Annotated in this window: 46 protein-coding genes and 6 pseudogenes (2 of these 52 cut by a window edge); 26 read left to right on the top strand and 26 right to left on the bottom strand. The window is 72.4% G+C overall.

What is annotated here, in order from left to right; translation table 11 throughout:
* Positions 1 to 33, top strand: partial view of a hypothetical protein gene (locus tag ACFVHB_RS09160; RefSeq protein ID WP_380317530.1) — the 3' portion only. 372 nt of this gene lie to the left of the window's left edge; the window shows 33 of its 405 coding nt (coding positions 373-405); its start codon lies off the left edge, out of view; it ends in the stop codon at positions 31 to 33.
* Between the two features lie 443 nt (positions 34 to 476).
* Here the strand turns inward: ACFVHB_RS09160 and ACFVHB_RS09165 are convergent, their stop codons facing one another.
* Complete coding sequence (locus ACFVHB_RS09165) at positions 477 to 4628, bottom strand: hypothetical protein (RefSeq protein ID WP_380317533.1); 4152 nt, start codon at positions 4626 to 4628, stop codon at positions 477 to 479.
* Positions 4629 to 4858: 230 nt separating this feature from the next.
* Here ACFVHB_RS09165 and ACFVHB_RS09170 point away from each other — a divergent pair, with 230 nt between their 5' ends.
* Positions 4859 to 6559 (top strand): immunity 49 family protein, encoded by a 1701-nt coding sequence (locus ACFVHB_RS09170; RefSeq protein ID WP_380317536.1) that lies wholly within the window; start codon positions 4859 to 4861, stop codon positions 6557 to 6559.
* Positions 6560 to 6839: 280 nt separating this feature from the next.
* On the opposite strand, the pseudogene rbsD reads toward ACFVHB_RS09170, so the two are convergent.
* From rbsD to ACFVHB_RS09190, 4 genes and pseudogenes are all read right to left on the bottom strand, one after another.
* Positions 6840 to 7224 (bottom strand): annotated as a pseudogene (rbsD, locus tag ACFVHB_RS09175) (D-ribose pyranase); the annotation flags it as partial.
* Positions 7203 to 7985, bottom strand: coding sequence for a ribokinase (locus ACFVHB_RS09180; protein WP_380317539.1), 783 nt, complete (start codon positions 7983 to 7985; stop codon positions 7203 to 7205). The pseudogene rbsD and the gene ACFVHB_RS09180, both read right to left, overlap by 22 nt.
* A gap of 80 nt (positions 7986 to 8065) precedes the next feature.
* Positions 8066 to 8306, bottom strand: a pseudogene (locus ACFVHB_RS09185) (transporter); the annotation flags it as partial.
* A 66-nt stretch (positions 8307 to 8372) separates the two neighbouring features.
* Complete coding sequence (locus ACFVHB_RS09190; protein WP_380317542.1) at positions 8373 to 8594, bottom strand: hypothetical protein; 222 nt, start codon at positions 8592 to 8594, stop codon at positions 8373 to 8375.
* 318 nt (positions 8595 to 8912) lie between these two features.
* Here ACFVHB_RS09190 and ACFVHB_RS09195 point away from each other — a divergent pair, with 318 nt between their 5' ends.
* On the top strand, positions 8913 to 9320 hold the full coding sequence (locus tag ACFVHB_RS09195; protein WP_380317545.1) for a hypothetical protein: 408 nt from the start codon (positions 8913 to 8915) through the stop codon (positions 9318 to 9320).
* 858 nt (positions 9321 to 10178) lie between these two features.
* Here ACFVHB_RS09195 and ACFVHB_RS09200 read toward each other — a convergent pair.
* Together ACFVHB_RS09200 and ACFVHB_RS09205 are read right to left on the bottom strand one after the other, a co-directional pair.
* A complete protein-coding gene (locus ACFVHB_RS09200; protein WP_380317548.1) occupies positions 10179 to 12059 on the bottom strand; it encodes a hypothetical protein in 1881 nt (626 codons plus the stop codon).
* 279 nt (positions 12060 to 12338) lie between these two features.
* Complete coding sequence (locus ACFVHB_RS09205; RefSeq protein ID WP_380317550.1) at positions 12339 to 13070, bottom strand: helix-turn-helix domain-containing protein; 732 nt, start codon at positions 13068 to 13070, stop codon at positions 12339 to 12341.
* Positions 13071 to 13285: 215 nt separating this feature from the next.
* Here ACFVHB_RS09205 and ACFVHB_RS09210 point away from each other — a divergent pair, with 215 nt between their 5' ends.
* A complete protein-coding gene (locus tag ACFVHB_RS09210; protein ID WP_380317553.1) occupies positions 13286 to 14242 on the top strand; it encodes an ATP-binding cassette domain-containing protein in 957 nt (318 codons plus the stop codon).
* A complete protein-coding gene (locus ACFVHB_RS09215; protein ID WP_380317556.1) occupies positions 14239 to 15042 on the top strand; it encodes an ABC transporter permease in 804 nt (267 codons plus the stop codon). The genes ACFVHB_RS09210 and ACFVHB_RS09215 overlap by 4 nt, the downstream gene beginning before the upstream one ends.
* 304 nt (positions 15043 to 15346) lie before the next feature.
* Here the strand turns inward: ACFVHB_RS09215 and ACFVHB_RS09220 are convergent, their stop codons facing one another.
* From ACFVHB_RS09220 to ACFVHB_RS09230, 3 genes are all read right to left on the bottom strand, one after another.
* On the bottom strand, positions 15347 to 15871 hold the full coding sequence (locus ACFVHB_RS09220; protein ID WP_380317559.1) for a PP2C family protein-serine/threonine phosphatase: 525 nt from the start codon (positions 15869 to 15871) through the stop codon (positions 15347 to 15349).
* Positions 15871 to 17436 carry an MFS transporter gene (locus ACFVHB_RS09225; protein ID WP_380317562.1) on the bottom strand — a complete coding sequence of 522 codons (1566 nt, stop codon included), beginning with the start codon at positions 17434 to 17436 and terminating at the stop codon, positions 15871 to 15873. The genes ACFVHB_RS09220 and ACFVHB_RS09225 overlap by 1 nt, the downstream gene beginning before the upstream one ends.
* 305 nt (positions 17437 to 17741) lie before the next feature.
* Positions 17742 to 18389, bottom strand: coding sequence for a TetR/AcrR family transcriptional regulator (locus tag ACFVHB_RS09230; protein WP_380317565.1), 648 nt, complete (start codon positions 18387 to 18389; stop codon positions 17742 to 17744).
* Positions 18390 to 18531: 142 nt separating this feature from the next.
* Between ACFVHB_RS09230 and ACFVHB_RS09235 the strand changes: the two genes are divergently transcribed.
* Genes ACFVHB_RS09235 through ACFVHB_RS09250 form a run of 4 tightly spaced genes read left to right on the top strand, consistent with a single transcriptional unit; the run spans position 18532 to position 24030 of the window.
* Positions 18532 to 19677 (top strand): VOC family protein, encoded by a 1146-nt coding sequence (locus ACFVHB_RS09235; protein ID WP_380317568.1) that lies wholly within the window; start codon positions 18532 to 18534, stop codon positions 19675 to 19677.
* On the top strand, positions 19674 to 20615 hold the full coding sequence (locus ACFVHB_RS09240; RefSeq protein ID WP_380317571.1) for a fumarylacetoacetate hydrolase family protein: 942 nt from the start codon (positions 19674 to 19676) through the stop codon (positions 20613 to 20615). The genes ACFVHB_RS09235 and ACFVHB_RS09240 overlap by 4 nt, the downstream gene beginning before the upstream one ends.
* Entirely contained in the window at positions 20612 to 22507 is a 1896-nt protein-coding gene (locus tag ACFVHB_RS09245; RefSeq protein WP_380317574.1) for an acyl-CoA synthetase, read from the top strand. Before ACFVHB_RS09240 ends, ACFVHB_RS09245 begins: the two co-directional genes overlap by 4 nt.
* The gene (locus ACFVHB_RS09250) at positions 22504 to 24030 is read left to right on the top strand and encodes a bifunctional 3-(3-hydroxy-phenyl)propionate/3-hydroxycinnamic acid hydroxylase (protein ID WP_380317577.1); all 1527 of its coding nucleotides are present in this window, start codon (positions 22504 to 22506) and stop codon (positions 24028 to 24030) included. Before ACFVHB_RS09245 ends, ACFVHB_RS09250 begins: the two co-directional genes overlap by 4 nt.
* Before the next feature lie 410 nt (positions 24031 to 24440).
* Here the strand turns inward: ACFVHB_RS09250 and ACFVHB_RS09255 are convergent, their stop codons facing one another.
* Complete coding sequence (locus ACFVHB_RS09255; protein ID WP_380317580.1) at positions 24441 to 24884, bottom strand: STAS domain-containing protein; 444 nt, start codon at positions 24882 to 24884, stop codon at positions 24441 to 24443.
* A gap of 621 nt (positions 24885 to 25505) precedes the next feature.
* Between ACFVHB_RS09255 and ACFVHB_RS09260 the strand changes: the two genes are divergently transcribed.
* Both ACFVHB_RS09260 and ACFVHB_RS09265 read left to right on the top strand, forming a co-directional pair.
* Complete coding sequence (locus tag ACFVHB_RS09260) at positions 25506 to 25874, top strand: STAS domain-containing protein (protein ID WP_380317583.1); 369 nt, start codon at positions 25506 to 25508, stop codon at positions 25872 to 25874.
* Between the two features lie 62 nt (positions 25875 to 25936).
* A complete protein-coding gene (locus tag ACFVHB_RS09265; RefSeq protein WP_380317586.1) occupies positions 25937 to 26416 on the top strand; it encodes an ATP-binding protein in 480 nt (159 codons plus the stop codon).
* 139 nt (positions 26417 to 26555) lie between these two features.
* On the opposite strand, the gene ACFVHB_RS09270 is transcribed toward ACFVHB_RS09265, so the two are convergent.
* A complete protein-coding gene (locus ACFVHB_RS09270) occupies positions 26556 to 27143 on the bottom strand; it encodes a TetR/AcrR family transcriptional regulator (RefSeq protein WP_380317589.1) in 588 nt (195 codons plus the stop codon).
* Between the two features lie 117 nt (positions 27144 to 27260).
* Here ACFVHB_RS09270 and ACFVHB_RS09275 point away from each other — a divergent pair, with 117 nt between their 5' ends.
* Both ACFVHB_RS09275 and ACFVHB_RS09280 read left to right on the top strand, forming a co-directional pair.
* Positions 27261 to 27680, top strand: coding sequence for an NmrA family NAD(P)-binding protein (locus ACFVHB_RS09275; protein WP_380317592.1), 420 nt, complete (start codon positions 27261 to 27263; stop codon positions 27678 to 27680).
* The gene (locus ACFVHB_RS09280; RefSeq protein ID WP_380317595.1) at positions 27677 to 28558 is read left to right on the top strand and encodes a TIGR03620 family F420-dependent LLM class oxidoreductase; all 882 of its coding nucleotides are present in this window, start codon (positions 27677 to 27679) and stop codon (positions 28556 to 28558) included. The genes ACFVHB_RS09275 and ACFVHB_RS09280 overlap by 4 nt, the downstream gene beginning before the upstream one ends.
* A 260-nt stretch (positions 28559 to 28818) precedes the next feature.
* Here the strand turns inward: ACFVHB_RS09280 and ACFVHB_RS09285 are convergent, their stop codons facing one another.
* The 4 genes and pseudogenes from ACFVHB_RS09285 to ACFVHB_RS09300 all read right to left on the bottom strand — a co-directional run.
* Complete coding sequence (locus ACFVHB_RS09285) at positions 28819 to 29142, bottom strand: hypothetical protein (RefSeq protein WP_380317598.1); 324 nt, start codon at positions 29140 to 29142, stop codon at positions 28819 to 28821.
* A gap of 509 nt (positions 29143 to 29651) precedes the next feature.
* Positions 29652 to 32132, bottom strand: coding sequence for a ricin-type beta-trefoil lectin domain protein (locus ACFVHB_RS09290; RefSeq protein ID WP_380317601.1), 2481 nt, complete (start codon positions 32130 to 32132; stop codon positions 29652 to 29654).
* Positions 32133 to 32326: 194 nt separating this feature from the next.
* Positions 32327 to 34213, bottom strand: coding sequence for a LuxR C-terminal-related transcriptional regulator (locus tag ACFVHB_RS09295; protein WP_380317604.1), 1887 nt, complete (start codon positions 34211 to 34213; stop codon positions 32327 to 32329).
* A gap of 547 nt (positions 34214 to 34760) precedes the next feature.
* Positions 34761 to 35297, bottom strand: a pseudogene (locus tag ACFVHB_RS09300) (ATP-binding protein); the annotation flags it as partial.
* A 296-nt stretch (positions 35298 to 35593) separates the two neighbouring features.
* Here ACFVHB_RS09300 and ACFVHB_RS09305 point away from each other — a divergent pair.
* From ACFVHB_RS09305 to ACFVHB_RS09315, 3 genes are all read left to right on the top strand, one after another.
* On the top strand, positions 35594 to 36637 hold the full coding sequence (locus ACFVHB_RS09305) for a substrate-binding domain-containing protein (protein WP_380317607.1): 1044 nt from the start codon (positions 35594 to 35596) through the stop codon (positions 36635 to 36637).
* A 97-nt stretch (positions 36638 to 36734) separates the two neighbouring features.
* Complete coding sequence (locus tag ACFVHB_RS09310; RefSeq protein WP_380317610.1) at positions 36735 to 38309, top strand: sugar ABC transporter ATP-binding protein; 1575 nt, start codon at positions 36735 to 36737, stop codon at positions 38307 to 38309.
* Complete coding sequence (locus ACFVHB_RS09315; protein ID WP_380317613.1) at positions 38306 to 39328, top strand: ABC transporter permease; 1023 nt, start codon at positions 38306 to 38308, stop codon at positions 39326 to 39328. Before ACFVHB_RS09310 ends, ACFVHB_RS09315 begins: the two co-directional genes overlap by 4 nt.
* Positions 39329 to 39488: 160 nt before the next feature.
* Here the strand turns inward: ACFVHB_RS09315 and ACFVHB_RS09320 are convergent, their stop codons facing one another.
* On the bottom strand, positions 39489 to 42344 hold the full coding sequence (locus tag ACFVHB_RS09320) for an AAA family ATPase (protein WP_380317616.1): 2856 nt from the start codon (positions 42342 to 42344) through the stop codon (positions 39489 to 39491).
* Positions 42345 to 42998: 654 nt separating this feature from the next.
* Between ACFVHB_RS09320 and ACFVHB_RS09325 the strand changes: the two genes are divergently transcribed.
* Entirely contained in the window at positions 42999 to 44477 is a 1479-nt protein-coding gene (locus tag ACFVHB_RS09325; RefSeq protein ID WP_380317619.1) for a lipase maturation factor family protein, read from the top strand.
* Between the two features lie 570 nt (positions 44478 to 45047).
* Here the strand turns inward: ACFVHB_RS09325 and ACFVHB_RS09330 are convergent.
* The 5 genes and pseudogenes from ACFVHB_RS09330 to ACFVHB_RS09350 form a co-directional block, all read right to left on the bottom strand.
* Entirely contained in the window at positions 45048 to 45458 is a 411-nt protein-coding gene (locus ACFVHB_RS09330; protein WP_380317622.1) for an SgcJ/EcaC family oxidoreductase, read from the bottom strand.
* Between the two features lie 47 nt (positions 45459 to 45505).
* Positions 45506 to 46522, bottom strand: a complete 1017-nt coding sequence (locus ACFVHB_RS09335) for a sigma-70 family RNA polymerase sigma factor (protein WP_380317625.1) — start codon at positions 46520 to 46522, stop codon at positions 45506 to 45508.
* A gap of 140 nt (positions 46523 to 46662) precedes the next feature.
* A complete protein-coding gene (locus tag ACFVHB_RS09340) occupies positions 46663 to 47073 on the bottom strand; it encodes a hypothetical protein (RefSeq protein WP_380317628.1) in 411 nt (136 codons plus the stop codon).
* Positions 47074 to 47441: 368 nt separating this feature from the next.
* Positions 47442 to 47873, bottom strand: a pseudogene (locus ACFVHB_RS09345) (FAD-dependent oxidoreductase); the annotation flags it as partial.
* Between the two features lie 36 nt (positions 47874 to 47909).
* Positions 47910 to 48338: an arsenate reductase ArsC gene (locus ACFVHB_RS09350; protein ID WP_380317631.1), complete on the bottom strand. Its 429-nt coding sequence runs from the start codon at positions 48336 to 48338 to the stop codon at positions 47910 to 47912.
* A gap of 164 nt (positions 48339 to 48502) precedes the next feature.
* Between ACFVHB_RS09350 and ACFVHB_RS09355 the strand changes: the two genes are divergently transcribed.
* The 3 genes from ACFVHB_RS09355 (at position 48503) to ACFVHB_RS09365 (ending at position 50769) form a co-directional block, all read left to right on the top strand.
* Positions 48503 to 48817: an ArsR/SmtB family transcription factor gene (locus ACFVHB_RS09355; RefSeq protein ID WP_380317634.1), complete on the top strand. Its 315-nt coding sequence runs from the start codon at positions 48503 to 48505 to the stop codon at positions 48815 to 48817.
* A gap of 88 nt (positions 48818 to 48905) precedes the next feature.
* Positions 48906 to 49646, top strand: a complete 741-nt coding sequence (locus ACFVHB_RS09360; RefSeq protein WP_380317637.1) for an aquaporin — start codon at positions 48906 to 48908, stop codon at positions 49644 to 49646.
* A gap of 70 nt (positions 49647 to 49716) precedes the next feature.
* On the top strand, positions 49717 to 50769 hold the full coding sequence (locus tag ACFVHB_RS09365) for an ArsO family NAD(P)H-dependent flavin-containing monooxygenase (RefSeq protein WP_380317640.1): 1053 nt from the start codon (positions 49717 to 49719) through the stop codon (positions 50767 to 50769).
* Positions 50770 to 50991: 222 nt separating this feature from the next.
* Here the strand turns inward: ACFVHB_RS09365 and ACFVHB_RS09370 are convergent, their stop codons facing one another.
* The 3 genes from ACFVHB_RS09370 to ACFVHB_RS09380 form a co-directional block, all read right to left on the bottom strand.
* Positions 50992 to 51495 carry a GNAT family N-acetyltransferase gene (locus tag ACFVHB_RS09370; protein WP_380317642.1) on the bottom strand — a complete coding sequence of 168 codons (504 nt, stop codon included), beginning with the start codon at positions 51493 to 51495 and terminating at the stop codon, positions 50992 to 50994.
* Positions 51485 to 51826, bottom strand: a complete 342-nt coding sequence (locus ACFVHB_RS09375; RefSeq protein WP_380317645.1) for an ArsR/SmtB family transcription factor — start codon at positions 51824 to 51826, stop codon at positions 51485 to 51487. The genes ACFVHB_RS09370 and ACFVHB_RS09375 overlap by 11 nt, the downstream gene beginning before the upstream one ends.
* Positions 51827 to 51910: 84 nt before the next feature.
* Positions 51911 to 52276, bottom strand: a complete 366-nt coding sequence (locus ACFVHB_RS09380; protein ID WP_380317648.1) for an ArsR/SmtB family transcription factor — start codon at positions 52274 to 52276, stop codon at positions 51911 to 51913.
* Positions 52277 to 52515: 239 nt separating this feature from the next.
* Here ACFVHB_RS09380 and ACFVHB_RS09385 point away from each other — a divergent pair, with 239 nt between their 5' ends.
* From ACFVHB_RS09385 to ACFVHB_RS09410, 6 genes and pseudogenes are all read left to right on the top strand, one after another.
* Complete coding sequence (locus tag ACFVHB_RS09385) at positions 52516 to 52725, top strand: hypothetical protein (RefSeq protein ID WP_380317651.1); 210 nt, start codon at positions 52516 to 52518, stop codon at positions 52723 to 52725.
* Positions 52726 to 52774: 49 nt separating this feature from the next.
* A pseudogene (locus tag ACFVHB_RS09390) lies at positions 52775 to 53095 on the top strand (FAD-dependent oxidoreductase); the annotation flags it as partial.
* A gap of 98 nt (positions 53096 to 53193) precedes the next feature.
* Positions 53194 to 53415 (top strand): annotated as a pseudogene (locus ACFVHB_RS09395) (hypothetical protein); the annotation flags it as partial.
* A 379-nt stretch (positions 53416 to 53794) separates the two neighbouring features.
* Positions 53795 to 54037 (top strand): DUF4235 domain-containing protein, encoded by a 243-nt coding sequence (locus ACFVHB_RS09400; RefSeq protein WP_380317654.1) that lies wholly within the window; start codon positions 53795 to 53797, stop codon positions 54035 to 54037.
* 612 nt (positions 54038 to 54649) lie between these two features.
* Complete coding sequence (locus ACFVHB_RS09405) at positions 54650 to 55855, top strand: alpha/beta hydrolase (protein ID WP_380317657.1); 1206 nt, start codon at positions 54650 to 54652, stop codon at positions 55853 to 55855.
* Positions 55856 to 55904: 49 nt separating this feature from the next.
* Positions 55905 to 56096 carry a hypothetical protein gene (locus ACFVHB_RS09410; RefSeq protein WP_380317660.1) on the top strand — a complete coding sequence of 64 codons (192 nt, stop codon included), beginning with the start codon at positions 55905 to 55907 and terminating at the stop codon, positions 56094 to 56096.
* 277 nt (positions 56097 to 56373) lie between these two features.
* On the opposite strand, the gene ACFVHB_RS09415 is transcribed toward ACFVHB_RS09410, so the two are convergent.
* Positions 56374 to 56474 carry the 3' end of an Lrp/AsnC family transcriptional regulator gene (locus ACFVHB_RS09415; RefSeq protein WP_380317663.1) on the bottom strand. Its footprint extends 889 nt past the window's final position, so 101 of the gene's 990 nt are visible here — the last part of the coding sequence; its start codon lies off the right edge, out of view; its stop codon occupies positions 56374 to 56376.

Raw genomic sequence — 56474 nt, forward strand, 5'->3', positions numbered from 1 at the left:
AGCGACGTGTTCGAGGTGCGCGAGGGGTACTGACCCGGCCGGGCGCTGTCGACGGAGGCCCCCGGGCCGCGAACGCCAGGTGTCACGCGCTCGGCCTCGGCCGCGACCGCGACGCCGGCCGGCAGCCGAAACGCCGACGTCGAGCCGCAGTCCTGTCCTCGGCCACGCTGAACCATCCCGGTCGCACGCACCTCGACCAGCAGCGGCTTCAGCGGCTCCACGACGGACCGCAGGTCCTGGTCCGGGGGGTGCCTGCCCGACGAGGTCGAGGGTCGCGAACAGCTCGATGGGATGAGGCCCGTACCCGTACTCCCGCTGAGTCGGTCGTCCCGGTGTCCCGGCCAGGATGGAGACCTCCCGACGCCGGAAAACGCATAGCCCCGCGCTGACAGCCGCTGTCCGCGAGGACCCCGTCCACCCCCTCCCACCCGGTCGCGGCTCAGCCCGTCGGGCGGCCCCGAGGGCGCCCGCCGCTGTCACGGCCGGCCGGCGGCCTCCCGCGCGGAGCGCACCGCCTGCCAGGCGTCGGCGAACAGGGCGGGCAGTGGGCGGGACGGGACCACCACCGCATGGGCGGCACTCGCCCGGGCCGGGTCGGCGGGCAGCAGCGCCGACTTCTCGGCCTCGACCGGCCACTGCGGCACCTTCCGCTCCAGCCACGGGCCGGGGACGAACAGGCTGCGCCCGGCCCGGGAGCGGCGGGCCTCCACGACGAGCCCGGTACCGCGGACCTGCTGCTGGACGGCCTTCAACGCGGCCGGGGACCAGCCCGTCCACTGCCGCACGTGGCGGTCGGTGGGGTCCGGCAGGGCGAGCAGCATCAGGTAGAGCGCCGCCGCGTCCGCCGGGACGGCGAGGTCGTCAGCGCACGCGGCGACGACCTCCGGCGCGCTCCGGCGCGGGTCCTGCTCCCAGCCCGGGCTGCGGACGGCGTCGGCCGCCAGGTGCCGGCCGAGCGCGTCGAGTTCGCCGGAGAGCAGGATCCGCAGGTCGGTGAGCGCGGGCAGCCCGGTGCCCGACGGCAGGGCCTGCGACGGTTGGAGGCGGTCGTAGTAGTCGTCGAGCGCGTCGAGTACCGGGTCGTCGGCGCCGCCGAGCAGCTCCGGGTGCACCAGGACGTGCCACTGCCGCAGGGCCTGGTCGTCCACCACCTCGACGCCGGTCAGGCCGGCCAGCGGCAGCGGGGACGGCGGCTCGCCCATGGCCGCCCACCGGTCGGCCGAGAACACCCGCCACGGCGCCGAACCGGCGCGCCGTACGGCCGCGGCCGTACGGAGGGCGGCCTCGCCGAGCGCGGGCCGCAGCGGATGCCCGGCGGGCGTGCGGTAGGCCAGCCACGCCATCGCGTAGGGGGAGGCGTACGGCGCGGGGGCGCAGTCCGGGCTGCTCGCGGGGGCGAGGGCCGCGGCCAGCAGCGTGTCGAGCCGGCGGCGGCGCCTGCGGAGCCCGTCCGGGACCGGGTCGACCGCGGGGCCGCGGCCCGTGGGAGCCCAGTCGCCCTTGGGGAACCGGATCTCGCGTCCGGCCTGCGTCAGCAGCTCGGTGTCGACCGGGGCTGCGCCGAAGCGCTCGTGCCACCAGGCCACGGCCCGGTCGATGTCGGGCCCGTGCGTCCACAGCCGCTCCGGGTCCTGCGGGAGCAGCCGGTCCCGGATCGCCCGGAGGGCGTCGTGTCCGATCCGGTCGGCGATCTCCTTCTCGGCGGCGGTCGGGTGGTTCCGGTTGTACCTGCGGACGGCGAGCAGGGCGCCCGCCTCGTCGGCCGTCAGCACGAGCCGGCGGGCCAGCTCCTCGGCGGCCTCGGGGCGGGCGGGCAGTGGGCCCCGTTCGGCGAGGAGTTCCAGGTAGCGGTGCAGCCGGCGGACGTCGGCCGCCGCGACCAGATCGTGTGCGCCGTCCACCGTGCAGCCGGCGGCGGCCAGCGGGCCGTCCGCCGGGAACACGCCCGAGGGTGCGTATTCCAGCAGGACGGAGCGGTCGAAGCCGCTGTGGAGCACCAGTGCGGTCGACAGGGTGGTGCGGTAGACGTGGCCGACCGGGGGAGTGGGCCGGCTGCCCGGACTCGCGAGGTTGACGGTGCGCCAGCGGCCCGTCCCCTGCTCGGCCACGAACGGGAGGTCGGCGTACTCGCGCACCACGGTGGCGGTCACGGCGTCGCCGCGCAGCAGCTCGGTCTGCGGGTCGACGACCAGATAGGGGAAGGCGGCGGGGGCTCCCGGGACGATCGCGCTCGGGTGGTCCAGGTCGCCGTCCCACAGCGCGCCGTCGGTGGCGGTGGCGACGGCGCGTAGCAGGCGGCCCAGCCGGACGCGCGCCGGCACCGGGGTGGCCGACCGGTCGTCGGTCTCCCCGGGGCTGTCGGCCGCATCGGGGTTGTCCGCCGTACCGGGGTTGTCCGCCGTACCGCCGCCGCCACCGGGATCAGTGTCGGTGCCGTCCGCCGGACCGGTCCCCGGGGCGCCGTCGGGGGTCAGCAGCGGGAGGAGGTGGGCGAGCCCGTTGCGGCAGTTCGCGGCGATCTGCACCAGCCGGGCGAACTCGGTGCCGACCTCGTCCTCCCCGATCTCCAGCAGCCGGCCGATCCGCTGCCGGACCGGGTACGCCACCCCGTCCCGGAAGACGGACCGCGCCTCCACCCCGCGCAGCAGCAGTTCGGCGCCCGCCCGGTCCAGCCCGGGCCGCGGCGCCGCTTCGGCCACGGCGGCCAGCAGCAGAGCGGCGACGTCCACGGCGGCGAGCCGCTCGGCCCTGCCCGGGTCGGCGAGGAGCGCGGCGGCGGCCCCGATGTGCATGAAACGGGCCAGCATCAGCGCCACCTCGTCCAGGTCGAGGACGGGCAGCTCGGCGAGTTCCTCGTCGCACCACTCGGCGAGGGTGCGCCGGCCGAGCTCGGTGTCCACCAGGGCGGGCACCTTGGCCCAGCCCTTGGGGTCGTGCGGCTGGTACCAGAGGTTGCTCGCGTCGCCGCCGTTGGTCAGCTCGAACTCGGCCCGCAGCAGCGCCCGGACCTCCCGGGCGAACCGCGGATCGGCGGTCAGGGCGCGCAGTTCGGGGCGCCGCGCCATGGCGACGTGGTGCAGGTACGGGTCCGCGAGCCGCGGCGGCGGGTCGGCGACCGGCGCGCCCGCGGCCAGCAGCACGTCGAGGACGTCCAGCCGGACGGCCCCGAGGATCCGGTGGCTACGGTCCCACCGGCTGGTCCAGGGCAGGTCCACGGGCACGCCGTCGGCGGCGATCCTGGGCGCCAGCAGAGCGGCGAGCCGCTGCAGCCCGGGCGCCGGACGGTGGGTCCGGTCGGCCAGCGCGACCAGGCCGTGCAGCCACTCGGCGGCGGTGCCGGGCTCCGCCCCGTCGGCGCCGGCCGGTCCGGTCAGCAGGGCCAGCGCACCGGTGCGCTCCAGGTAGTCCACGGTCACGTCCGAGTCCGGCATGCCGGTCCGCGGCCCGGCGGCGACCACCTCGTGGGCGAGCCGGGGGAGTTCGGCCAGGACGAGGTCCCACGCGGGGGCGGCGAACAGTGCGGCCCAGAACTCGCGGGCGGCGTCGCTCCACAGGTCGCGGGCGGGCAGCAACAAGGCGGCCAGCCGGGCGAGTTCACGGTCGGGGTCGAGCCCGGCGGCGCGGGCGGTCCGCGTGACGTCCGCGACGAGCCGCGGGCGCACGCCCTCGCGGACCGTGCGGGCGCGCAGCAGGGCGAGCGTGCGGCGGGCCGCGTCCCGGTCGGCTCCCCGCGCGGTGACCTGCTTGACGCGCTCGCGCAGGGCGGTGTCGGTGAGCGCGCCGGCGGAGTCCATGGCGGCGTACCGGGCGTCCAGCCATTCCTGGTCGACGCGTTCGCCCGCGGTGCGCTCGGCGGCCCGCGCCCGGCCGAACCAGGCCGCCGCGTCGGCCTTCTCACCCCCGTGGCGCAGGCACCGGTCGGCGACGCCGTCCAGGAAGCAGCGCAGCAGGGCCGGCTCGGCGCCGGCGATCTCCTTCAACAGGGCGTCCACGTCGCGCTTGGTGAACACCCGCCAGGCCGAGGTGACCTCCTCCAGCCGCTCGACGTAGTGCAGCACCCGGTCCGCCCGCGCGGGGTGCTCGGCCAGCGCGGACTCGGGGAAGGGCATGTCCTGCGGGCCCGGCAACCGGGTCTGCCGGGCGTCGACCAGTTCCCAGCCCCGGTGGGCCATCAGCCGGTCGCGGTGGCGGCCCGCGTCCGCGCCGGTGAGCAGGACCCGCACCTCGTCCGGCAGCGCGGGGTGGCGGTAGCGGCGGGCCACCAGAGCGTCGGCGCCCTCCGGTTCCCCGTCCTCCGGTTCACCATCCGCCGGCTCCCCGTCCTCGGGGGTGGCGGGGACCAGACCCGCCCGCGCCAGCGCGTCCTTCCAGGCGGCGTCCGCCGCGAGCAGCTCCACCACGTCGGCCGGCACCGCGACGGCCTCGCGCACCAGGCGCTCGGCGTCCTCGCGGCACGCCCGCCGGTGCGCCGCGAGCCCGTCGGCGAGAGCGAACAGCCGCGGCAGGTCGCCATGGCCGACCAGCGCGGGCGGCACCTTCTTCAGTGCCCGGCCGCGCTCGTTGCGGAAGACCACCCGCTCGTCCTCCAACCGCGCGCTGTACCCCTGCGCACTGATCTGCCACCCCATGACGCGCTCCCCGTGATCATCTGCCGGTCCGCGCAGCCTAGCGGCCACCACCGACGCCACCGGCCGGCTCGCATCCGCGGCCGGCAGCCCCCGCCCCGGGATAGAGGCCACGGCCGGTCAGACGTCCGTCCGGGGTGGTGTGCCGGAAGACCCCGCGGACCACGATGTCCGACCCACTGCCTAGGCTGGGTCCAGGCCGATGGCACGCCGATGATCAAGGGGGCAGGACTGTGCGGATCGAACGTCACCAGGTGGACGGAGAGCGGGTGGCGAAGGCTCGTGAGGACTTCGTGGACCGGATCGGGAGGCAGGTCCACTCCTATTCCCGCGCCGGTCTGATGACCACCATCGAGTGGCAGCTGATCGCCGAGTCCTTCCTCGACTACCTCGGCGCCCTGTCCACCACCCGGCCCGACCTGGACTGCGCCGAGGCCAAGGCCGTCCTCAAGGACGCCGCCGAGGCCGCCGCCGGCGCCGTCTCCTTCGCCGCCTACTACCCGCACGACGGCTTCCACGTCTTCCTCGACTACCCGAACTTCGGGATGAGCTACCACCGCGAGGAGGGCCTCGCACGCGACCCCCACCACCTGGTCAGCGCCCGGGAATGGCTCGACGCCTTCTGCCTCGCGATCATCGCGGACAAGGTCTCCCCCCACGGCGAAGCCTTCTGCTGGGCCCGGCAGTTGATGCCCGACGAGCCCGTCACCCCCGCCCTCGAACTCGTCGACGGCTTCTCGGCCCACTTCTTCGAAGAAGTCGACTTCCCCGACGCCTCCGACGCCTCCGACGCCTCCGATGGCACCGGCGCCTCCGGCGGCGGACCGCAGCCCGGCCTGCGCGCCCTGCGCGCCCTCACCGACGGGGACCGCGAGGCCTTCGACGCCGCGCTGCTCGCGCTCCTCCAGGACGGCCCGCACGGTACCGGGCCCGCCGGCCTCCTGCCGCTCGTCCCGATCGCCCTCGCCGCTCTCGCGTACCGCACCCACGGCTGGACGCCGGCGGTCGACACCGACTACCTCCCCCACGCCCTGGTCACCGGATTCGAGACCCCCGGCCCGCGCGTCCTCGGCCTCGGCCGCGGCCGGCGCGCCGACGCCGTGGCCCGGCTCGCCGCCGGTCCCGTCGACCTCGACCGTCCGAGCCTGCCCTACCCCCTCGGTTCGGACGGCGAGGCCCGGTTCGAGCGGCGCACCCTGGAGGCCATCACGCCGAAGGACGGCGAGCCGCTGGACGCGTGGGAGCTCACGAGCGCCCTGCGGTACCAGACCAGGCTCCTCGCGGCACGTGCCTCGCAGTCCGCCGACGTCACCGACGCCCAGCTCGCCAACCTGCGGCTCGCCTCCCGGCTGGGGGCCGCCGCGTTCCGGGCCGCCCTCGCCGAACCGGGAACCGAGGCCGAGGTGACGATCGACGGCCGCCCACTGCGCTTGCCCGCCCGCCGGGACAAGGACTGCGGCCCGGTCTTCTGGGAGACGGCCCTGTCCTACGCCCTGATCACCGGTGACCCCGAGGACCTCGAACCGCTTCTCCTGGCCGGCCCCACGATCGCCGCCGAGGACGGCTCCCCGTTCGCCCCGTACCGCACCGCCCTGCACGACCACCTGCGCGGCGCCGACCCGCTCCCGGCCACCGAACGGGCCCTGAAGGAGGCGGAGCGCACCAGGGACCACTACTTCCTCCCGCCCCCGATCGTCCTCTTCTCCCAACTCGTCGAGGGCGACGAGACCAGCTTCAACCTCGCCCTGCTGGACGCCCTGGAAGCCCACCGCGACCACCACGGCGTCGCCGACCGCGCCACGGACACCGGCGCCCCGCTCAGCCTCCCCGTCCTCGCCCTCACCTGCCACGCCCGCCGCAGCCGCGGCTGGTCCATCCACGTCCGCTCGCCCTACCTCCCGCCCCGCCTGCTCGCCGCCGCCGGTCCCGCCTGACGCACAGCCCGCAGCCGCCCGGCGGCGACACATCACCCCGGGCGGCGGCCTGCACGACGCCCTGGCGCGCTGCGCCGCCGAGGCCGCGGGGTCGCGGGGGCGCGGGGTCGCGGGGGCGCGGGGGTCGCCCCGTCCGTCGTGGCTGCCCTGACCGGACTGCGCCTGATCCCGAGCCCTGTCCGGCGCCTGCCGTGGCGCTCATGACCGTGCCGCCGCCCACGCCTTCCTCACCCTCCGGCGCCGCGACCCCGAAGTCGAGGCGCCGGCCTGACCTCCCACCGAGTCCGCGACGCCGTCCAGCACCTGCTACGGGCCGCCGGGCTTCCCTGGTCCGCACCACCAAGCGCGCCCCCGCACTCAGCTCCTTCAGCGTTTCGTGCGGCACATACGTCAGTTCGGCGAAGGAGCCGGTCAGCCACCCGTCCCGCGGCGGGGTTCGCTTCCCGCACCTCATGCGCCGCGAGCGCCCCCTCGATCACCGACTCTTCGAGGAGCCCGGCCAGTACGTCCTCGAACGACGGAATCCCCGCCCGGAAAGCGAGGTCGACCACCCGGAGCCCGTCCGGAATCGGCATCCCCCCGTCACACACGAGCACCCGGTCACCGTGCCCCAACTCGGCGCCATCTCCGGCGAGATGGCGATTCAGAATCCCGCCCTTCCGCACAGTGCCTCGACCTCTTCGGCGGTGGGGAACGACTCCTGGGCTCCCCGCCGCGTCACGGCGACGGCGCCCACCCGAGCGGCGTACGCGGGGGCCTCCGCGAGTGAGGCCCCCGCACTCGCCTTCCAGGCCAGTGCGGCCGCGAAGGAATCACCGGCCCCCGTCGTGTCGACGGCCTCGACTTTCACCGACGCGACCCGCACGACCTCCTCCGCGGCGGACGCGACCAACGCACCCTCCGAACCGAGCGTCACCACGACCGACTTGGGCCCGCTCGCGAGCAACTCCCGTACCCATGCGGCGGGATCGTCGCCGATGGTCTCGCCCCCCAGGATCACCCGGGCCTCGTGCTCGTTGACGATCAGCGGGTCGCAGGCCGCCAGAACCTCGACCGGCAGCGCCTGCGGCGGAGAGGGGTTCAAAACGAACCTCGTGCCGGACGGCAGTTGCCGCACGATCTCCACGACCGACTCCAACGGGATCTCCAACTGCGCCGAGACCACCCGCGAGGCGTGGAACAGGGGCCCGGCGGCCCGGACGTCCTCCGGCGCGAGTCGCCCGTTCGCATCGTCCCCGACCCGCGCGAGCAGCGCTGTGCGCGCCCCGAGCCGCGCGGCGGCGACCGCCTGGTTGGCCCCCTTGCCGCCGGGATGGACGGCGAGGTCCGACCCGAGCACCGTCTCCCCTGCCCCGGGCCTGCGCTCGACACCGATCACGAGATCGACGTTGGCCGACCCGACGACCAACAAGTCGTAGTCGTACATGAAACGCCCCAATCAGGAAATCCGAAACGGGGCGGCCGGAGCCCCGCTTCCGCGGGCACCCCGGCCACCCCTTTCCCGTCTCATCCGCTGAACCCGGCCACAGTCTCCGTCGTGACCACCATCACCGGCACCTTGATGGTCTCCTCGACCTTCCCCCCTTTATCGCCTTGACCGCGTTGTCACGGAGAGCTTCCTGCGCTGCGGGGCTGCTGGGCCACGGACGCGTACAGCGTCCCCTGCTCGACCGCCTTCAGCCCGCCGGGAGTGCGCCTTCACCGCGCCGAGCGCCATCTCGTTGTTCGCGGCGACGACACCCCGTACGTGCGTAGGCTCGCGCCAGCCATCACGAGAGGTAGACATGGGCCAGAAGATCATGATGAAGGCCCGTCACTGCGCATCGCGACCGCCGGCGCCGCCGCGGAGTTCGCCGCCTGGCTGCTCCAGGAACTCGTGCCCGCGGACGGTCGGGTCGACTTCAACACCAGGGCTGGCATGGAGGCGGGACCGTGCGACGAGGTGCTGACCGAGCACACCGTTACTGGGCTCGAAGCCGTCTTTCGTGACCATCTGAGTGCCCTGTAACCCGAACTGCCAGGCCGCGAAGAGCATCGGCCCGGCCCTTTCCAGCCACGAGACTGATGCCGAGCGGGCGGGCAGGTACGGCCTGGAAGCGCTGGCTGAGAAGCGTGGCGTCACGCTGAGTTGACCGACCGGCGGCAGATCTGAGCCAGCGCCGCGCCCCGGTGCTGGCCCCAGGGGCGCGTTCTGGCCGACGTCGCCACTTTCAACGTCAGGCTGATGACCTGAACCGCGAGCGACCTTCCTGGGGAGGATCGGCGGCGGTCACCCATTGGCGCCAGCCAGATTGCTCACATCCGGAGACGATGTCCTACTGGGAGCGATCCAGCGCCTGTTCGGGAGTACGTTGTGCTTGTCGATGGATATTCAAAAAACAGTGACACTGCGGTCACTGGGGTAAATGACGGCAACGGCCTTGGTGGTTACTTCAAGGCGGATATTGCGCCGGGACTAAGGGTGTTTTCTTCGAATTCCGCGGGTGCGGAATTCGAGTCCGGCATGCAGGGGCAGATCCGTCTGATTCCGCGAGTGACCCTGTTCAGCGCAAACGCGGAGGGCGTTGAAGTACCCGACCTACCCGACCGGGCTAATGTCGGGGAGATTATTGCGGTCACCCGAGAAGGTCACACTACGTGCAGCCTGTGGGTATGTATTCTCGGCCACGGCACCCACCCTGTGCCGTATAACGCGCGCTGGGCGAGGATGCAGCTCGGCCCCGAGATCGAAGGCACCGGGGGTCCCTTTTCTCGGCCGTGACAGCGATGCGAGGGGCCGGCCCCGCATTACCTGCAGGCCGTCGCCGCCATGTCCCAGCCGTTATGCCACGGCCAGATGCCCAGGTTTGCGAACCCGCCGGGTACTGAGCGCCGCGTTCACTCGCATGTAGCCTGGGACTCCGGCGCTTCCACTTGCACCCCCGAAGGATCGCGAGCGCTACGCCAATGACCTGGACCAGCCCCGCGCCCTGATCGCAGTCACCGCCAAGTCGAACCGCGGCAAGGCGGACAAGGACGTAAAGCGACTTATTGCCGATGAAGACCTAACCGGTGCGAGTACGTCAGCGACTGGGCGGTGGTGAAAACCCGCTGGGGATGAGCATCGACCAGCGGGAACGTGACACGCTGCAGCACCTGGCCGAAGGCTGCACTAACGGTCCCAGGGGCTCAAAGGCCCGAACCCAAGCGGTCATCGACCCGTCCTTGAGCTGCAATGTTGGCTGTGGGCCAACCACATCGGATACGACAGCAGCGGGAACACTCAGTACCTCGACTACTGGCTTCCGAGACCGGCTTCCAGGCGACAACCGGGCGGTCCACCGCTGTCGACGGCCCGAGCTGATACTTCGGCCCGTTCGTCCTGGGCGGCACCGCGCCGGACACCCCGGGCGGCGTCGGCAAGGTGGCCGACTGGGCGACCGAGGTGGAGTGCGTGCGCTGCCAGGTGGCCGGTGCAAGGTGCGCCCGGACGGCGTGTGGCAGGCTCCGCCCCGGACGATCCATGGTGGGAGGCTGGCGCGGGGATTGTCGCGCCCCCTGTCGCGTCGGGTGCTGGTGCGCCCGGTGACCCGCGTGGATAGGTGCTCATCCCCGTACGAGGTCGGGGCGCGACAGCAGCTCAGCGCAGGCAGCCGGTGATGTGGACGTTGATCTGCGTCCGGCCGGTGAGGCCGTTGGCGGAGTCGCGGGCGGTGAGGACGAGCGGATAGGTGCCGTCGGCGAGCAGCGGGACGGTGAAGGTGGCGGTGGTGCCGTGGCCGAGGGTGAGCGGTCCGTTCGGCCCGATCAGTTGCCAGGTGGTGGCCTGCGGGTCGGTGATCGGCTGGTTGCCGGGCTTGGTGCGGGCGGTGCCGCTGAAGTGCTCCTCGCAGCCACGGCGCAGAGTGCCGCCGGAGGCGGGCTGCTCGATCGTGACGGCCGGTGGCTGCGGTTCGGGGTTCGCGGTGGGCGAGCTGCTCGGGGTGTTCGGCGGGGCTGCGGTCGGGCTGTGGCCATTGGGTTGACCGGACGGGGTGTTCGGCGGGGCTGCGGTCGGGCTGTGGCCGCTGGGCCGACCGGACGGGGTGTTCGGCGCGGCGGAGGGGCTGCGCGAGGGTGACTGCGGCGACCCGGACTGCGAGGTCGAGGGCGAGGTTGAGGGCGAGGACGAGGCCGACGGCGAGGCGGAGGGCGGGAGCGTCGGTACGACGGTGGGTGAGGCGATCCCCCCGGGGACGTCCACGGCGGGCGGCGGTTGCGGCAGCCCGGTGGCGACGTGGACCGCGCCCGGCTCGGTGGGTTCGGCGTCGATGGTGGCGCAGACGGCGGCGGCGACCATGTGCTGGCTGTCCGGTGCGGTGGTGCCGCGCAGCAGCTGGTCGTCGGGGCCGTGCGGGTGGCTGTCGAAGTAGACGTTGCCGGTGGAGGTTTCGCGGTCGCTGTGCTCGATCCACACCGAGTCCTCGTACTGGGCGCCGGCCTGCTGGCGGTTGCGGCCGGTGATCTGCCAGTCCTTGACGGCGTGCCCGCTGGCGCCGGGGGTGGGCCCGGAGGCCGGGGCGTACAGCCAGCCGTCGCTGTGGAAGCGCTGGGCGCCACCGACCGCCTTCTCGCGGAAGCTGTACCCGCCGCCCACGACGAAGCGGCCCTTGGGGCAGGCGACGGCGGCCGCGGCGGTTCCGCCGGCGGGAACGTCCGCCGCGCTGGTCACGATGGTGGCGGAGGGCAGTTTGGCGCAGATGGGCCGGACACCGACCGCGTAGTTGGCCTCGGGCGGCTGCGGATCGACGATCCGGGTCATGCGCTCCGCGCCGTCACTGTCGCTCAGCGGGAACGGGCGGGTGCTGAGCGCGGTCCCGGGGTTGGTCTTGGCGGCCCAGTAACTGGGGTCACTGGAGCCGGTGTCGGCGGAGGCCGAGTTCAGTTCGGCCAGTGGTACGGGCGCCACCGCCCGTCCGGTGACCAGGCGGGTGGCCCGGAACTCCACGCCGAGCTGAATGAGTCCGGGGCCGTCGCAGTAGGGCTGTGCCAGCGACTTCGCGGTCAGCCCGGCGAACGGGCCCTGTTCGGTCAAGTCGCGGTCGCCGCTCCCGGTCTTGTCGCTGATGCGGTCCTGGAAGGCGTGCGCCCGCAGGGTGTACTCGCCGCGCGGAGCGAACTCCACCGACGCGTTGACGCACAGCACGTAGGCGGTGAGGGTGACGGAGGTGCCCCCGGGGTTGTACGCGGACACCAGCCAGCCGGAGCCGCCGACGAACTCGCTGGTGGTGGCGAACCCGTCGCCGTCGACGGCGTACCCGCCGCTGAGCGCGGTCTCGTGCTTGGCGCAGCCGGCCACCGCGGCCTGTTCGCCGCCGCCCGCCACCACGACCTGCGCACTGCGCTGCACCACTTGGAGCGCGGGGCCGTGGACGGCCCACCAGACGCCGGCCCCGGCCGCCGTCAGTCCTCCGGTGACGATCAGTGCGGCCGTCCGCCCACCGATCCCTCCGCCGATCTTCGCCAGGACCCCCGAGCCCATCCCCGCCGCCTCCCCCCGCGCCCGTCCGCAAGCCCCCCTGCGGTGGGGGAACTGTAGCGCCGGGGCGACGCCGGGCACAGGGTCCGCGCACGGCGGTTGCAGAAGCAGGACCCACAGGACCTCGCTCCGGGACCGCCGCGTAGGTCCACCGGTCTGCGGAGTTCCGGCAGCTGGCCTTGCCGGGGCCGAGGTGACACTCCGTCACCACCGGAAGTGCGCCGGAGCCGTTCTTCGTACAGACCCGTTCACTCGTCCGTCTCGTCCGTCTCGTCCGTCTGGTCAGTCTCGTCCGTCTTTCGAGGACGGGGTGGAGTAGATCCGGTGCCAGTGCTGGGCTGAGCGGGCCAGGTCGTCGATGACGTGGAGGAGGAACTGGCTCATGTTCTCCAGTCGGGCGCCGGCGGGGGTGGTGGTGCCGAGGTTCCGGGCCACGGTCCTACAAGCCTCGGCGATCTGGGCTTGGTGGCGCACGCCGGCCATGATGGATCGGAACGCCACGTCGTCGTCGATGGCATAGCGTTCGGCGCGGCTGTGGGGGTCGCGTTGGCGTGTGATGAGTGCCTGGGTTTCCAGGTAGCCGACGGCCTTGGAGATGGAGGCGGGGCTGACGTGCAGGCGTCGCACGAGTTCCGCGGAGGTGAGGCTGCCGCTGTCGGTGGTGAACAACGCGGCGAGCACCCTGGCCATCATCTGCGGGAGCCCGGCCTGAATCATCAGTTCCACGCTCTGCGCGTCCACCTCGTCCCCGAGCCGTGGATCGCGCCCACCGGGGCCCTGTCCTCCTGGTGACAGTGCCAGCGGAGAGGTCCTGCGCTGACGGGGGTGTCGTGTGCCGGCCCGGTGGGCCGCCTCGGCGTGGTACTCGCGTGGCCCGCCGTTGCGCATCACTTCGCGGATGACGGTGGAGGTCGGCCGCCCGATGCGGCGGCCGATCGCGGCGTAGGTCAGTTCCTCACGCAGTCCGACGGCGATCTGCTGTCGGTCCTGGAGGGTGAGTCTGTCACCAGGCATCGGGCGTCCTCCGCTGTCAGTGTCGATGCCACCCTAATGCAACGCACATCGTTGCATTAGTCGGCATGCGCCATGCAACGATTTGGTGCATCTACCTGCAGTGATGTCGAATCTTCACGCTCAATCAATTGACGCGTTCGTGAATGCAACGTTACTTTCGCCGAGTGGCAAAGGTGCTTGGGCGGCACCGGATCCCACGGACGGGAGGGAAACCCATGACTACCGATCAACCCGCGGTCGCGGCGAGCGCGGTGCGCAAGGCGTACGGCGACCACGTGGTGCTCGACGGCATCGACCTCGACATCCCCGCGGGATCCGTCTTCGCGTTGCTCGGCCCGAACGGCGCCGGCAAGACCACCGTGGTGCAGATCCTCTCCACGCTCATCCGCGCCGACGCCGGCGACATGCGGGTCACCGGCCACGACGTGGTCCGAGATCCGGACGCGGTCCGTGCCGTGATCGGCGTCACCGGCCAGTTCTCCGCGGTGGACGGCTTCCTCACCGGCCGGGAGAACCTGCTGCTGATGGCCGAACTGAACCGCCTGCCCCGTCAGGAACGGCGGCAGCGTGTGGCGGACCTGCTGGCACGGTTCGATCTGGCGGATGCGGCCCGGAAGCCTGCCGCGACCTATTCAGGGGGGATGCGCCGCCGCCTGGACCTCGCGATGACGCTGGTCGGCCGACCTCGGGTGATCTTCCTCGACGAGCCGACCACCGGGCTGGACCCGCGCAGCAGGCGGACCATGTGGGAGACCATCCGCCGGCTGGTGACCGACGAGGGCGTCACGGTCTTCCTCACCACCCAGTACCTCGAGGAGGCCGACCAGCTCGCCGACCGAATCGCTGTGCTGCACCAGGGAAAGCTGGTCGCGGAGGGCTCGCCGCAGGAGCTCAAGCGGCAGGTCGGCGGCGGCCACATCACCCTGCGGTTCGCCGACCCGCGCGGTTACGCCCACGCGGCCCGGACGCTGGACGTGGTGTCCCGCAACGATGAGGCACGCACCCTGCAGATCCCCAGCCAGGGCGACGTCCGGGCGTTGCGCGCGTTGCTGGACCGGCTCGACCACGCCGCACTCACCGTCGACGAACTCCAGGTCCACACCCCCGACCTCGATGACGTCTTCTTCGCCCTGACGGGCAACCCGGTCACGGAACAGGAGCCCGCCCGATGAACAACGCCTCCAGTACGGCTTCCCGCGCCCTTGCCGACTCGGCGACCATGCTGCGTCGCCAATTACGGCACATGCAGCGTTATCCGACGCTCATCATGACGGCCGCCGGGGTTCCGGTGGTCTTCCTGCTGCTGTTCGTCTACGTTCTCGGCGGCATCCTCGGCACCGGCCTCGGCGGACCCTCCGGCGGCCGGGAGGCCTACGTGAACTACGTCGTCCCCGGCGTCATCCTGATGACCGTGGCGACCGCGGCCCAGGGCACCGCGATCTCGGTAGCCATCGACATGACCGAGGGCATCGTCGCCCGGTTCCGCACCATGGCCATCGCCCGGGTCTCGGTGCTCACCGGGCACGTACTGGGCAGCCTCATCCAGACCCTGCTGAGCATCGCCGCCGTCGTCGGGGTCGCGCTGCTGGTGGGATTCGAGCCGACCGCGGGCTTCGGCGAATGGCTCGGCGCGACCGGCGTGCTCGTCATGATCATCCTCGCGCTCACCTGGCTGTCGGTCGCACTGGCCATGGTCGCCAAGAGCGTCGCCACCGCGAGCAACATGATGACGCCGCTGATGGTCCTGCCCATGATGGGCAGCGGGTTCGTCCCCACCGACTCGATGCCGGCAGGCCTGAAGTGGTTCGCCGAGTACCAGCCGTTCACCCCGTTCATCGAAACCCTGCGCGGACTGCTGATGGGCACCCCGATCGACAAGAGCGCGATCCTGACCACCGGTTGGTGCGCCCTGATCGCTCTGGGTGGCTATCTATGGGCGAAGAAGCTCTACGATCGCGAGCCCACCAAGTGAGCTCGGCGGCGCGGCAGGTCAGCGCAGGCGAACAGGACGCGGCTCGCTGCGGAGCACGACGTCGCGGAACGGCCGGGGCAGGACTGCTGGAGCACCCACACCCCGGCACGGGCCCACTCCAGCGCGGCGTCCAGCTCGCCGAGCACCTCGCCCGGGCGATCTCCAGAACAGCTGGAAGGCGAGACGACGGACACGGTCGTCATCACCGACCAGCCGCGCCTACGCGCGCCGATCCGCCCGGCCGACTGCACAGCGGACGGTAAGCCATCCGCAGGGCTCGTCCACCGCGCGGCCGGATCGCCCGTCAGGCAGTGGTGGGACCGGGCCCGACGTCGTGCTGGGCCGGCTCCTTCTCGCGCAGGGGGTCGGTGGCGACCTCTTCCACGAGAACGGGGACGAAGGACCGGATGCGGCTGTGAGGGAACTGGCGGCGGGCAGCGTCCGACGCCCTGTCAACGTCTTCATGTCCGGGAGCGGTGTCGAACCCTGGTGCAGGCTGCCGCTCGCCCTCGTCACCGTCCTGGCCCACGGGGAGCCCTCCTCGGGCCGCGACCGGCGGGGCGACCGCGGTGGTTGTGGTTTCGCGCTTGATGGCGACCATCGCCGCGTCGTCGCTCAGCCGGCCACCCGCGTGGGCGAGGAGATCCTGGCAGAGCCGTTGCAGAAGGGTCTGGGGATCGCCGGGGCACGAGGCCAGCTGTTCGATGAGCGGGAAGAAGGCGCCGGACTCGTCGCGTGCCTCGATGACGCCGTCCGTGTACAGCAGCACGAGGTCACCCTCCTCAAAGGCGAAGTCCTCGACCTCGATCCCGGATCCCGCCAGCTCCATCAAGCCGAGCGGGGCAGCGGGCCGCCGGCGTTGGGGGCTTGGTGGGGGGCGCGGAAGAGGCACCCGATGGCGGCGGCGAGCACGATGACGGCGACGACGACGAGGGAAGCCGACAGGCCGCTGATGAACGCGTCCTTGACGGCCTGTGCCAGGGCGGGGCCCTGTGCGCCGGCGTGTTGGGCCACCTGCAGGCCGGCGGCCGCGGAGTCGCGGACGGAGTGGGCGGCCTGGGGCGGGAGCTGGTCGATGCTCGCAGGGAGGGCGTCGCGGTAGTGGCTGCCGTAGACCGAGCCCATGAGGGCGATGCCGATGGCGGAACCGACCTCGCGGGTGGTGTCGTTCATCGCGGAGGCCACACCCTGCTGGCCGCGACCGAGGGATCCGGTGATGGCGGCGGTTCCTGCGGCTCCGGTCAGTCCGATCCCGAGGCCGCACAGGACCAGGCCGCCGAGGAAGGGCAGGTAGCCGGAGTCGGCGTGGATGCGGGAGATCGCGAACAGGCCGCTGCTGAGCAGGGTCAGGCCCGCGACCATGACGGCCTTCATGCCGAGCCGGGTGACGAGGTGGGGGGTGACGTGGGAGGTGGGCAGGACGACGACGGCGACAGGTACGAGGGCGACGGCGGCTTTCAGGGGGCTGTAGCCGAGGATGAGCTGGAGGTACTGCAGGCCGACGAAGAAGAACCCGAAGACGGCCATGAACTGCACCAGCACGGTGACGGCGCCGGCGCGGAAACCGGGGATGCCGAACAGGTGCGGGTCGAGGAGCGGTTGGTCGTTGCGCAGCCCGAAGAAGGCGTAGGCGGCGAAGCCGACGATCGTGACGGCCAGGGCGGCGATGACGGCGGGTTCGGTCCAGCCCTGCTCGTTGCCCTCGACGATGGCGAACACCAGGCAGCCGATGGCGACGGCGGTGCAGGTTGCGCCGATGACGTCGGGCCGGTGGGGGTGGGGGTCCTTGGTGTTGGGGGCCAGTGCTGCCGCGGCAGCCCCCGCGACCAGGGCGGTGATGGCGCTGGCGACGAAGATGGAGCGCCAGGAGAACTGCTCCAGCAGGGCGCCTGCGGCGAGCATGCCGATGATGGCGCCGGCCGCCGCGAAGCCGGACCACACCGCGACGCCCTTGGCGCGCTGCTCGGCCGGGAAGGCGGCGGTGATCGTGGACAGGGTGCCGGGCATGATCATGGCCGCGCCGACGCCCATGACGATCCGCCACACGATCAGGTGGGCGGTGGTGTCGGAGAAGGACGCCGCGAGGGAGGCGGCGCCGAAGACGACGGTGCCGGCGACCAGGACGTGGCGTCGGCCGATGCGGTCGCCGATGGCGCCGAGGGGCAGGACCAGCGCGGCCAGCGCCACGGTGTAGGCGTCGGCGATCCAGGTGAGTGAGGCGTTGGTGGCGGACAGGTCCACGGCGAGGTCGGGCAGGGCCAGGTTGAGGGCCGAGACCGACGCGACCACCAGGACGAGCGCCAGGCACATGGAGAACAGGACGCCGCGGTGGCCGGCCCGGGCCGCGGCGGCCTCTTTGGACGGAGGGAGGGAGGGGCGGGGAGTCGTCGTCATGGAGTACGTCCCTTGGATCAGGGTGGCGGAGCGGCGAGCCTTGATCACGATGAGAGCAGCGATTTCCGAGGGATTCGAGCGTGACGGAGCGCGTCCGGTCCGCTGTCACCGTTTCGGCGCCGGGGAATGCATGAGGCTCCGGCGAGGGCATGCACTTCATCGTAACTGATGACTCCATCAGTTACGAGTTCTCCGTCAGCTGAGGGTCGCCGGTGTGCCCCGTGCGACCGGGAGGGCGGCAGGCCCCCGCGCCGGAGGTCGGTGGGGGGGCCTGGGTGGGTGCGCGGCCGGCGTGGCTGCCGGGGTCAGGGCAGATCGGGCAGGGGGCGGGTGGAGATCTCGTGGGCCTCGTCCGCCGGGAGTCCGAGCATGCACAGGATCATCTCGGCCAGCTGCTCGCCGGCCTCTGCGCCGAGGTCGCCTGCCGAGTTGAGCTGGAGCAGGCCGATCAGCGCGCCGCCGACCGCGGACAGGGCCACGAGCGGGTCGTCGAACGTGAAGCGGCCGGACGCCTTGCCGACCTCCAGGTCGCGCAGGGCGCGCGGCCCGAGCCCGGTGGCGGCGTTGATGTGCGGCAGGCCCCGCAGGCGCAGGATCTGGGTGATCTCGGGGTGCGAGGCTGCCAGTCGCAGCGTGAGGCGGATGCTGGTGGCGAAGACCGCGGCCGGGTCGTCGATGCCCTCGGTGACGCTGTCGAGCAGTTGGCCGTACTCCTCCAGGGCGTCGCCGACCGCGGCGTCGAAGAGGTCGTTCTTGGTCTCGAAGTGGTTGTAGAACGTGCCGAAACCCACGTCGGCGCGTTCGGCGATCTCCTGGATGCTGGCCGAGGTCTCGCCGGTCTCGGCCAGGATCTCCCGGGCGGCGGCGATCAGCGCCTGGCGGGTGCGCGCACGGCGGCGCTCGAAGCGGTTCGCACTGGCGGGGCGGTCGGTGGGGTCGAGCTGGTTCGGCATGTCACCAGCTTAGGCGCATTCAGATCTGATGATTCCATCACTCTGACCCTTGACGATCGACCCGCCAAGACTGATGCTTCTATCAGTTAAGAGCTTCTCATCAGAAGCGTGTCCGTTCGAGCCACCCCTGACGGAGCCCCCCATGCCGAACGACCGAGCCCGCCCGCCCGGGCGCACCACCGCCCACCAGGACCTGCACAGCGAGCACGGGGCGCTGCGCGGGGAGCACCCCGGCCGTGCCCGGCAGCCCGTGATCAAGGTGGCGGACTTGGCCTGGTTGGAGTTCGAGAAGCCCGATCTGGCCCGCGCGGAGGTGTTCGCCCGGGACTTCGGCTTCGCCGTCGCCGCGCGCACCGGCCGGGCGCTGTACCTGCGCGGCACGCTGCCCGGCTCGGCGTGCGTGGTGCTGCGCCGGGGCCGCGCCTCACGGTTCCTCGGGCCGGCGTTCCGGGCCGCCGGGCGCGGGGACCTGGACCGCCTGGCCCGGGCCACCGGCCGTCCGGTCCGCGACCTGGGGGAGTTCGGTGGCGGGCGGGTCGTGGACTTGGTCGACCCGTCCGGCTTCCCGGTCCGCGTCGTCCACGGCACCGAGCCACTCCCGGCCCTGCCCGAACAGCCGCCGCTCCCGCTCAACTTCGGTGGTAGCCGGGCTCGGACCAACGCCGCCCAGCGCCCGCCGCGCGAACCGGCCCGCATCCAGCGGCTCGGCCACGTGGTCCTGGAGACACCGAGGTTCACCCAAGCCCTGGACTGGTACCTGGAGACCCTCGGCCTGATCGTCAGCGACTTCCTGTTCCTGGACGGCCAACGCGACCGCGGACCGACGATGGCGTTCATGCGCTGCGACCAGGGCAGCACCCCGGTCGACCACCACACCCTCGCGATGCACCTGGGCCCGCGCACCGGCTACGTCCACTCCGCCTACCAGGTCACCGACCTCGACGCGATCGCCGCCGGCGGGCAGTACCTCGCCGAGCGCGGCTACCGGCGCAGCTGGGGCATCGGCCGGCACATCCAGGGAAGCCAGCTCTTCGACTACTGGCGTGACCCGGACAAGCTGATGGTCGAGCACTTCGCCGACGGCGACCTGTTCTCCTGCGACCTGGAACCCGGCTGGGCCCCGATGTCCGCCAGCGGCCTGGCCCAGTGGGGCCCGCCCGCCACCCGCGACTTCCTCGGCGCCAACCCCACCCCCGCCCTGATCCGCGAAGTCGTGCGCGCACTGCGCGCCGACAACGAGATCGACCCCGGCCGCCTGCTGGGCCTGATGAAAGCGACGAACCGATGAGCGTCAACGTCCTGCGCACCGCCGACGGCTGGTACGCCGTCCGCGACCAGCGCGCCGTCCGCGTGCAGACCGCGGCCGCCACCACCGCCGAACTGCTGGCCGACCGGGACGCCGTCACCACCGCCGTGCACAGCACCGACCCCGGCGTCCCGGTCGCCGACCTCACGGTGCTCTCCCCGGTCACCCCGGGGTGCCGGGTCGTGGCCCAGATGACGAACTTCGCCTCGCACGCGGCCGACGCGGGACTCGACCCCAAGAGCGTCCCGCTCACCTTCTTCCGCAAGGCGTCCGGGTCGATCAGCGGCCCCTACGAGAACATCGTCAAGCCCGCCCACGTGCGGCTGCTCGACTACGAGGTGGAGATCGGCCTCGTCATCGGCACACCGCTCCCGGTCGGCACCGAGGTAGCCCCCGCCAACCTCGCCGACCACGTCGCAGCCCTCGTGGTCACCAACGACGTCTCCGCCCGGGACCTGCAACTACCCAAGACGCAGTTCTACGAGGCCAAGTCCTACCCCACCTTCACCCCCACCGGACCGGCGCTGGTGGTGCTGGAGGAAGGCGACCTCGACCGGTTCGCCGAGCTGCGGCTGCGCCTGTGGGTCAACGGCGAGCTTCGGCAGGACATGCCCGCCGCCGACATGATCTACCGACCCCTGGAGGCCCTCCAGGCACTCACCGGCTTCCAGCGGCTGGACCCCGGCGACCTGCTGCTCACCGGCACCCCCGTCGGCACCGCGCTCAGCGCGCCGCCCAAGCCGGTCGAGCTCCTCGGATCACTGCTGCCGGCCGCGACCAAGTGGCGGCTGTTCTTCAAGGCCCAGGCCAAGAACCACAAGTACCTGCACGACGGCGACCTGGTGGAGGCCGCCGTCGCCACCGACGACGGCACGCTCGACCTCGGCCGCCAGCGCACGACGGTGAGGTACGCGCGATGACCGAGAACCTGCTGTGGCCCCCCTACTGCGGCCCCGACGACCTGGCTCCGATCGAGGCCGTCCCGCTCCAGGAGCGCGGTCTGCCCGGTTCGACGTACGACCTGCTCGTCCGCGCGGCGGGCAGGTGGCCGGACCGCACCGCGCTCACGGTGCTGCCCGAGGCCGCCCGGTGGCGCGAGCCGGTGCGGCTGACCTTCGCGGAGCTGCTGGAGCGCGTGCACCGCTATGCCAACGTCCTGCACCGGTTCGGGGTCCGCCGCGGCGCCCCGGTCGCGCTGATGGCGCCCAACTGCGCCGAACTCATCCCCGCGGCGCTCGCCGCGCAGCTCGCCGGAATCGCCGTGCCGCTCAACGGCGGTCTGGCCCTCGCGCACCTGGGCGAGCTGCTGCGGCGCTCCGGCGCCCGGGTCCTCGTCGCCGCGGGCCCTGAGCTGGCCCCGGACGTCTGGGCGAAGCTGCCCGAGCTGGCCGAAGCGCTCGACGCGGTCCTGGTGCTCCGGCCCACGGCGGCAGTGGGCGATCCCGCGCCGCTGCCGCGGATCGACGGGGTACTCATCGGCTACCTCGCCGACCTGGCCCGGGCCGAGGACGCGTCCGCGTTCACGGGAGAATCGCCCCGGCCGGGCGACCTGGCCGCGTTCTTCCACACCGGCGGCACCACCGGCACCCCGAAGCTCGCCGCCCACACCCACGGGAGCGAAGTCGCCAACGCCTGGATGATCGCCGCCATCTCGACGCTCGACAGCGACGCGGTGATCTTCGCTGCCCTGCCCCTTTTCCACGTCAACGCCCTCGTGGTGACCCTGCTCGCGCCGCTGTTCAAGGGCCAGCAGGTCGTGTGGGCAGGGCCGCTCGGCTACCGCGAACCCGCCCTGTACGGGGAGTTCTGGTCGGTCGTCGAGCACTACGGCATCGCCGCCATGAGCGCCGTGCCGACCGTCTACCAAGTGCTCGCCCAGTGCCCGGTCGGGGCGGCGGACATCAGCAGCCTGCGGTACGCCATGGTCGGCGCGTCGCCGCTGCCCGACGCCGTGCGCACCGCGTTCGAGGCCCGCACCGGGGTGACGCTGGTCGAAGGCTACGGCCTGACCGAGGCCACCTGTGCCAGCGCCCGCAGCTTCCCCGACGCGCCGCGCCCCGGCGCGGTCGGGCAGCGCATGCCCTACCAGCAGGTGAAGGTCGTCCACCCGGATTCGGGGGCGGAGCTGCCCGCCGGGCAGACCGGCCTGCTGGCGATCGCCGGCCCGACCGTGTTCGCCGGCTACGTCACCGGCCGCGACGCCCAGGGCCGTCCGGTCCTCGACGGCCTCGGCACGCTCGTGGACGGCTGGCTCGACACCGGCGACCTGGCCCGTCTTGACGCGGACGGGTTCGTCCACCTGGCCGGCCGCAGCAAGGACCTGATCATCCGCGGCGGCCACAACATCGACCCGGCCGTCATCGAGGACGCGCTGCTCGCCCACCCCCACGTCACCGGCGCCGGCGCCGTCGGACGCCCGGACCCGCACGCGGGCGAGGTCCCGGTGGCGTACGTGACCCTCGCGCCGCAAACCGACGTGAACGAGGACGAGCTCCGCCGGTGGGCCGCCGCGCGCGTCCCGGAACGCGCGGCCGCGCCGAAGTCCGTCACCGTCCTCGCCGCGCTGCCGGTGACCGATGTCGGCAAGCCCTACAAGCCGGCCCTGCGGGCCGACGCCACCCGGCTGGCCGTCGCAGAGGCCCTGGCCGGTCACGGCCACGACGTGAAGGTCGACGCGGCGGTCGAGGACGGGTCCGTCGTCGTGTCCGTCGCCCCCGGCGCCGGTGACCGCGAGGCCATCAGCGCGGTCCTCGACCAGTACGCGCTGCGATGGACGTGGTCCCGGGTGACGCCCGGCCCGGTGGCGTCATGACCGCCGGCACCGTCCCGGTGGTCGTCATCGGCGCGGGCCCCACCGGGCTGACGGCGGCGACACTGCTGGGCCAGTACGGCATCGAGACCCTCGTGCTGGACCGCTGGGAGTCGGTCTATCCGCTGCCTCGGGCGGTCCACCTCGACGACGAGGTCTACCGGCTGCTCGCCCGCCTCGGGGTCGCCGGGGAATTCGCCGCGATCTCCCGCCCCGCCCACGGCCTGCGGCTCCTGGACCGCGAGCTGCGGGTGCTGGCCGAGTTCCGGCGCGGCGCCGGCCTCGGCCGCCACGGCCACCCCGAGGCCAACATGTTCGACCAGCCCCAACTGGAGGAGCTGCTGCGCGCCAACCTCGAACGGCACCCGACCGTCACCCTGCGCGGCAACGCGGAAATCACCGCGATCGAGCAGTCCGACGGCGGGCCGGTGCGGGTACGGCTCACCGACCGGAGCACCGGCGAGACCGGCACCGTGACGGCCGGGTACGTGCTCGGCTGCGACGGCGCGAACAGCCTGACCCGCTCGACGATCGGCTCCACCATGCACGACCTGGCCTTCGCACAGCGCTGGCTGGTCGTCGACGTCGCCACCGACGCCGACCTGGCCCACTGGGAAGGCGTGCACCAGGTCTGCGACCCGGTGCGTGCGGCCACCTACATGCGCGTCGGCGAGCGCCGCTACCGCTGGGAGTTCCACCTCCTGCCAGGCGAAAGCGCCGACGACTACCGCGACATGACCCGTCTGCACCCCCTCATCCGACCCTGGACTCAGGACGTCCCCGCAGACGAGCTGGAGATCGTGCGCACGGCGGAGTACACCTTCCGCGCCCAGATCGCCGACTGCTGGCGCAAGCAGCACGTCTTCCTGCTCGGCGACGCCGCCCACCTCACCCCGCCCTTCATCGGACAGGGCATGGGCGCCGGCCTGCGCGACGCCGCCAACCTCACCTGGAAGCTCGCCGCCGTCCTCGACGGGCGCCTCCCCGAACACGTGCTGGACAGCTACGAGGCCGAACGAAAACCCCACACCCGCTCGATGATCACCCTCGCGAAGCTGATCGGCACCGCCATGACCGCCGGCGGGGACACCGGCAGCGCCCTGCGCCGCATCCTCGCACCCCACCTGCACCGCGTTCCCGGCCTGAGCAACCGCATCCTCGACAGCCAGACCCCGGCCCTGCACCGCTCAAGCCTGGTCGATCGACGACGGCTCTGGCTCGGCCTCGCGGGACAGCTGTGCCCCAACGCCCAGTTGCCGACCGGCCAACGCCTCGACGACCTGGCCGCCGGCCGCTACGCACTGGTCACCTCCGCATCCGTCACCCCGTCCCTGCACGCCGAGGTCCACGACCGCGGCGCTGTCCTGGTCACCGCCTCCCCCGGCAGCCCCCTGCACCGCTGGCTCCGCCGGGGCCACTCCGTAGCGGCGCTCGTCCGCCCCGACGGCACCGTCCAGCGCACCGCACGCGACCCGAAGACCCTGTGCGAGCTCCTGCCCGCACCGAGCCCCCGCAGGCTCAACTGATATTGATCCACCTCACCCGGCCAAGCACTCCGGGCATCGAGGCGCTCGAAGAGCACGGCCGGCAGACCGGCTGGATCGAGGTCGACGACCCTCTCGGCGCGGCAGATCGTCGTGTCACCGCGTGCGGCGACGTGACACGGGGTCCCAGGGCCGAATCGTAGGGGAGTTCCCCGTCAGCGGGCCCGGCCGGAGGGGGCCAGCCCGTGGAAGCCGCGGGGCTCGGCCTCGTCGTCGGTCAGCGGGTACCACACACCCCCCCGGCGGGTGGTTGCCCTGATCCCACACGTGCGCGCCACTGCGGCGGGGACGACGATGCGAGCTGCCTCCGACTACGGCCAGCACCGCCATCCGCGCTTCACCCCCACACCGACAGGCCGGTCACGACACCGGTGGGGCCGGTGTCGCCTGGGTCAGGGTCGGTGATCGAGGCGTTGCATGGCCGCGGCGGCGTCCTGGACGGTGGGGAAGACGCGCAGGTGTTGTTCGCAGCCCGTCAGTTTCAGGATGCGGGCCAGGGCCGGTCCGGGGTTGATGACCGCCAGTGGCAGCCGCCGGCTGAGGTGGAGGAGGAAGCCGAGGCCGGCGGCGTCGCACAGGTGCACGTCATGGAGGTCCAGGCAGAGCAGGGACGGCCGCTCGGCCGCTGCGGCCTCGAGTGCCGGCTTCACCGTGGGCAGGGTCTCCAGGTGCAGGTCTCCGGTGATGCGGCACACGAGCGCTCCGCCCGCCCGGTGGGTGTCCACCTTCAGGTGCGCGACGGGCGCCGATCCGTCCGGCGACGCGTGGGTCATGTCGCCCTCCAGCCTGGCGACGCCGCCGTGCCGGCGGCGGAGGCCGCGAAGACCGGCGGCCACCTCCTCACCGTAACGCCGGTCAGAAGGGATGGCCGTTCCGCACCGCTCGCCTCCGGCCGGCAGCTGATCCGAGCGGTCAAGACCGCCTGAACGCCGGGGCCAGGGGTCGTCATCCCAGCCTGTCCGGGTTCGAACGGCGGCTTCGGCGTCGGGGAAATCGTCATAGGCGGTCAGAACGGCCCCGAAGGCGCGGCCGCCGCGTCCAGGGCACGCCAGTGGAGAACCGGTGCGTGACGGACGCCACCGAAGTGTGGCGGCTGCAGATCGAGGGCGAGGCAGCGACCGGCTGTCCGCCCCCGCGGACTGCACCGCGCACCGCGGGACACCCCTGCCTGCACGCCGTTCCGATGCCGTGAACCCGCCACATCGCCGGTGCCCGCGGGTGCCGGCCCAAGCGGCGCGGCCCCTGTCGCTCGGCCGGACTCCGTGTGGATGCGACTGCGCGGGGTAGGAGAGGGTTGAACCGGTTCCGTCACCGTGGCGGACCGGATGCCCGTCGGCTGTCGCCGCACTGTCCCCCCGCCCGTTTGCGCGGGGTTCGATGCCCCGGCCCACCTCTGACGGTGGAGCCTTCGGTGGGCTCGGAGCAGTGCCGTGACCACATACCGAGAACACGCAGACGTGTGTTCGGAGCCGGACCTGAGGATCGCGATCACCCGCAAGGGCACCGCCGTGGTGTGCTCCCTGGCCGGGGACGTGCACATCGACAACGAAGAACTGGTCCGGGACGCCCTGGCCCGGGTACTGGACCAGGCGCCGGCCCTGCTCACCGTGGATCTGTCCGCCGTCACCCTGCTCACCTCCAGCGGCCTGAACGCCCTGCTCACCGCTCGCCGGCGCGCGAACACCGGCGGCGTCCCGATGGTCCTGGCGGCGCCCAGTCCGATGGCGCGGCGCGTCCTGCGGATCACCGAGACCGATCTCGTCCTCCCCGTCTACCCGTCCCTGGAACGCGCGGCGCGCCATCACAGGCCCTCACCCACGGTGTAGGGCGCGTCCAGCTGGGCACACGACGGGGTCGAACCCCGATCGGCTTCTGCACGGAAGTTCTCATGCCCGGACCGCTGGCTGCCCCCGCCTTCCACGACCGTCTGGGCTTCCCCTCGGGCAGCACGCAGTGCTCGCGCCGCGGCCTGGCGTTCATCCGGTCGAGGTTGGCGCTCTGGGGGACCGACGCGGACACCACCGCCACCGACGACGCACTGCTGGTGACGGCCGAACTGCTCTCCAACGCCGCCCATCACGCCGGCGGCCCGCTCGCCCTGGACCTCCAGCTCGACCCCGACCGGCAGACCTTGCGGATCGCCGTCACCGACGCCGTGTCCGACCCGCCACGGATGCGGCACCCGGCGGCGGACCAGCCCCACGGCCGCGGCCTGCGCATCGTCGACCGGCTCGCCAGCGCCTGGGGCACCATCCCCGCCGGAGCGGGAAAAACCGTCTGGGCGGAGCTCAGACTCCCCCCGGCGGACTTCCCCCGGCGCCACACCACCCTGACCCCGCCGGACGGGCACCGGCCGCCGCGAAGATGACCCCGCGTTGTGGCGGCTACCGCCCACGGCCTGGTCCTGGAGCTGCTCGCCGGCCCGCTGCCCGCCATCGACGAGCCGTCCGGCCGGCGTGAGGCCGACCGAGGTCAGGCGTTGCGCTCCTTGGCTGGGAGGTGAAGCGTCAGCGCGCGCGGACCCCGTCGATGGCCAGGTCGAGCAGCCGGTCGGCCTCGACCGGGCCGTCGGGGTCCCCCTCGGTGGCCGAAGCGATGGCGCCGACCAGTTTGAGCAGGTGGGTGATGGTGACGTCGGGGCGTACGGCGTTCACGTGGCGGGCGCGGCCGAGGAGTTCGTCGCCGGCGCTGGTGATCATCGCGTGGCAGGTGCTTCCCAGCGTGGGGCCGCCGTCGCGGGTGCCGTGCATCACTGAAGCCCCCAAGCCCCGGTTGGTCACGGCGTGTGCGCCGACGGTGCGGAGCCAGCTGACGAGTGCGGCTCCGGGATCGGGGTCGGACAGCAGGTCACGCGCTTTGACGCACAGGGCGTCCACCCGGCCCTTGAAGACGGCTTCCAGGAGCAATTGCCGGGAGGGGAAGTGCCGGTGGAGCGTGGCCGAGCCGACTCCGGCGTGCCGGGCGATCTCCTCCAGTGAGGCTTCGACACCGTGTTCGGCGACGAGGCTCTCGGCCGCGGCCAGGATCCGGTCGTAGTTGCGGCGCGCGTCGGCACGCATCGGCCGCGAAGCCGGGTCAGCTGCGCTCTTGGGCACGGAATCTCCTGACGACTTGCTAACTGGGGTGGCCCTCCATATCGTATCGCCCGATAACCGGAGGGCCACCCCAGTTATGGGCGCGGACCCTCGTCGGCATGCGACATGGGGAGACTCGTGGAACCGACAGGAAAGACCGTCGTGGTGGTGGGGGCGACCGGCCTGCAGATCATGGCCGTGGACGACGTCGGCTTCGTCGCCGCGCTGGCCTTCTCCCGGCCCGAAGACTGGATCGGCCGCGAAATCGCCCTCGCGGGAGACGAACTCACGCCGGTCCAGATCGCCGCGACCATCGAGAACGCGCTCGGGCGTCCGTTGCCGTACGCCCGGATCCCGATCGAAGAGATCCGGGCCTTCAACGAGGACTTCGCGTACGCCACCGAGTGGCTCAACGAACGCGGCTACCGCGCGGACATCACCGCGACCCGCCGTATCCACCCCGGAGCGATGAACTTCCCCACCTGGCTGGAACGCACCGGCGCCGCCCGGATCGCCGCCTTCCTGGCCACCCAGCCCACCGCAGGGCAGCACGCATGAACGGGCGCGAGCCCGACCTCGGGCGCATCGGGATCTGGGCGGGCGACCTCGACACCTACCCCGCGGCAGGACTTCGCGAGGCCGCGGCCGCAGTTGAGGACCTCGGCTACGGCACCCTGTGGTTCGCCGAGACCACCGGGCGGGAGGCCATGGCACAGGCCGCGATCCTGCTGGCCGCCACTCGGCGGATCACCGTGGCCGTCGGCATGGCCGACATCTATGCGCGCGACGCGGTGACGACCGCCGCCGCCCACCGAACCCTGGGGGAGGCGTTCCCCGGGCGATTCCTGCTGGGGCTGTGGGAGAGCCACCCCAGTCTCGCCGAGGACGTCCGCGGTCGCCGCTTCGAGCCGCCGCCCGCCGCGATGCGCGCCTACCTCGACACGCTGGACGCCGCCCCGTTCGGTCCGCCGGGCACGACAGCCTCGCAGTACCGCCTGGTCGCGGCCCTGGACCCGGACATGCTCACGCTTGCCGCCGAACGCGCTTGGGGCGCCACCGTGTTGGGCATGCCCGTCGAATACACACGAACGGCGAGGACAGCGCTCGGGCCCGACGCACTCCTGGCCGTGACCCAACTGTGCGTCCTGAGTGACGACCGCTCACGGACTGCCGAACTGGCGACAGCCACCACCGCGGCAGCCCTGCCCAATCGGCGCGCGCTGTTGCACGACCTGGGGTACGAGGACGTGGACGCGCTCGACGACCGGCTCGTGGACGCCCTTGTGGCCCACGGCGATGCCGAGGACGTCGCCCGCCGCGTCCGCGAACACCTCGACGCCGGAGCCGACCATGTCAGCCTCCACCTCCTGACCCCCACGCCGGGCATCGTCCCCATCCGCCAGTGGGAGCGCATGGCCACCCACCTGCTGCCCTGACCGGATCCATCGACGTGGGAGCCGCAGCAGGACCGCGGCTCCCACCGGTCTGACTGCCCGGCGGTGTGCTTCTCCTCCTCGGCGTCCGGATGGCCGTCGAGGGCTGAGAAGGCCGCTCAGCCCTGGGGCAGGTCAAGCAGGCCGCTTGACCTGCGCCGGCTTCGTCGATCGGGTGGGCGCCTGGTCGGGTGGGCGGGACGCCTGGGTGTCGGCCTCGTTGGCGGGCCTCCGGCCGCTCCGCCGCACGCCGGGCGACCTTGTCAGGCACCCCAGCCGTAGGCATCGTCCGTCCCGAGCTCCCGCCAGATCTTCGGCTCGATCTGCTCCGTCACGCCAGCCGCTTCGAACATCGGCCGAATCTCGGACGCTTGCTCCTGGAAGAACGACTCGAAACTCTCCCGATCGGGCCACTCGTCCAGCACCAGCACGCTGCCGCCATCCTCGGATCCGTAGAACCGATGCGCAATCAGGCCGTGGGCCTTCGCTGCTTCGAGGACACCGTGGAACGTCTTCGCGTGCTGCCGGGCGTACTGCTCCAACGCCGTCGCGTCGCCGGCGACCTGCAGCGTCAAGATCACAGACATGGCTACTCCTTCTCGGTGGGCTTGAACCGGAATATTCCCAGACAAACGCCCCGGATTAGAGTGAACACGCTCAGGCGGTCCGGGCCCACCGCAGCCGCGCCAACTGCGTCTGCCGGTCGTGGCGGATCTGCTGTTCAGGGCGAGCAGTTCGGTTGGCGCTCCCGAACGTCGCGTCAGGCCTGAGTCGTCTCACCGCCGTCGACGGCCCGCGCGGCAACCACCCGCCGGGGGGCGGATGCACCCAAGCGAGGTAACGGTCGACACGCCGTCGTGATCCGGGCGGTCGAGATCGCCTGAACGCCGGGGCCAGGGGCCGTCACCCCAGCCTCTCCGGGCTCGGCGGTGTGCGCCATCCGCGGGGTGGTTGCCACCTGTCCGCCCTGCAGTGCGACGGCGAGGAGCAGGGCGGTCACGGTGGCGAGCCGTTTGAGGCCTGCTGTCCGGGGGCAGCGGGACGGGCTGTCGGTGAGCGCGTGTTCCGTCGCCGTCGCCGGGGCGGCCCTGTCGGGTTACGGCAGGGTCCACTTCTGGTTGGTGCCGCCGTTGCAGGTCCACACGACGAGCTGGGTGCCGTCCGTGGTGCTGGCGGCCGGGTCGTCGAGGCAGAGGCCGGACTGGACGCCCTTGAGGCTCCCGTCGGTCTGCGGGGTCCACTGCTGGTTGGTGCCGCCGTTGCAGGTCCACAGGTCGACGGGGGTGCCGTTGGTGGTGCCCTGGCCGACCACGTCGAGGCACTTGCCGCCGTGCAGCAGGGTGCCGTTGTCCCAGGTCCACACCTGGGCCGGGTCGGCGCCGCTGCAGCTCCAGATGATGGCCTTGGTGCCGTCGGCGGAGGAGTTGCCGAAGGCGTCGAGGCACTTGCCGGTCACGCCGGACGGGACCTGGCCGGTGAAGGAGCTGCTGCCGGTGCCCGGAGTCAGGGCGAAGTTGTCGAACTGCTGGGTCTGGTAGCCGGTCAGGGCCAGGCCGGCCATGCCGGAGGTGAAGGAGTGGTCGGTGACCGTGCCGACCGTCTGCCCGTCGATCGCGGCGGTCAGGGTCGAGCCCTGCATGGTGAGCGCCAGGTGGTGCCAGGTGTTCAGGCCGGGCGCGGTGACGGTGCCGGCGGCGAGGGTGGTGAAGTTCCAGGTGAGGTCGCTCTTCAGGATCGCCCAGGCGCCCGTGTCGCTCAGTCGCAGGTGGTAGGCGTTGAGACCGTTGTCGTTGCGGCCCTGCTGGTTGACGCGGCCCAGGACCTCGGTGGACCCCGGCTGCTCGAAGAGGGTGTCGACGGCGGCGGTGTAATTGACCCAGCTCAGGTCGCCCACGATGGTGTAGGGCGCCTTGTTCGGCTCGTCGGTCCAGTGGATCGGGGCGGTGGGGGCCATCTGGCGCAGGCAGGCGCCGGTGCGGCCGCCGCCGCAGCCGCCGGTCTGGAAGGCGCCGTTCATGTCCGAGAAGTACTTCGGCGAGGCGGTGGCGGCCGGAGTGTCGAAGTCGTCCGCGTAGGGCAGGTTCAGCGGGGCGGGCGCCGGCGGGGTGGCGGTGCCCTTGCCCTGGCCGGTGGTGGTGGTCACCGTGTACACGTGGCCGGGCTGGAGGGTGAGGCTGTACGAGCCGTTGACGGGCGTGACGTCCTGCTGGTGGACGAAGTCGTCGGCGGCGCTCGCGGTGGAGAGGTCGGTCGACCAGACGTGCACCTGGGCGGTGCTCAGTCCGCCGGCGACCGTGAAGGTGGCGGTCTGCGCCGCGGTGGCGTCGATGGTCTCGATGACGGTGGAGTAGTCGGTGTTGTTCGTCGACTTCAGCGCGACGTAGCTGCCGTTCGTCCGGTTCCCGCCCAGGTAGCCGACCGCCGTGTCGAGGTACCTCCAGCCGGGCTGGGTGAACTGGGTGGTGTGCGCGGTGACCCAGGTGGTCTGGCCGATCGAGTAGTTGCCGGACCAGGGCTGCGCCGCGAGCGAGAGCCCGTCGGTGGAGAAGAACAGGTTCTGGTACAGCGCCGCGATGACCGGCCAGTTCATGAACGAGGTCATCTTGCCGTCGATGTAGTCGCGGTTGATCGCGCGCGCCACGGCCGGGGCGCCCGTGTTGTAGTCCTGCGATCCGCTCTCGCTGGCCCAGATCGGCTTGCCGAGCGCCTGTGCCGTCGCCGTGCTGGGGCAGTTGGTCATCGCGCCGAGGTAGCCGCACGGGTAGTGCATGCCGATGACGTCGATCGCGTTGTTCAGCGCCGGGTCGCCTGTCATCGCCGTGGCGAGGTTCCAGTCGTAGCTGTCCGCCGCGACGACCTTGGTGCTGCCGTGGCCCCCGGCGACAAGCGCGCTCTTCAGCTTCTTGTACCAGGGGGCGTCGTAATCGCGCTCGTTCCAGCCGCCGATGTAGTCGATCGACAGGTTGTGCTGGGCGGCGCAGCCGAACCAGCCGCCGATGTAGTCGATCATGTCCTGGGACCAGAAGTACGGCTGGCCGGGGGCCGGGTTGGCGGGGTCGTTGACGCCGATCCAGCCCGGCGCGCCCCAGGCGAGGCCGTAGAGCTTGATGTTCGGGTTGCGGGCCTTGGCCTGTTCGGCGAGCCACCACTCGTAGCCCTGGTTGCAGTCGACCGCGCCCTTGGTGTGCTGGTAGCTGGGCTCGGCGCCGTCGGTGGAGTTGGTGTCGCCGCCGATCTCGATCTTCAGCGACTGGAGGGCGGCACCGTAGCCCGGCTTGAAGAGGTAGTCCAGCAGCCGGCTGCGCTGCGGCTCGGGGTAGTCGATCAGGAGGCGGGAGTTGCCGCCGCCGCCGCTGGCGGCTCCGACGCCGTCGAAGACCCGACCGGTCTTGGTGCCGTCCACCGTGATCGAGGTGCTCACCGGGGCGGCGGTGGCGGCCGCGGCAGGGGTGGCGGCTTCGGCCGGGGTGACGGCCTGTCCGGCGACGAGTGCGCAGGACAGCAGGAGTGAGGCGGCAACGGCCGCCTTTCTGAGGGTGCGTCCGGGGATGGCCGGGACGCGGAGGGAACCGCGCATGGGGGAGTTGCCTTTCGTGCGACGCCGGAACGGCGTACCGCATACCGCGTCTGCGGCTGGGTGGGAGGCCACGATCAATCACAAATCAACGAATACGACCAGAAGCGCACAGTAGGGTGACGGTGGGTCGACGGTCAATGGGTCGGTCCCACGGATTCCGCCGGACAACTCGAATACTCAGTCTTTCGGCCGGATCACGACCGGTCCGGGAGAGTCGGCGAGTCGATCGCGTCGGCCACGGACTTCCGGGTGGTGCGGAGTTTTCTGAGGACACTCGCCACGTGGTTCTCGACAGTCCTGGGGGACAGTCGGAGCGCGGTGGCGATCTCCTGGTTGGAGGCGCTGCTCGCCAGTAGCTCGGCGACCTGCCGCTCCCGCGGGGAGAGCCGGTCGCCGTAGCCCCGTCGGCCGGGCGAGGGTGCGCGGGAGAGGCCCAGCTCGTGGGCCAGCCGCCGGGAGCGGGCCAGGTCGCCGGTGGCGCCGAGGCGCGCGTACGCGTCGGTGGAGTCGGCGAGAGCGGCCGTCGCCGCGGGATCGCCGGAGCGGGCCAGGGCGAGACCGGCCCGCTCCAGGGCCCGGGCGGCGTCGTACGGCCGGCCGATGGCCTGCCAGGCCGCGTGGGCGGCGGTGAAGTGCTCGGCCGCGGGGCCAGGCTCGGCGTCCAGCAGCACATGGCCCTGGGCGAGACGCAGCTCGGCGGTGGCGGCCGGGGCGTCCCGGTCGCGCAGCTCCTGCTCCGCCTCCTCGGCGAGACGCTCGGCGAAGGCCCGGTCGCCGCAGGCCAGCGCGGCCTCCACCGCCGACGGGAGCAGGCCGGACGCCCGTGGCCAGGCAGTGCCCCGGCGCAGCAGGGCCACCGCGGGACCGGCCGCCGTCATGGCATCCCGCGCGGCGCCCCGGGCGAGCCGGACCGAGGCCAGCCCCGCGGCCGCCCGCAGGATCGGCGCAAGGTCGGGTGAGGCTTGCGCCCTCGCCGCGGCGAGGGTGAAGTGGTGCAGGGCGCGGCCGGTCCGGCCGCGCGCCGCCGACAGCAGGCCCAGCGCCAGCGAGCGCTCCACCTCGGACGAGGCGAGCTCGGGGCGGTCGACGGCCGGCGCGTCGAAGCGTTCTTCCAGGCCGTCCCACCGGCCCGCGAGGAGGTCGAGACGAAGCAGGCTCAGCCTGCCGCGGAGCGCGAGCGCCGGAAGGCCGGCTTGCTCGGCCAGGCGGACGCTCTCGGCCAGCAGTGCGGCCGCGCGCCGGTCGTGCCCGAGGGCCGCCGCGCCCTCGCCCGTGCGGTGCAGGGCCCGCGCGGACTGGCCGAGCGCTTCGATGTCCTGCGGGTCGCGGGGGAGCAGGTCGAGCAGCGGCCACCCGGACGGATCGCCGTCGTGGCAGAGCAGGGTCAGGCGGGTGGTGCGCAGCGCCGCGCGCAGGGAGTCCTCGGATCCGTCCGCCACCGCGGACTCGGCGCGCGCCAGCCACTCGCGGGCCCTGGCCGGCGGCTCGGCCTCGTCCAGGGCGAGGGCGAGCGCGGCCCGGGCGGCCTGCTCCGGCCGATCGGCCAGCTCGTCCACCGCCTGGACCAGCTCGGCGAAGCCGGCCCGGTCCGCCGCCTGGTTGAGCAGCACCAGGCCGAGGGCGAGGCGGATCGAGCCCCGGGAGGCCGGGGACAGCCCGGGCAGCTCCAGGACGGATCGCAGCTGGGCGGTGTCGGCCGCACCCCCGAGGCCGTCGCCCGTGCACCGGGCCAGCGCGAGCGCGGCCCGCTCGCGGCGATCGGGCTCCAGGGCGGGCTGGTCGAGGATCCCGCGCAGCAGCGTCGTGGCGGCCTCGCGGTCGCCGGCCGCGGCCGCCCGCTCGGCCGCCTCCTCGGTCCGGTGCAGCCACTCGTCCCGCTCGCCCAGGGCCAGCGCGTGCCGGGCGATCAGGGCGAGCGGGGTGGGCGACTGCCGCTCCAGCGCGGCGACGGCGCGCCGGTGCAGGCGGAGCCGTCGGGGGAGCGGCACCTGCTGGTACGCGGCCCGCCCGGCGAGTGCGTGGCGGAACGCGTAGTGGTTGCCGTCGCGCTCGTGCAGCAGGGAGCTGCGGAGGGCCTCCACGAGTCCGAGGCCGCCTGCGTCGGCTTCCAGTCCGGAGACCTCGACGAGGAGGGGTTCCTCGGCGGGGCCCGCGAGGACGGCCGCCGCTTTGACGATCGCGGCGCCGGCGGGGGAGAGTGCGGAGATCCGCTCGGCGACGGCGTCGCGGAACCCCCCCGGGGACGGCGGCGCCGCGCAGGCGGAGCGCGCCGTCCTCCGGACCGGTGGCAGCGCAGGGCCACTCGGACGGGGAGCCGGCGGGTGTGCTCTCGGCCAGCAGCGCGAGGTCTTCCTCGGCCACGAGCGGCAGGCCCTGGCTGCGCTCGCGCAGGGCTGCGACGAGCGACGGGGCCGGCGGTCTGCCGAGCGCCGCCTGGGCAAGCTCCCGGAGGCCGTGAGCGGTCAGCGGGGCGAGGCGGATCGTCAGCCCGCCGGCGGCGGGTGGGTGGCGGAAGGCGGACCCGAGCGGGAAGCGGCCGGGCGGAACGTCCTCGGGCCGGTAGGTGAGCACCAGGCCCAGCCGGTCCGGGAGGTCCCGGGCGAGGAGCAGGAGCAGGTCACGGCAGGCGTCGTCGACCCACTGCAGGTCCTCGACCACCAGGACCGCCGACCCGAGCAGACCGAGCAGGGCGCGTACCGCCGAGAGCACCTCGGCAGGTGCCGGACGCCGCTCGCGGGCACCGGGGGTCGGGGGCGGCAGCCGGTCGGCCAGGCCGGGAAGCAGGGGGCCGAGCGGGCCGACCGCCGCCGGGAGGGCGGTGTCGCCGAGCCAGGGCCCGGCCTTGTGGAGGGCGTCGGCCAGCGGCCCGTACGGGAACGGTTCGGGCAGCGGCTGGCAGAAACCGGTGAGGACCGGCCGGCCCTCGGCGCGGATCACGGCGGCCGCCTCCGCGACCAGCCGCGACTTGCCGATCCCCGTCTCGCCCTCGACCAGGACCACTGCCGGTGGCCGACGGAGTGCGGGGAGCAGGCGGTCCAGCTCGCCGCCACGGCCGACGAGCGGGTACCTGCCGATCGCGACCGGTCCGCCCGCGCCGAGCAGTCGCGTCACGAGGTCCGCCTCTCGGGCACCGGGGTGGGGTTGCGGGGGTCCACTGTCGGCCACCGGAGCCGGGGAATCATCCGGATCCCGTCGGCCTCGAATACCTAATCAATGGACACCCATTCAATGGGTAGTCCTTATCGTGAGTATTCCCGGATTACCCGACGACGGGAGCCGGATAATCCTCCGGAGGTGGTGTCGGTAACAAAGGGATATCGGCCGCGGTTCGCATGTTTCAGGCTCTTGACGGGGAGGTCGGCAGGCCGTTTTGCTGTGCTGCGTCGCGTTTGAAAGTGATGAGATCTGATCGGTTCTGTTGCATCCGGTCGGTCTCGCTCGCCCACCCAGGAGCCGCCCCCATGTCCCCCGTCCGCGCCCGTCTGCTCCCCGCCGCCGTCCTCGGCCTGTCCACCGTCCTCGCCCTCACCGCCTGCTCCACCGGCCGGACCTCCGGCGGTGGCGACACCCAGGCCGCACCCGTCAGCGGGAAGATCTCCCTGACCTACCTCCAGAAGCAGGGCGACCAGGAGTACTTCGTCGGCGAGGCCGCCGGGGCCAAGGCGAAGGCCGCCGAGCTCGGCATCGACCTGAAGGTGGTCAACCTCGGCAGCGACGCCAACAAGACGGTCAGTGAGGTGCAGGCCGCCATCGCGCAGAAGTCCAACGGCCTGATCGTCGTGGTGCCGGACCCGGCGGTCGGCCCGCAGGTCGTCCAGATGGCCCGGGACGCCAAGGTCGCGCTGCTGACCTCGGACGACCAGGTCTGCGCCACCGGTCCCGCTCCCTCGTCGTGTGCCAAGGGCGACCTGGTGCCGCGGATCGGCTTCAGCGGTGAGCAGATGGGCGGCGAGGTCGGCAAGCGGGCCGCCGAGGAGTTCCAGAAGGCCGGCTGGAACCCCGCCGACACCCGGATCATCTCCGCCTGGAAGCAGGACGTCACCGTCTGCGGCGACCGGGTCAAGGCGGCGAAGGCCGCGTTCAGCTCCGCCGTCCAGGGCGTGCAGAACATCGACGTCGCCACCGACAACACCCCGACCGGCGCCCAGGACAAGGTCGCCGCCACGGTCACCGCCAACCCCGGCGTCAAGCACTGGGTGGTCTGGGGCTGCAACGACGAGAACGTCCAGGGCGGCGTCACCGCGCTGCAGAACGCCGGCGTCAGCCCCGACGACATCGACGGTGTCGGCCTCGGCGCGTACCTGGCCTGCAAGGAGTGGAAGTCCGGCAAGCCCTCCGGCATGAAGGCCGCGCTGTTCATCAACGGGAAGGACGTCGGCGCCCTCTCGGTCCAGACCCTCTTCGAGAAGCTCAGGAACGGCACGGACATGCCCGCCGAGGCCTTCGCCCCGACCAAGATGGTCGACGCCGCCACCTGGCAGGCCGCCGGCGTCACCTGCGGCTGACGCACCCACGGGCCGGTGCGGCCCTCGTCACACCCCTGGACCGCCGCACCGGCCCCCGCCCTCTCCCACCCGTACCGCACCGTCAGTTGAGGCCACGATGACCACACCCAGCCGTTCGCCCGCCGCGCCGACCGGCCTGACGGCCGAGAACATCGGCAAGAGCTTCGGAACCGTCCAGGCGCTGCACGGCGTCGACCTGACCTTCCCGCCGGGGCGGGTCACCGCCCTGATGGGCGAGAACGGCGCCGGGAAGTCGACCCTGCTGCGCATCCTGACCGGCGACCACCGGCCCAGCGAGGGCCGGATCCTGTTCGACGGCGAGCCCCTTGACCTCAACTCGCCGATCGACGCCCGCCGGGCCGGGATCCGGATCATCCCGCAGGAGCCGGAGATCATCCCGCACGTCTCGGTCGCCGAGAACGTCTACGCCGGTTCGCTGCCGCGCCGCTCCGGCCGCCGGCTGGACCGCGCCGAGCTCCGCCGCCGGATCACCGCCGACCTGGACCGCCTCGGCTTCGCCAAGATCCTCGACCCCGACCTTCTCGGCTCCGAACTCACCGCAGCGCAACGTCAGTTGGTCGAGATCCTGCGCGCCCTCACCGGTGCGGTGCCGCCCCGCGCGATCGCCTTCGACGAGCCCACCTCCTCGCTGTCCGAGCACGAGGTCGAGGCCCTGTTCGCCCTGATCCGGCGACTGCGCGCGCAGGACATCGCGGTCGTCTACGTCTCCCACCGGATGAAGGAGATCTTCCAGCTCGCCGACCGGATCGCGGTGCTGCGCGACGGCCGGCTCGCCGGCGTGGTCGACGCCGCCGGGACCGACGAGGGCGAACTGGTCCGGCTCATGGTCGGCCGCGACCTGTCGTCCCTGTTCGTCCGGCAGAACGTCGCGACCGACCGGGTGGTGCTCGACGTGGACCGGCTCAGCACCGACGACGTCCACGACGTGTCGCTCACCGTCCACGCCGGCGAGGTCGTCGCCCTGGCCGGCCTGATCGGCGCCGGACGCTCCGAACTCGCCCTCGCGCTGGCCGGAGACGCGCCGGTCCGCTCCGGCACCGTCACCCTCTCCGGCCGGAACCTGCGCCCGGGCAGTCCGCAGCGGGCGATCAGGGCCGGCATCGGCCTCGCCCCGGAGGAGCGCAAGGCGCAGGCCCTGTTCCTGCACCGCACGATCCGTGACAACACCACACTGGTCAGCCTCGAACGACTGCGCCGCCGGCGCTTCGTCAGACTCCGGGAGGAGAAGGACCTCGCTCAGCGCTACGCCGACCGGCTGCGGGTACGCGCCCCCTCGATCGAGACCGAGGTGCGCACCCTGTCCGGCGGCAACCAGCAGAAGGTGGTCCTCGCCCGCTGGCTCGCCCGCAAGCCCGACCTGCTGATCCTCGACGAGCCCACCCGCGGCGTCGACATCGGCGCCAAGGCCGAGATCTACCGGATCATCGCCGACCTCGCCCGCGAGGGCGTCGCGGTGCTGGTCATCTCCTCCGAACTGCCCGAGGTCCTCGGCCTCGCCGACCGCGTCCTGGTCATGCAGAACGGCCGCGTCACCGGCGAGTTGAACCGTGGCGAGGCCTCCGAGGAGGCCATCCTCGCCCTCGCCATGGCCGACGACCTGGCCACCGACTCCCGAACCGACTCCCACGCCAGCACCGGAGCAACGCCATGACCATCAGCACCGCCCCCACCGCAGCCCCGAAGCCGCCCACCCGCGGCCCACGCGCGCTGCTCGGCTCCGTCGGCGGCCAGAACCTCAGCCTGATCGGCGCGCTCGCCCTCGTCGTCGTGCTGTTCGGCTCGCTCAACCCCAACTTCCTCGGCTGGGACAACATCCAGGTGATCGCCGAAGCGGCCACCATCGCCGGGCTGCTGGCCGTGGTGCAGACCGTGGTGATCATCTGCGGCGGCCTGGACATCTCGGTCGGCTCGCAGGCCGGCCTCGCCTCCGTGGTCAGCGCCATGGTGTTCACCGCGGCCGGCTCCAGCGCCCCGGCCGGCATCGGCGGAGCGCTCGCCATCGGCGCGGTGGTCGGCCTGCTCAACGGCGCCGTCATCATCTACGGCCGGGTCAACCCCACCATCGCCACCCTGGCCGGCCTCGCCGCCTACAAGGGCGTCGCCCAACTGGTCTCCGACGGACGGGCCCAGGGCTACGTCCTCAACGACCCGGTGTTCGTCTTCCTCAGCCGGGGCAAGATCGCCGGCCTCCCCACCATGGTCTGGATCCTGATCCTGGTCGCGGCCGCCGTGCACCTGCTGCTGAAGTACACCGACATCGGCCGCAACATCTACGCCATCGGCGGCAACGACACCGCCGCCCGCCTGGCCGGCATCAACCTCAACAAGTACCTGATCGCCGCCTACGCGCTCAGCGGCACCGTCGCCGCGCTGGCCGGCGTCCTGCTCACCGCCCGCACCGGCAGCGGTCAGCCCGTCTCCGGCAGCGAGGGCCTGGAACTCCAGTCGATCACCGCCGCGGCGCTCGGCGGCTGCGCCCTCAAGGGCGGCAAGGGAGGCATCGGCGGCACCCTGCTCGCGGTCGCCCTGCTCGGCGCCCTGCAGAACGGCCTCACCGTCCAGGGCATCAACTCCTTCTGGCAGAACGTCGCCCAGGGTGCCCTGCTGGTCGCGGCCGTCGTCATCCAGCAGCGCCGGAGCCGCGAGCGCGCCGTCGGACTGCCCGCCTGACCGCCTGGCAGCATCGACTCCCGGTGCAGGACGGTCAGAGGGTCCAGCCTGCACCGGGCTCCACGGCGGCGGCGCGCCGAATCCCCCCGCTCGCGCCGCCGCAGCTTCTCCGTACCGGCCGCCGCCCGATCCCCGGGCGGCGGCCTGCCCTGCGCAGTGCTCACCCGCCGTCGGACCCGCCCGGGTAGACGCTCGCCACCTGCCGCCGTGCGGTGCCGAGCTTCTTCAGTACCTTGGCGACGTGGTTCTCCACCGTCCGTGGCGACAGGTACAGGCTCTCGGCGATCAGCTTGTTGGACGCACCTGCCGCGAGGAGCTCGGCGACCTGGTGCTCACGGGGTGAGAGGACGTCGCCGTACCCCCGCCGTCCGGGGCCCCGGCGGGGCGGGCCGAGCCCGCTCATGCCTCGCCCGCAGCGCGCCGCGTCGGCGTCGGCCCCGAGACCGTTGAAGAGGGTCAGCGCCTCGGTGAACGGGATGAGCGCCGCCGCACCCGGTCCGGTCCGCCGCAGCGCGCCGCCCTGCCGCTCAAGGGCGCGCGCCGTCTCGTACGGGCGCCCGATCTCCTGCCAGCTGCGCGCCGCCTCGGCGAAGTGCCCGGCGGCAGCCTCTGGGGCGGCGTCCAGGAGCAGCAGGCCGTGGGCGGACTCGAGGTCGGCGCGGGCCGCCGGTGCGTCGCACCCGCGCAGACCGCGCTCGACCGCGGCGGCCAGCTGTTCGGCGGTGTCGCGCCGGCCGCAGGCGAGGGCCGCCTCGACCGCGACCGGCAGCAGGCCGGCCGCTCGGGGCCACGCGGCAGTACGCCGCGCGGTGCCCACGGCCCTCTCGGCAACCGACCAGGCGCGCGCGGCGTCGCCCTCGGCGAGGTGGAGGGAGCCGAGGCCGACGGCGGCCCGCAGCTCGATGCCCACCAGCAACTGGTCGGTGCCTATCCGGGAGGCCTCGCCGAACAGCTCGAACGCCCGGGCAGCCTGGCCTCGGGCAGCGGCGAGGGTCCCGGACAGGACAGCCCGATCGGCGCGAGGACTTCGCGCGGTGGGGTACTCGGCGACGTAAGCATCGAGTCGTTCCTCGAGCCCGCCCCATTCGCCGGCCAGGGCACCCAGCCGCAGCAGCGTGCCACGTGCCAGGAACATCACGATCGGGCTCCCCGCACGTGCGGCGACCTGACCGGCCTCCGCCGTCAGCGCGGCGGCCCGCCGGTCGTGGCCCAGGTAGGCGGCGGTGTCGGCGACGTTCTGCAGGGCGCGGGCGGTCTGCATGAGAAGCGCGCGGTCGTCCGTGCGGTGGGGCAGCCGCTCGACCATGCCCCAGACCGCCGGATCCCCCTGGCAGGTCATCAGAGTCAGCCGCGTGGCATGAACGGCGGCTTGCACCGCCCCGCTACCGCAGGCGAGGGCGGCCTCCTCGGCGCGCGCCAGCCAGGCACGGGTGTACTCGGGGCCCTCGGCCTCCTTGAGCGCCAACGCGACCATGGCCCGCACGGCCCGCTCGGGCCGCCGGGCCGCCAACTCCCCGGCAGCCCGCTCCACCTCGTCGAACCCGGCAGGGTCGGCGTGCTCGTTCAGCATGCCCAGGCCCAGACCGAGCCGGATCTCGCCCCGGACCTCCTCCGACAGCCCGGGGTCGTCGAGGAGCCGGCGCAGCAGCCGGGCGTCGGTCTGGAAGTCGACGCCGCTGGCGGCGATCCCGGCCAGCGCCAGGGCCGCCCGGGCACGCCCTTCGTCATCGAGTTCGGGCCGAGCGAGCAGACGGCGCAGCAGCGAGGCGGCGGTGCCGTTGTCACGCACGGCGATCGCCTGATCGGCGGCCTGCTGTGCCCGGAGCAGCCAGCCGGCCAGGTCGCCGGACGCCAGAGTGTGGTGGGCGATCTGCACCAGCGGGGCGGGAGTCATCGCCGTCAAAACCTCGACGGCCCGCCGGTGCAGCCGGACCCGCACGGGAGCGGGGATGTGCCGGTGGACGACATGCTGTGCGAGCACGTGCCGGAACTCGTACCTGCTCCGGTCCGCCTCGCGCAGCAGGGACGTCCGGAGCAGCTCGACCAGCGCGTCGGCGCTGTGCTCCGCGCTCACCCCGGCGAGCGCCGTCAGCAGTTCCTCCGACGCGGGGACCGCGAGCACGGCCGCCGCGTCGGCGATCGCGGCGGCCTCCGGCGACAGCCTGCCCAGCCGCTCGACGACCGTCTCGCGGAGCCCGCGCGGCACACCTGCCGCCTGCAGCCGAGCCGTCGCCTCGGCGAAGCCGTGGGTTCCGCTCTGTTCGGCGAGGGTGATCAGGTCCTCCTCGGCGATCAGCGGCAGGCCGTCGCTGCGCCGGTACAGGGCAGCGCCGAGGTCCGCGGTGGCCTCCGGGCCGAGGGCCGCGGCTGCCAGCTCCCGGACATCGGGCAACGACAGTGGGCCGAGCCGGATCACGGTGCCGCCGGTACCCGGCGGATGGCGGTAGGCCGCACCGAGCACGGCCCGGTCGGGCGGCAGGTCCTCGGGCCGGTAGGAGAGCACCAGAGCGAGCCGCGGCGGCAGGTCGCGGGCGAGCAGCAGGAGCAGCTCGCGGGTGGCTTCGTCCGCCCAGTGCAGGTCCTCGACGACCAACACCGTCGGCCCGAGTGCCGTCAGGAACGACCGTACGGCCTGGAGGAGCTGGAAACGCTGCGCGGACCCCTCCGCCCTCCGCAGCGGCGGGGGTGGGAGCCGGTCGGCCAGATCGGGCAGCAGCGGGCCCAGCGCGCCGGTGCTGGGCGGGAAGGCGGAGGCCTGTGCCAGGTCGGCCCTGCGCAGCGCGTCCACCACCGGCCCGTAGGGGAACGGCTCACGCAGCGGGTGGCAGAAGGAGGTCAGCAGCTGGCGCCGCTCCGGGCCCAGCGCAACGCAGGATTCGCGGATCAGCCGGGACTTGCCGATCCCGGCCTCGCCCTCGACCAGCACGACGGCAGGCGGCTGCCGCACGGCGGCGAGCAGCAGTCCGAGCTCGCGCCGCCGACCCGCCAACGGGAACTTTCCGCTCTGGCCGTCCATCCTGCCCCCGAGGGTCCCAACCACCCGATCACCACCTCGCGGCACCCTAGAGCGTAGGGCTGACCTGCGGCAATGTACGGAGACCCGGGAGGGCCCGAGCCGGCAGGGATCGGCACCGCCGCACACAGGTGCGCGAACGAGGCCTCGGACGTGAGGCGCTCTGGGTCGTCGCCGGCGGTGATGACGAAGTGGGCGGCCTTCACCACGCAGGCCTCGCCCCACGCCAATCCGCACTCCCCGTCCGCGACAGCGGCCCGAGCGCAGAGGGCCGGATGGCCGGCGACACGATCGGCGCGCCGCCGGCGATGGCCGGGCCGCCGCCGCCCGGTGATCAGCGCCCAGTACCGCGGCCGTCACGATCTCGACGGTGGACATCGCCGGCCGAACGACACCCGGGACTCCGCGAGCGAGGCCGGTGCCCGCCTCGCCCGAGCCGACGAGCCCTGCCTGTCGCCAGCCGCGCAAGGCGGAACTCCGCCTGCCACGCCCGACCGAAGGGGCCGGACACGCCCGGGTTCGTCGGCGATGCCCCGAGCGCGGCCTGAAAGGCGGTGGCGTCCGCCTGGGGCCGTCTTGTGCGGGAGGCGACATCCGGGGTAGGCGCTGGGCAAGAGGCTGGGCAAGAGGCAGGTTGATGGCGGCGAGGAGGGCGCCGTGGAGTGGTTCTCCGACGCGGACTACTGGCTGGGCAGGCTGCTGTTCCAGCGGGGTCTCGCCGTGGTCTACTGCGTGGCGTTCCTGAGCGTGGCAGGCCAGTTCCGCGGCCTCATCGGGCAGCGCGGTCTGCTTCCCGCATCGGAGTTCGTGGCGCGCGTGCCGTTCCTGAAAGCACCCAGCGTCTTCCACCTGCGCTGCTCGAACCGCTTCCTCGCCGCCGTCATCTGGACGGGCGTCGCTCTGTCGGCCGCCCTGGCGGCGGGCACAGGGGACGCCGTGCCGCTGTGGGCGTCCATGCTCCTGTGGCTGGCCACCTGGGCCGCGTATCTGTCGATCGTCAACGTCGGCCAGACGTGGTTCGCCTTCATGTGGGAATCGTTGCTGGTGGAGACCGGCTTCCTCGCGATCTTCCTCGGCAACGGGGACGTCGCCCCGCCGGTGGCGGTGCTGTGGCTGCTGCGCTGGCTGCTGTTCCGCCTGGAGGTCGGTGCCGGGCTGATCAAGTTGCGCGGCGATTCCTGCTGGCGCGATCTGACCTGCCTCTACTACCACCACGAGACCCAGCCCATGCCGGGACCGCTCAGCTGGTTCTTCCACCACCTGCCGAAGCCCGTCCACCGGCTGGAGGTCGCCGCGAACCACGTCGCTCAGCTGGTGGCGCCGTTCGCCCTCTTCGCGCCGCAGCCCGCGGCGAGCGCCGCCGCCGCCTTCATGATCGTCACTCAGCTGTGGCTCATCGCCTCCGGCAACTTCGCCTGGCTCAACTGGCTCGCCGTCGTGCTCGCCTTGTCCGTCCTCGGCACGGATGCCACCGCCCGCACCATCGGCCTGCCCACGGACCACCACTTCTCGGGCACGCCGATCTGGTACGAGGGACTCGTGCTGGCCGCCACCGTGCTGCTCGTGGCGCTCAGCTACTGGCCGGCCCGGAACCTGGTCTCCCGCCACCAGGTCATGAACGCCTCCTTCAACCCCCTGCATCTGGTCAACACCTACGGTGCCTTCGGCTCCATCGGCAGGGCCCGCTACGAGATCGTCGTCGAGGGCACCGACGACGGGGAGATCGGCGCGACGACGGTGTGGAAGGAGTACGCCTTCAAGGGGAAGCCGGGCGAGGTGCGCCGCCGGCCCCGGCAGATCGCGCCGTACCACCTGCGGCTGGACTGGCAGATGTGGTTCGCCGCCATCTCACCTGCCTACGCGGAACGGTGGTTCCCCCGGCTGCTGGCCGCTCTCCTCGACGACAACGCCGAGGTCCTCCGGCTGGTCGCCACCAACCCGTTCCCCGATCCCCCGCCGACCTTCCTCCGCGCCCGCCTCTACCGCTACCGCTTCACCGAATGGCGCGAGCTGCGCGCCACCGGTGCGTGGTGGCACCGCACTCTCCTGGGCGACTACGTCCCACCGGTCGCCCTGGCCGGCAAGGCCGGTACGGCCGATGATCGCCGCGTCGGCGAGGTCGACGGCCACCTCTGACGGGCGGGAGAGCGCGGACGGCACAGGAAGGTGCGCAGCGCCTCGGCCGTCACGATGTCGATCTCTCCACGGGCGGTCACCACCAGCTGATCGACCACGGCGACGCCCGGCCTGGATCAACCTCGGCAACCTCCACGCCGACCACGGCCCACCCGACCCGGCCCACGCCTCGGCCGCCGAATCGCGGTCCGCTTCCAGGTGATCTCAGTAGCCCTCCGGCTGCCCGCCACGGCCCTCCAGCCACGCCGGCACTGGCATCGCGTCGTGCACGACCGCCACTCCGCGTCCGTCATGTCGGAGAGATGACAGGGCTCGCGATCCGGACGGTCGCCGGCATTCCCGAACCGGTGAGCGAGGCAATCACACGACCGGGCGGCCGAGTCGGACTCCCACCGGCAAGACAGCGCAAGACGGCAACACAGGGCCTCCTGGGCATCGGGTTTCGACAATCCCGAGCTGACCAGGAGGCCCTGCCTTCATGCGCACAACGGCCGGAGATCACTCCACCGTGGCTCCTCGCTGGAACCGATGCCCACCGTGATCAGTGCGACAACGGCTTCAGCAAAGGGCTCAGTTTCCAGTCGCCAGCACCGGGCTGTTGTGATAGGCGGCGATCAGCCACTGGCCGTCCCGCTTCTCGAAGACCCAGGTCGCGTTCACCTTGCCCGCGTCCGGCACCTCGGTCTGGCCGGCGAACAGGATGCCGGATTCGCTGATGACGATCGCGGCGTCCCTGCCGACGAAGCGCAGGCTGAGCTGCTTGTTGCGGGTCGAGGTGCCCTTGAGGGGCCCGGCGAAGGCCAGGGCCATGCTGTCGCGGATGACGTCGCGGCTGTCGCGCAGCGAGCCGGTCATGATGGCCGTCGCGTCCGCGGTGTAGTGGGCGACCATGCCGTCGGCGTCGCCGGCCTCCCATGCCTTGTAGGAGTCGACCAGGACGGCCTGGATGGCGGCCGCGTCTGCCGCACGGTTGTCTGACATCGGAGTCTCCCTTGTGAGCGGTTCGCCCGGGTGCTCCGGCGAACTCGTCAGTACATACCGGCGGCGGGGCTGGAATTGTTCGCGTCCGCGGCGGGGAATTCTCCGGGGTCGAGTTCGGCGGCCAGACCGAAGGAGGCGAAGATCTCGGAGTCTTGGAACACCGAGTTCCGGCTGATGCCCTCGGCGGTGACGGTGAAGATCTGCAGTGTGTGCAGTGCGTATCCGTCGCCGACGCGCCGGTAGGCGGCGAACCCGTGCTGGCCGTTGGCCGTGACCGCGGTGAGGCGCCAGTCCGTTCCGGCCGCCTGGAAGACCCATTCCATGAACAGGCCGTAGTTGCCGGGCCCGGCGAACCAGTTGAGCATCGGCGGCATCTCCATGATGACGTCCTCGGTGAGCAGCCGCTTGAGGCCCTCGACGTCGGCCTGCTCGAACGCCTTCATGTAGCGGTCGACCCAGGCGCGCTGCTCGGCCGCGGACGGCTCGCTGAGACGGTCCGGCTGGGCCTCGACCTCCTGCACCCGGGTACGCGCCCGATGCAGGGAACTGTTCACCGAGGAGACGGTGGCGCCGAGGATGTCTGCCGCCTCGGACGCGGAGAAGCCGAGCACGTCACGCAGGATCAGCGCTCCGCGCTGACGCGCCGACAGATGCTGCAAGGCGGCGGCGAACGCCAACCGCAGGCTGCTGCGGTCGACGACGGCCGCGGCCGGATCGCCCGCGTCCAGCAGCGCGTCGGGCAAAGGCTGGAGCCAGACAGCGTCCTCACCTCGGACAAGTGGCCCGAGCGGGTGCGACGCGGCCACCAGACCCGACGGCAGCGGCCGGCGGCCGCGGACCTCCAGGGCGGTCAGGCAGACGTTGGTCGCGATCCGGTACAGCCAGGTGCGCAGTGAGCTGCGGGTCTCGTCGTACTGCTCCCGCGCCCGCCATGCCCTCAGGAACGTGTCCTGGACCAGGTCCTCGGCGTCGTGAGCCGAGCCGAGCATCCGGTAGCAGTACGCCAGCAGCTCTGTCCGGAACGGTTCGATCAGGCGATCGAAGCTCTCCACCTTCGCCGTCATGCCCCCGCCCTTCACCGGCCCACTCGCGGCCACTATATCCAGCGGCTCCGGCGGGGGCGTCCCGGTGTGAGGCGGTGCCGGAAGACCGCTACTCCGAGTCGATCAAGGAACATCAGGCCCGCGGAGGGTAAACGCCAAGCTCAGGTCGTGTCGGGCTCGGCGGCTGACGGTGGCTGCTCGTCGCGGCTCTCCGGGGTGAAGGCGTCGCGGCGGGCGAGGGTCACCGACAGAGGCAGGCCCAGTCGCTCGGCCGCGCGTCGGCGGACACGCACCTGTGCTTTGGTCCGGGGGCGGAACGAGGGGAGCCGCGCGCAGCCGCAGCCGGGGCGGTGGTCGTAGGTCAGTCCCTCCGCGAGCACGGTGGCCACGACGGACCACGCCTTCGCGTCGCGTCGCCGGGGCGCGGCGAAGTCGTAGCCGGCGAAGACGAGCTCCTGGCGACAGCCGGGACAGGTGCGCTTCCGGATCGGCCACGTGCTGCCCTTGAAGGAGAGCCGGCACGCGACGCACACGTAGTGCCGGAAGGCGCCGTTGAACGCGTGGTAGCACATGGCCGAGAGGCTACGCGTCGTCCGCGGGCGGGCCCAAGCGGATTCGCGGGCGCCCCGGAATGGCCAGGCGGCCGTAGTAGCGCGAGCGGATAGCGGGACAGCCCTTCGCCCAGTTCGCCAAGCGGACCGGTATGTTCATCGGCCGCACGTCCCTCGCTGGTGTGACGGCCTTCATGGTGGGCTACGACCAGGCGGCCCAACGGCATGGCGGGCCGGGCCTGGATGGTTGGCCCGAATGGCTCATGGAGAACTTCCAGGTCAGCCGCAACCTCGTCCGGGAAGCCCAGCTCCGGCAGGTCTCATCACAGCCCGGCCAGCCCGGGACGGGGGATCGCCCGGGCCGCACAGGTGGGAGAAGCGTGCGTCGCTCAGCCGGCGGGCTGCAGCTCCGGGGTGTCCTCGCCGAGGTCTCCAGCGCTCGCGTCCGTGAGAGCGGCGAGGTGTCGCTCGGCGTCGAGGGCGGTCTGGCAGCCGGAGCCGGCGGCGGTGATGGCCTGGCGGTAGGTGTGGTCGACGACGTCGCCGGCGCCGAAGACGCCCGGCGGGTTGGTGCGGGTGGATGGCGAGTCGACCTTCAGGTAGCCGGCGCCGTCGAGGTCGAGCTGGCCGGTGAACAGTTCGGTGCGCGGGGCATGGCCGATCGCGATGAATGGCCCGGACGCGGCGAGCTCACGCTCCTTGCCGGTGACGGTGTCGCGCAGGGTGACGCCGGAGACCAGCTGATCGCCGTGGATCGCGGCGACCTCGCTGTTCCACGCGAAGGTGATCTTCTCGTCGGCGAAGGCGCGGTTCCAAGCGGTTCCAAATGGCTTTGGAGGCGCGCACCCATGAAGGTGTCAGCTCTCCTGCTCGGCGGTGGCCTTGGCGTCGATCTCGGCGATCAGGCCCTCGATCAGGGTCTTGATCTCGTCGCGGATCGGGCGGACGGCCTCGACGCCCTGGCCGGCCGGGTCCTCCAGCTTCCAGTCGAGGTACTTCTTGCCGGGGAAGTACGGGCAGGCGTCGCCGCAGCCCATGGTGATGACGTAGTCGGACGCCTGTACGGCCTCGGTGGTGAGGATCTTCGGCTTCTGGCCGGAGATGTCGATGCCGAGCTCGGCCATCGCGGCGACGGCGGAGGGGTTGACCTGGTCCCCGGGCAAGGAGCCGGCGGAGCGGACCTCGACGCGGTCGCCGGCGAGGTGGGTGAGGAAGCCCGCGGCCATTTGGGAGCGGCCGGCGTTGTGGATGCAGACGAACAGCACGGAGGCGAGCGGCGCGGTCATGCGGGGTGTCCTTCGGTGGGCAGGTCGCGGGCGGGTGCCCGGCGTGGGGCGCCCCCGGCCGGAGGCTGGGGGAGGGTCGTGCTACGAAGACGCGCAGGTGCGGCCCCGGTGACGGGCGGGGTGGGGCTCGCCAAGCGGGCCCGGCACCGGTAACGTATCAGCCCATGGTGACGTCAGTCGACAGTGATGTGTTGAAGGTCTTGGCCGACCCGCTGCGGATGCAGATCGTCCAGCTTCTCGCCCGCGAGGCGCTGTGCACGACCCATCTCGTGGCGGAGACCGGAGCCAGACAGACCAACCTGTCGAACCACCTCAAGACCTTGAAGGACGCCGGGCTCGTGGACACCGAGCCGTGCGGGCGCTTCACCTACTACTCGCTCCGCCCGGAGGCCCTGGAGGCCCTGGAGGCCCTGGCCCGTGACCTCGCCTCTCTGGCCGCCACCGCCCGCGAGGCAGCGGGCCGCAAGCGGTCCTGCTGACCCCCCCAGTCCCACCAGCGGCCCGTCCCGCCCTGCAACAGGAGTGTCCTTGAGCGCCATCGACGAGGCGAGATCCGAGACTGACCCCGTGAACCACGCGAACCCGGACGGCGCCGAGGTGCCGCTGGCGGTCGAGCCGCCCGCGGTGCCCCTGCTGAACCGGGTGGCGGCGGAACTGGTCGGCACCGCCGCGCTGGTCGCGGTCGTGGTCGGCTCCGGCATCCAGGCCATCGAGCTCAGTCAGGACGTCGGCCTGCAGCTGCTGGCCAACTCACTGGCCACCGTGTTCGGCCTCGGCGTGCTGATCCTGCTGCTCGGTCCCGTCTCCGGCGCGCACTTCAACCCGGTCGTGACGCTGGCCGAGTGGTGGACCGGCCGCAAGGACCCCAAGGGCCTCGGCGCCCGCGAGGTCGCCGCGTACATCCCGGCGCAGATCGTCGGCGCCATCGGCGGCGCGATCCTCGCCGACGCGATGTTCGGCCAAGCCCTGGTGAAGTGGTCCACCCACGACCGCTCCGCTGGGCACCTGCTGCTCGGCGAGATCGTCGCCACGGCCGGCCTGGTACTGCTGATCTTCGGCTTGGCCAAGAGCGACCTCCTGCGGTTCGCCCCGGTCGCGGTCGCCTCCTACATCGGCGCCGCGTACTGGTTCACCTCCTCCACCTCGTTCGCGAACCCGGCGGTCACGATCGGCCGGGCGTTCACTGACACGTTCGCCGGCATCGCCCCGGCCTCGGTGCCCGGGTTCATCGGCATGCAGCTGATCGGCGGCGTCGTGGGCCTCCTGCTGGTCGCGCTGATCTTCACCCACCGCACCGGCCGCAAGTAGCCGCCACCGGCCGCCGCACACCCCCAACCAGGGAAAGTGCGGCGGCCTTCGCCTATCCCGGGAGTGACCGATGAGCCAGGACCCCACGGATGTCGACGTGCTGGTGGTCGGCGGCGGCCAGGCGGGCCTCGCCGCGGGCTACTACCTGCGCCGCGCGAAACTCGACTCCGCGATCCTGGACGCCTCCACCGTGCCCGGCGGCGCGTGGCAGCACTACTGGGACACCCTCCGGTTGTTCTCCCCGGCCGCCTACTCCTCCCTGCCCGGCCGTCCCATGCCGCACCAGGCCGGGCAGACCTACCCCGACGCCGCCCATGTCGTCGGATACCTCGCCGAATACGAGAAGCGGTACGAGCTGCCCGTCCACCGCCCGGTCCAGGTACGGACTGTCGAGAACTCCGACGGCGACGGCCTGCTCGTCCGAACCGACTCCGGCTCCTGGCGCGCCCGGGCCCTGATCATGGCTACCGGTACCTGGTCCCGGCCCTTCATCCCCGCCCTGCCCGGCCGGGGCTCATTCGCCGGCCGCCAGGTCCACACCCGCGGCTACCGAACCGCTGCCGATTTCACCGGACAGCGGGTTGTCGTGGTCGGCGGCGGAAACTCCGGCGCGCAGATCGCCGCCGACCTCGCCGGCCACGCCGCTGCCGTGCGTTGGACCACCCTGCGTCCGCCGCGTTTCCTCCCGGACGAGATCGACGGCCGGGCCCTGTTCGAGATCGCCACCCGCCGTGTGACCGGTGACGGGCCGCGGATATCCGACCTCGGTGACATCGTCGCCGTCCCGCCCGTCCGCGAGGCACGCGACGCCGGCCGGCTCACCGCCCACCCCATGTTCGAACGGATGGAGCCGGACGCGGTGGTGGGGGAGGACGGCGAGCGGTGGCCGTGCGATGCGATCATCTGGTGCACCGGCTTCCGCCCCGCCCTCGGGCCACTCACCGGCCTGGGCCTGCGCGGGGGTGGCGGCCGGATCCCCACCGACGGCACCCGCGCCTTGGCCGACGCCCGCATCCACCTGCTCGGCTACGGAGACTGGACCGGTCCCGCCTCCGCCACCCTGATCGGCGTCGGCCGTACCGCCCGCACCGCTGTCAACGAAATCGCCGGGCTTCTGCGCTGACAGCGGCGCCGCTGGTTCGATTCCCCGCAGGCTCAACCGTCGTCCGACCGATCCAACCGGTGTTTCTCGGTCCGCTCTCGCGGAGCCGGCCTCCGCTTCCCCGTGGCTCGTGCTCCGAACGCCCGGCGATCATCCGGGCATGCGCCGAACTGGTCCGCTCCCTCCGCGGGGCCGCCGGTAGAGGACGTTCGGGCCCGGCCGCCGGTGCGGCCGGGCCCGAACCTACGTGATGGCCGGGCTGCGGCGTTCGATCAGCAGGACGTCCCGCCAGGCGCCGTGGTGGCGGCCGATGCGCTCGCGGGTGCCGATCACCCGGAAGCCCGCTCGGGCGTGGAGGGTGAGGCTGGCGGTGTTCTCCGGGAAGACGCCGGACTGGATCGTCCAGATGCCGGCCGCCTCGGTCGAGGCGATCAGTGCGTCCAGGAGCCTGCCGGCGGTGCCCCGGCCGCGCGCGTCGGGGTGGACGTAGACCGAGTGCTCGACCACCCCGGCGTACGCGCACCGGTCGGAGACCCGGCTTGCCGCGACCCAGCCCAGCACCTGGCCGTCCTGGTCCAGGGCGACGAAGCGGTGGTCGGGCAGCCTGGCGGCGTCGAACGCCTCCCAGCTCGGGGCGGTGATCTCGAAGGTGGCGTTCCCCTCGTCAATACCGGCCTGGTAGATCGCCAGTACCTGCTTCGCGTGGGTGCCGGTCATCGCGGCGATCGTGATGTGGTCAGCGGGCATGTTCGAGTTCCTGGCCCTCGCCGAGGATCGCCCTGACCGCGGCCGGGAAGACCGTCAGGCAGGTGCGGTTGACCTCGTACCGGGTCGACGTCCCGTGCTTCTCCGGCAGGACGAAGCGGACCTCGGCCAAGACCTTCAAGTGGTGGGAGACCGTGGACTGCCCGATCGGGGAACGCTCGACGATCTCGCCCACGCTCATAGGCCGTCCCTCGGCCGCGAGCAGGTGCAGTAGCTGGATCCGGGTGGGGTCGGCCAGCGCCTTGAACCACGTCGCGTACAGCGCGGCGGCCTCGGCGTCGACCGTAGGGCTGGTGCGGCTCGACTCATTCATCGACAATCGACGATAGTCGATGAAATGCCCCAGCCGGAAGCCCCGATCGAAGGGCGCCCGGTCCGCCAGCAGCCGCCTGGCCGGTCAGCTGCTGGCGGCGGTGAGCATGGCGGCCATGGCGGCCAGCACGCTCGGGGCGACGCGGTAGTAGACCCAGGTGCCGCGGCGCTCGGAGGTGAGCAGGCCGGCCTCGCGGAGCTTCTTGAGGTGGTGGGAGACGGTGGGCTGGGAGACGCCGACGTCCTGGATGTCGCACACGCACGCCTCGCCGCCCTCGTGCGAGGCGATCCGGGAGAACAGCCGCAGCCGCACCGGGTCCGACAGGGCCTTGAACGTGGCCGCCATCTTGACCGAGTCCTCCTCCGACAATGGGGCCGTGGTCAGCGGCGGGCAGCACGGCACGGCCTCCGGCTCCAGGACCGGCAGCTCGATCACCTCAAGATTCGACATGCATCTATGTTGACACCTGCCGAATCACTCCGGAAGCCCGGCCTGCTATCGCCCGTCTGCGCGGCCGCCGGACCCCGACTGCCGCCACCAACCACCACGGCCTCCACGATCGCCATGACTCCTCCTTAATTCGACAAATGTCTATGTTGACGTTCATCAAAGCAGGTGCCATGCTGGCCGCACAAACAGGCCATCGACAAACGTCGAAATAAGGCCCCGTCCGCCTCCGGGAGGCAGCCATGACCGAGCCCGGCACGCCCGCCGAGACCACCCAGGCCGCCACCGGCTGCTGCGGCAGCGCGCAGACAGCCGCTCCGGCCCAGACCGTCGAGGTGGAGACCGCTTCGACCCCGTGCTGCGGCACGGCGAAGGACGCGGCCGAGTCCGGCGCCTGTTGCGCCCCGGCCGCCAAGAACGAGGCCGTCGCCGCCGGCGCCGGCTGCTGCTGACCCGCCCCGCCAGAACACCCGACAGACTCAACGACCCGGAGCGCCTGAGATGAGCGAGAACACCCCCACCGCCGCCCTGCCCGTCGCCGTCGTCGGCGCCGGCCCGATCGGTCTGGCCGCCGCCGCCCACCTGATCGAGCGCGGCATCGAGCCCCTGGTTCTGGAGGCCGGGCTCAGCGCCGGTACGGCGATACGCGAGTGGGCGCACGTGCGGCTGTTCTCGGCGTGGGCGGACGTGATCGACCCGGCCGCCGAGAAGCTCCTTGCCCCGACCGGCTGGGTCCGCCCCGACGGCGCCCTCTACCCGTCCGGCGGTGACTGGGCCGAGCAGTACCTGCAGCCCCTCGCCGACGTGCTCGGCGACCGGATGGATTGCCGCCGCGTGCTCGGGTAGACGCGCCGACGCGCCCCGAGCGCCGGCCGAGGCGTCCGGCGCCCGCCACGGGCGTGGAAGGAGCATCGGGCGTCATGAGCGAGGAGACCGGTCACGTCACCGGTACGAAGGACAAGGACTACGACCTGCTCTGGTACGTCGAGGCGTGCCTGGGCAACGCGCTGCGCCTGGAGACCTACGTGGGGGACGCCGAACGGGCGGGAGACGGCGAGGTCGCGGAGCTGTTCCGCAAGGCGCAGGCCGACAGCCGCAAGGGCGCGGAGATGGGCAAACGGCTGCTCGCAGCGCGCTTGAGCGCCGCGGGTGCTGCGGGTGGAGCCGCCGCCGGAGGTGCCGGAGAGGGCTTGGCCGCGGGCACCGGGGAGGGCGCCGCCACGGTTCCCGGCGAAGGGGCCGTCGTCGGTGGCGGAGTCTCGGAGGTGGTCGGCGATGAGGCTGATCTGCCGCAGGATCCGGGGAGTCCGTAGTCGGACACGCAGCCACCCCGCGAAGCACCACCGCGACCTGACCCCCCGGGACCCGTCCGGTCGCCCCAGCGGCCGCTACACCGCCGGCACGCGTTCCGAACGTGATCCAGAGGGGCCCGACACTCTCGCGTCCGGTCACTGAAACGCCCGTCACCCGGATCCTGCCCGCGCGCGGCGAGCGGGTATTCGGCCCATGAAAGGAGGAGCGGTGAACATCGCCACCATCACGCACAGGCCTGCTGGCCTCCTCATCGGGGCGCTGGGCGGGGGCCCGGTCGTTGCGGTGGTGCGGCGGGTCTGGAGGATCCTCGGACGCGCGGGGACCGCCGAGAAGCGCCACACCTGGCGCAGGGTTCTGCTCACCGCCGCCCTCCAAGGTGCCGTGTTCGCCCTGCTGAAGGCGGCCCTGGGCCGGGGGCACAGGAATCCGAAAGATCCGTCCCGCCAGTAAGCCCCCCACCGATGAGACGATTCCGGCCAGTGGGGCGACCGAGGAGAATAGCCAGCTTGCGATGTCGTCCCAGTCCGGGCCGTGCACCCGCAGGTTCTCGGCAGCCCCGGCAGTAGAGCCGGTTCCGCCGGCGGTCCAAGTGCGCGCCGAGGCCTGCACTTCGACGGGTCTTCGGGCATCCCAGGATCCGGGCGCGCCGCTCCAGACATGCGGCAGCAGCCTGACCGCCGGCACCGGGTCGCCCGACGGGCGGCCGCGCCATCCTCCTGGGCTCGGCCGGGGGATGGCGGCTGGTAGGCGGGTCCGGCTCGCCTAGTGCTGTGACCGCATGGGTTCACCGGCTTGGTGGTCGGCGGGGCGGGCGATGTTCTCGGCATGAACGACGCCCAGACCACGTAGACGGGGGCGCCGTCCGGACGGGCGGCGCACCCGCGGCGCAGTCGCTGGCGCGCTCCCCGGGCGCGCCCCGCCGATCGGAGGAGTGGCGCCCACCCGATCAGTCACCATCCGTGCGCCCCGCCGTCCCGGCTCCCCGTGACGCCTGTGGGAGGCGGAGATGCTGACTCCTCCGGAACGACCGTTCCCCAGGGTGAACAGGCATCGGAGGCGACCATGCCGCAACTGACCCCCGTCGACCACAAGGTCAAGCACAGATCGACCATCCCGGCGAATTTCGACGAAGAGATCGAGCTCTTCGTACGGGAATACAAGAAGACCACCGGACCGGGCGGCACCCCCAAGCCGGTCCTCATGCTCCATGGCAGAAGCGTCCCGGCCCTCCCCGGCTTCGACCTCGTGCTCCCTCCCAAGGGCGGCTCCCCGAACCCGGACACCAGCTACAGCTGGGCTCAGGGGCTGGCAGGCAAGGGCTACGACGTGTACGTCATGGACCTCCAGGGTTCCGGGCTCTCCCCCCGCCCGAAGATGGACGACCCGTGCAACGCCAACCCGGCCCAGCGGGGCCTCCTAGAGACCAATCCCGGCACGGGGACCTGCTCACCGACAGCGCCCTACCCACACCAACTGGGCAACTCCCAGAGCGAATGGGACGAGCTGGCCACCGTCGTCAAGTTCATCAGAGCGCGGTGCGGCAACGAGAAGGTCTCCTTCATCGGCTGGTCCGCGGCCGCGTTCGTCATGGGCCCGTACGCGCTACAGAATCCCGGGGACGTGGCGAGAATGTTCCTTCTCGCACCCATCTTTCCCCCGGCCGGCCGATGGTCGACGCACATCACCGCGCCCTTCGCTCCGCCTGTCGGAACGGGGCTGCCGACGCAGCCCGAGTCCAAGCCGCCCGCGGTCTTCGGCTTCCCGATGAACCTGACCAGCAAGACGGGCCTGCAATCCACCATCAGTGACAAGGAGCTGGCCGGCCACGTCTGGCAGGCCATCATGGACTGCGACAGCGTCGGCCAGAAGTGGGGCGGCCACACCGCGGGGGCGCCCGAAGGCGTCATGCGGTGGCGCAACTCCTACTGGTGGGGGTGGAACACGAGCACCGTGCCGTACGGCTCCACGCTCGGGACCGCCGTGCCGGTGTGCATCGTCTACGGAGACCAGGACACGACGGCCAACACGTCGGAGGCGTTGGGGCCGGTGCTGCACTTCTCCGTCCCGGAGCTCTACAAGGCGATTCCGGGTGCCGACAAGCTGATGATCCGTGTCGAGGGCTGGGACCACAATCCGGTCTGGGAACGTCGGGCCAACCAGATCCTGCAGCAGATGTCCTGGAAGTGGCTCGAAGACAAGAAGGTGTACGGAGTCGAGAGCGGAAGCTGGGTCATGGACGCGGACGGCGTGGTGGCGGAAGTGGAGTGAGGCCCCCAGCCGCGGATGACCCGCGCACCGCCGCCGACTCTGCATGGGCGTGATCACGTCCGACTCCCGCATGGCCCTCAACAGCCTCTCCGTCCGGCTCGGTGCGGTCGGCCGGCGGGAGGAGGGCCTGGTCGCGGTCCAGGAAGCCGCCGGTCACTACCGCGTCCTCGCGAAGTTGTCGAGGGCCATGGCGAGGTCGGGCAAGGAGGCGTCGGGGTTGGCCTTCGCGAGGACTCGGTAGTGACCGGCTCTCCATCCGGCGCCGGCCGGGGGATGGCGGTCGGCGGGCGGCGGTCGGCGGTCGGCGGTCGGCGGCCGGGGTGTACGGCCCGGGCTGGCGTGCGCCGGTGCGGGCGAACCGGTAGCCGCCGGTGACGAGCGTTGCGGTGGCGACCGGTACCCCCTCCGTCCACCCGCTCGGGCGCATGTGCCGTGATCGGCGCGGGCACCCGCCCGACGGCCCGTTCCACCCGCCTGGTCATCCCCGTTCCTCGGTCCGTCGGTATGTGGTGATCATCTCAGGGGGCGCCGACGGGTCGGCGGGTCACCGCCGCCTTGTAGGTGCGCAGCACCGGGGCGGTCTCGATGCGGGTGACGGCCTCCCAGGCGATGCGGCGGG

Origin of the sequence: Kitasatospora sp. NPDC127111 (genome assembly GCF_042677465.1) — a bacterium.
Classification (GTDB): Bacteria; Actinomycetota; Actinomycetes; order Streptomycetales; family Streptomycetaceae; genus Kitasatospora.

Bases quoted from the DNA above. Each gene is read 5' to 3' on its own strand.
- ACFVHB_RS09165 (WP_380317533.1), bottom strand. From the start codon at position 4,628: ATGGGGTGGCAGATCAGTGCGCAGGGGTACAGCGCGCGGTTGGAGGAC.
- ACFVHB_RS09180 (WP_380317539.1), bottom strand. From the start codon at position 7,985: ATGTACGACTACGACTTGTTGGTCGTCGGGTCGGCCAACGTCGATCTC.
- ACFVHB_RS09190 (WP_380317542.1), bottom strand. From the start codon at position 8,594: ATGCTCTTCGCGGCCTGGCAGTTCGGGTTACAGGGCACTCAGATGGTC.
- ACFVHB_RS09200 (WP_380317548.1), bottom strand. From the start codon at position 12,059: ATGGGCTCGGGGGTCCTGGCGAAGATCGGCGGAGGGATCGGTGGGCGG.
- ACFVHB_RS09205 (WP_380317550.1), bottom strand. From the start codon at position 13,070: ATGCCTGGTGACAGACTCACCCTCCAGGACCGACAGCAGATCGCCGTC.
- ACFVHB_RS09210 (WP_380317553.1), top strand. From the start codon at position 13,286: ATGACTACCGATCAACCCGCGGTCGCGGCGAGCGCGGTGCGCAAGGCG.
- ACFVHB_RS09215 (WP_380317556.1), top strand. From the start codon at position 14,239: ATGAACAACGCCTCCAGTACGGCTTCCCGCGCCCTTGCCGACTCGGCG.
- ACFVHB_RS09220 (WP_380317559.1), bottom strand. From the start codon at position 15,871: ATGGAGCTGGCGGGATCCGGGATCGAGGTCGAGGACTTCGCCTTTGAG.
- ACFVHB_RS09225 (WP_380317562.1), bottom strand. From the start codon at position 17,436: ATGACGACGACTCCCCGCCCCTCCCTCCCTCCGTCCAAAGAGGCCGCC.
- ACFVHB_RS09230 (WP_380317565.1), bottom strand. From the start codon at position 18,389: ATGCCGAACCAGCTCGACCCCACCGACCGCCCCGCCAGTGCGAACCGC.
- ACFVHB_RS09235 (WP_380317568.1), top strand. From the start codon at position 18,532: ATGCCGAACGACCGAGCCCGCCCGCCCGGGCGCACCACCGCCCACCAG.
- ACFVHB_RS09240 (WP_380317571.1), top strand. From the start codon at position 19,674: ATGAGCGTCAACGTCCTGCGCACCGCCGACGGCTGGTACGCCGTCCGC.
- ACFVHB_RS09245 (WP_380317574.1), top strand. From the start codon at position 20,612: ATGACCGAGAACCTGCTGTGGCCCCCCTACTGCGGCCCCGACGACCTG.
- ACFVHB_RS09250 (WP_380317577.1), top strand. From the start codon at position 22,504: ATGACCGCCGGCACCGTCCCGGTGGTCGTCATCGGCGCGGGCCCCACC.
- ACFVHB_RS09265 (WP_380317586.1), top strand. From the start codon at position 25,937: ATGCCCGGACCGCTGGCTGCCCCCGCCTTCCACGACCGTCTGGGCTTC.
- ACFVHB_RS09280 (WP_380317595.1), top strand. From the start codon at position 27,677: ATGAACGGGCGCGAGCCCGACCTCGGGCGCATCGGGATCTGGGCGGGC.
- ACFVHB_RS09285 (WP_380317598.1), bottom strand. From the start codon at position 29,142: ATGTCTGTGATCTTGACGCTGCAGGTCGCCGGCGACGCGACGGCGTTG.
- ACFVHB_RS09290 (WP_380317601.1), bottom strand. From the start codon at position 32,132: ATGCGCGGTTCCCTCCGCGTCCCGGCCATCCCCGGACGCACCCTCAGA.
- ACFVHB_RS09305 (WP_380317607.1), top strand. From the start codon at position 35,594: ATGTCCCCCGTCCGCGCCCGTCTGCTCCCCGCCGCCGTCCTCGGCCTG.
- ACFVHB_RS09310 (WP_380317610.1), top strand. From the start codon at position 36,735: ATGACCACACCCAGCCGTTCGCCCGCCGCGCCGACCGGCCTGACGGCC.
- ACFVHB_RS09315 (WP_380317613.1), top strand. From the start codon at position 38,306: ATGACCATCAGCACCGCCCCCACCGCAGCCCCGAAGCCGCCCACCCGC.
- ACFVHB_RS09320 (WP_380317616.1), bottom strand. From the start codon at position 42,344: ATGGACGGCCAGAGCGGAAAGTTCCCGTTGGCGGGTCGGCGGCGCGAG.
- ACFVHB_RS09330 (WP_380317622.1), bottom strand. From the start codon at position 45,458: ATGTCAGACAACCGTGCGGCAGACGCGGCCGCCATCCAGGCCGTCCTG.
- ACFVHB_RS09335 (WP_380317625.1), bottom strand. From the start codon at position 46,522: ATGACGGCGAAGGTGGAGAGCTTCGATCGCCTGATCGAACCGTTCCGG.
- ACFVHB_RS09340 (WP_380317628.1), bottom strand. From the start codon at position 47,073: ATGTGCTACCACGCGTTCAACGGCGCCTTCCGGCACTACGTGTGCGTC.
- ACFVHB_RS09350 (WP_380317631.1), bottom strand. From the start codon at position 48,338: ATGACCGCGCCGCTCGCCTCCGTGCTGTTCGTCTGCATCCACAACGCC.
- ACFVHB_RS09355 (WP_380317634.1), top strand. From the start codon at position 48,503: ATGGTGACGTCAGTCGACAGTGATGTGTTGAAGGTCTTGGCCGACCCG.
- ACFVHB_RS09365 (WP_380317640.1), top strand. From the start codon at position 49,717: ATGAGCCAGGACCCCACGGATGTCGACGTGCTGGTGGTCGGCGGCGGC.
- ACFVHB_RS09370 (WP_380317642.1), bottom strand. From the start codon at position 51,495: ATGCCCGCTGACCACATCACGATCGCCGCGATGACCGGCACCCACGCG.
- ACFVHB_RS09375 (WP_380317645.1), bottom strand. From the start codon at position 51,826: ATGAATGAGTCGAGCCGCACCAGCCCTACGGTCGACGCCGAGGCCGCC.
- ACFVHB_RS09380 (WP_380317648.1), bottom strand. From the start codon at position 52,276: ATGTCGAATCTTGAGGTGATCGAGCTGCCGGTCCTGGAGCCGGAGGCC.
- ACFVHB_RS09385 (WP_380317651.1), top strand. From the start codon at position 52,516: ATGACCGAGCCCGGCACGCCCGCCGAGACCACCCAGGCCGCCACCGGC.
- ACFVHB_RS09405 (WP_380317657.1), top strand. From the start codon at position 54,650: ATGCCGCAACTGACCCCCGTCGACCACAAGGTCAAGCACAGATCGACC.